Source organism: Nocardia sp. Root136, assembly GCF_001427185.1.
Classification (GTDB): Bacteria; Actinomycetota; Actinomycetes; order Mycobacteriales; family Mycobacteriaceae; genus Nocardia; species Nocardia salmonicida.
The window spans coordinates 56,705-111,638 of record NZ_LMFE01000009.1 but is presented as its reverse complement, the minus strand read 5'-3'; the positions used below and the strand labels follow the sequence as shown (position 1 = coordinate 111,638).

At 67.4% G+C, this 54,934-nt stretch carries 56 protein-coding genes and 2 pseudogenes (2 of these 58 cut by a window edge); 31 read left to right on the top strand and 27 right to left on the bottom strand.

Going from position 1 to position 54,934, the window contains the following annotated elements; translation table 11 throughout:
* Positions 1-1,328, top strand: the 3' portion of a protein-coding gene (locus ASD42_RS23860) for an MDR family MFS transporter (protein ID WP_056820725.1). 265 nt of this gene lie to the left of the window's left edge; only the last 1,328 of its 1,593 coding nucleotides appear in the window; its start codon lies off the left edge, out of view; it ends in the stop codon at positions 1,326-1,328.
* A gap of 66 nt (positions 1,329-1,394) precedes the next feature.
* On the opposite strand, the gene ASD42_RS23855 is transcribed toward ASD42_RS23860, so the two are convergent.
* Positions 1,395-2,231: an SDR family oxidoreductase gene (locus ASD42_RS23855; protein ID WP_056820723.1), complete on the bottom strand. Its 837-nt coding sequence runs from the start codon at positions 2,229-2,231 to the stop codon at positions 1,395-1,397.
* 125 nt (positions 2,232-2,356) lie between these two features.
* On the opposite strand from ASD42_RS23855, the gene ASD42_RS23850 reads away from it, so the two are divergent.
* Entirely contained in the window at positions 2,357-2,830 is a 474-nt protein-coding gene (locus ASD42_RS23850; protein WP_056820722.1) for a MarR family winged helix-turn-helix transcriptional regulator, read from the top strand.
* A gap of 49 nt (positions 2,831-2,879) precedes the next feature.
* On the opposite strand, the gene ASD42_RS23845 is transcribed toward ASD42_RS23850, so the two are convergent.
* The 3 genes from ASD42_RS23845 to ASD42_RS23835 are packed head-to-tail and all read right to left on the bottom strand — an operon-like array spanning position 2,880 to position 4,283.
* Positions 2,880-3,137, bottom strand: a complete 258-nt coding sequence (locus tag ASD42_RS23845) for a cytochrome C oxidase subunit IV family protein (RefSeq protein WP_235569803.1) — start codon at positions 3,135-3,137, stop codon at positions 2,880-2,882.
* A gap of 10 nt (positions 3,138-3,147) precedes the next feature.
* Positions 3,148-3,726, bottom strand: coding sequence for a cytochrome c oxidase subunit 3 (locus tag ASD42_RS23840; RefSeq protein WP_056820721.1), 579 nt, complete (start codon positions 3,724-3,726; stop codon positions 3,148-3,150).
* Complete coding sequence (locus ASD42_RS23835; RefSeq protein WP_056820956.1) at positions 3,723-4,283, bottom strand: hypothetical protein; 561 nt, start codon at positions 4,281-4,283, stop codon at positions 3,723-3,725. The genes ASD42_RS23840 and ASD42_RS23835 overlap by 4 nt, the downstream gene beginning before the upstream one ends.
* 340 nt (positions 4,284-4,623) lie before the next feature.
* Between ASD42_RS23835 and ASD42_RS23830 the strand changes: the two genes are divergently transcribed.
* On the top strand, positions 4,624-5,217 hold the full coding sequence (locus ASD42_RS23830) for a TetR/AcrR family transcriptional regulator (RefSeq protein ID WP_235569802.1): 594 nt from the start codon (positions 4,624-4,626) through the stop codon (positions 5,215-5,217).
* Positions 5,218-5,303: 86 nt separating this feature from the next.
* Here the strand turns inward: ASD42_RS23830 and fadD11 are convergent, their stop codons facing one another.
* From fadD11 to ASD42_RS23795, 7 genes are read right to left on the bottom strand one after another with little or no spacing between them, the layout of a single operon-like run.
* Entirely contained in the window at positions 5,304-7,103 is a 1,800-nt protein-coding gene (fadD11, locus tag ASD42_RS23825) for a fatty acid--CoA ligase FadD11 (RefSeq protein ID WP_056820719.1), read from the bottom strand.
* A complete protein-coding gene (locus ASD42_RS23820; RefSeq protein ID WP_063893735.1) occupies positions 7,100-8,005 on the bottom strand; it encodes an alpha/beta hydrolase in 906 nt (301 codons plus the stop codon). Before ASD42_RS23820 ends, fadD11 begins: the two co-directional genes overlap by 4 nt.
* A gap of 41 nt (positions 8,006-8,046) precedes the next feature.
* Positions 8,047-8,919: a short-chain dehydrogenase/reductase gene (locus tag ASD42_RS23815; protein WP_056820954.1), complete on the bottom strand. Its 873-nt coding sequence runs from the start codon at positions 8,917-8,919 to the stop codon at positions 8,047-8,049.
* Positions 8,919-10,376: a flavin-containing monooxygenase gene (locus ASD42_RS23810; protein ID WP_056820716.1), complete on the bottom strand. Its 1,458-nt coding sequence runs from the start codon at positions 10,374-10,376 to the stop codon at positions 8,919-8,921. The genes ASD42_RS23815 and ASD42_RS23810 overlap by 1 nt, the downstream gene beginning before the upstream one ends.
* 3 nt (positions 10,377-10,379) lie before the next feature.
* Positions 10,380-11,852 (bottom strand): aldehyde dehydrogenase family protein, encoded by a 1,473-nt coding sequence (locus ASD42_RS23805; RefSeq protein WP_056820715.1) that lies wholly within the window; start codon positions 11,850-11,852, stop codon positions 10,380-10,382.
* 19 nt (positions 11,853-11,871) lie between these two features.
* The gene (locus ASD42_RS23800; protein WP_056820714.1) at positions 11,872-12,903 is read right to left on the bottom strand and encodes a PDR/VanB family oxidoreductase; all 1,032 of its coding nucleotides are present in this window, start codon (positions 12,901-12,903) and stop codon (positions 11,872-11,874) included.
* Positions 12,900-13,781, bottom strand: a complete 882-nt coding sequence (locus tag ASD42_RS23795) for a metal-dependent hydrolase (protein WP_056820713.1) — start codon at positions 13,779-13,781, stop codon at positions 12,900-12,902. The genes ASD42_RS23800 and ASD42_RS23795 overlap by 4 nt, the downstream gene beginning before the upstream one ends.
* A 99-nt stretch (positions 13,782-13,880) precedes the next feature.
* Here ASD42_RS23795 and ASD42_RS23790 point away from each other — a divergent pair, with 99 nt between their 5' ends.
* A complete protein-coding gene (locus ASD42_RS23790) occupies positions 13,881-14,498 on the top strand; it encodes a TetR/AcrR family transcriptional regulator (RefSeq protein WP_056820711.1) in 618 nt (205 codons plus the stop codon).
* 54 nt (positions 14,499-14,552) lie between these two features.
* Here ASD42_RS23790 and ASD42_RS33975 read toward each other — a convergent pair.
* A pseudogene (locus tag ASD42_RS33975) lies at positions 14,553-15,128 on the bottom strand (acyl-CoA dehydrogenase family protein); the annotation flags it as partial.
* A 189-nt stretch (positions 15,129-15,317) separates the two neighbouring features.
* On the opposite strand from ASD42_RS33975, the gene ASD42_RS23780 reads away from it, so the two are divergent.
* From ASD42_RS23780 to ASD42_RS23750, 7 genes are read left to right on the top strand one after another with little or no spacing between them, the layout of a single operon-like run.
* Entirely contained in the window at positions 15,318-16,817 is a 1,500-nt protein-coding gene (locus tag ASD42_RS23780; RefSeq protein ID WP_056820708.1) for a CoA-acylating methylmalonate-semialdehyde dehydrogenase, read from the top strand.
* Between the two features lie 7 nt (positions 16,818-16,824).
* Positions 16,825-17,964, top strand: coding sequence for an acyl-CoA dehydrogenase family protein (locus tag ASD42_RS23775; protein ID WP_056820706.1), 1,140 nt, complete (start codon positions 16,825-16,827; stop codon positions 17,962-17,964).
* Positions 17,961-19,031, top strand: a complete 1,071-nt coding sequence (locus ASD42_RS23770) for an enoyl-CoA hydratase/isomerase family protein (protein WP_056820705.1) — start codon at positions 17,961-17,963, stop codon at positions 19,029-19,031. The genes ASD42_RS23775 and ASD42_RS23770 overlap by 4 nt, the downstream gene beginning before the upstream one ends.
* A complete protein-coding gene (mmsB, locus tag ASD42_RS23765) occupies positions 19,028-19,924 on the top strand; it encodes a 3-hydroxyisobutyrate dehydrogenase (RefSeq protein ID WP_056820704.1) in 897 nt (298 codons plus the stop codon). The genes ASD42_RS23770 and mmsB overlap by 4 nt, the downstream gene beginning before the upstream one ends.
* Entirely contained in the window at positions 19,921-20,697 is a 777-nt protein-coding gene (locus ASD42_RS23760) for an enoyl-CoA hydratase (protein ID WP_056820703.1), read from the top strand. Before mmsB ends, ASD42_RS23760 begins: the two co-directional genes overlap by 4 nt.
* Before the next feature lie 13 nt (positions 20,698-20,710).
* Positions 20,711-21,388 (top strand): TetR/AcrR family transcriptional regulator, encoded by a 678-nt coding sequence (locus ASD42_RS23755; protein ID WP_056820702.1) that lies wholly within the window; start codon positions 20,711-20,713, stop codon positions 21,386-21,388.
* Between the two features lie 2 nt (positions 21,389-21,390).
* Positions 21,391-21,900 (top strand): SRPBCC family protein, encoded by a 510-nt coding sequence (locus ASD42_RS23750; protein WP_056820700.1) that lies wholly within the window; start codon positions 21,391-21,393, stop codon positions 21,898-21,900.
* Positions 21,901-21,927: 27 nt separating this feature from the next.
* Here ASD42_RS23750 and ASD42_RS23745 read toward each other — a convergent pair whose 3' ends face one another.
* Together ASD42_RS23745 and ASD42_RS23740 are read right to left on the bottom strand one after the other, a co-directional pair.
* Complete coding sequence (locus tag ASD42_RS23745) at positions 21,928-22,569, bottom strand: response regulator transcription factor (protein WP_056820953.1); 642 nt, start codon at positions 22,567-22,569, stop codon at positions 21,928-21,930.
* Between the two features lie 26 nt (positions 22,570-22,595).
* Positions 22,596-23,993 (bottom strand): sensor histidine kinase, encoded by a 1,398-nt coding sequence (locus tag ASD42_RS23740; RefSeq protein ID WP_056820952.1) that lies wholly within the window; start codon positions 23,991-23,993, stop codon positions 22,596-22,598.
* Between the two features lie 117 nt (positions 23,994-24,110).
* Here ASD42_RS23740 and ASD42_RS23735 point away from each other — a divergent pair, with 117 nt between their 5' ends.
* Together ASD42_RS23735 and ASD42_RS23730 are read left to right on the top strand one after the other, a co-directional pair.
* Positions 24,111-25,217 carry an alpha/beta hydrolase gene (locus tag ASD42_RS23735; protein WP_056820951.1) on the top strand — a complete coding sequence of 369 codons (1,107 nt, stop codon included), beginning with the start codon at positions 24,111-24,113 and terminating at the stop codon, positions 25,215-25,217.
* 81 nt (positions 25,218-25,298) lie between these two features.
* Complete coding sequence (locus tag ASD42_RS23730) at positions 25,299-25,928, top strand: hypothetical protein (protein WP_056820698.1); 630 nt, start codon at positions 25,299-25,301, stop codon at positions 25,926-25,928.
* Between the two features lie 4 nt (positions 25,929-25,932).
* On the opposite strand, the gene ASD42_RS23725 is transcribed toward ASD42_RS23730, so the two are convergent.
* Positions 25,933-26,184, bottom strand: a complete 252-nt coding sequence (locus ASD42_RS23725; protein ID WP_131816541.1) for a hypothetical protein — start codon at positions 26,182-26,184, stop codon at positions 25,933-25,935.
* Positions 26,185-26,420: 236 nt separating this feature from the next.
* Here ASD42_RS23725 and ASD42_RS23720 point away from each other — a divergent pair, with 236 nt between their 5' ends.
* The gene (locus ASD42_RS23720; RefSeq protein WP_056820694.1) at positions 26,421-27,494 is read left to right on the top strand and encodes a fatty acid desaturase family protein; all 1,074 of its coding nucleotides are present in this window, start codon (positions 26,421-26,423) and stop codon (positions 27,492-27,494) included.
* Between the two features lie 12 nt (positions 27,495-27,506).
* Here ASD42_RS23720 and ASD42_RS23715 read toward each other — a convergent pair whose 3' ends face one another.
* Together ASD42_RS23715 and ASD42_RS23710 are read right to left on the bottom strand one after the other, a co-directional pair.
* Positions 27,507-29,747 carry a molybdopterin-dependent oxidoreductase gene (locus ASD42_RS23715; protein WP_235569801.1) on the bottom strand — a complete coding sequence of 747 codons (2,241 nt, stop codon included), beginning with the start codon at positions 29,745-29,747 and terminating at the stop codon, positions 27,507-27,509.
* A 33-nt stretch (positions 29,748-29,780) separates the two neighbouring features.
* Positions 29,781-30,242 carry a PaaI family thioesterase gene (locus ASD42_RS23710; RefSeq protein WP_082844275.1) on the bottom strand — a complete coding sequence of 154 codons (462 nt, stop codon included), beginning with the start codon at positions 30,240-30,242 and terminating at the stop codon, positions 29,781-29,783.
* Positions 30,243-30,329: 87 nt separating this feature from the next.
* Between ASD42_RS23710 and ASD42_RS23705 the strand changes: the two genes are divergently transcribed.
* Together ASD42_RS23705 and ASD42_RS23700 are read left to right on the top strand one after the other, a co-directional pair.
* Positions 30,330-30,896, top strand: a complete 567-nt coding sequence (locus ASD42_RS23705) for a TetR/AcrR family transcriptional regulator (protein WP_056820949.1) — start codon at positions 30,330-30,332, stop codon at positions 30,894-30,896.
* Between the two features lie 62 nt (positions 30,897-30,958).
* A pseudogene (locus ASD42_RS23700) lies at positions 30,959-31,402 on the top strand (nitroreductase family deazaflavin-dependent oxidoreductase); the annotation flags it as partial.
* A gap of 18 nt (positions 31,403-31,420) precedes the next feature.
* Here the strand turns inward: ASD42_RS23700 and ASD42_RS23695 are convergent.
* Complete coding sequence (locus ASD42_RS23695) at positions 31,421-32,116, bottom strand: LmeA family phospholipid-binding protein (protein WP_056820688.1); 696 nt, start codon at positions 32,114-32,116, stop codon at positions 31,421-31,423.
* Positions 32,117-32,143: 27 nt separating this feature from the next.
* Positions 32,144-32,848: a hypothetical protein gene (locus tag ASD42_RS23690; RefSeq protein WP_056820686.1), complete on the bottom strand. Its 705-nt coding sequence runs from the start codon at positions 32,846-32,848 to the stop codon at positions 32,144-32,146.
* 200 nt (positions 32,849-33,048) lie between these two features.
* On the opposite strand from ASD42_RS23690, the gene ASD42_RS23685 reads away from it, so the two are divergent.
* On the top strand, positions 33,049-34,179 hold the full coding sequence (locus ASD42_RS23685) for a metallophosphoesterase (RefSeq protein WP_327153430.1): 1,131 nt from the start codon (positions 33,049-33,051) through the stop codon (positions 34,177-34,179).
* Here the strand turns inward: ASD42_RS23685 and ASD42_RS23680 are convergent.
* Together ASD42_RS23680 and ASD42_RS23675 are read right to left on the bottom strand one after the other, a co-directional pair.
* Positions 34,148-35,251, bottom strand: coding sequence for a PQQ-dependent sugar dehydrogenase (locus ASD42_RS23680; RefSeq protein WP_056820684.1), 1,104 nt, complete (start codon positions 35,249-35,251; stop codon positions 34,148-34,150). The two genes, ASD42_RS23685 and ASD42_RS23680, sit on opposite strands and share 32 nt — an antisense overlap.
* A gap of 32 nt (positions 35,252-35,283) precedes the next feature.
* Positions 35,284-35,715: a PaaI family thioesterase gene (locus ASD42_RS23675; protein WP_056820682.1), complete on the bottom strand. Its 432-nt coding sequence runs from the start codon at positions 35,713-35,715 to the stop codon at positions 35,284-35,286.
* A 55-nt stretch (positions 35,716-35,770) separates the two neighbouring features.
* Here ASD42_RS23675 and ASD42_RS23670 point away from each other — a divergent pair, with 55 nt between their 5' ends.
* Both ASD42_RS23670 and ASD42_RS23665 read left to right on the top strand, forming a co-directional pair.
* Entirely contained in the window at positions 35,771-36,388 is a 618-nt protein-coding gene (locus ASD42_RS23670) for a TetR/AcrR family transcriptional regulator (protein ID WP_056820680.1), read from the top strand.
* Entirely contained in the window at positions 36,372-37,094 is a 723-nt protein-coding gene (locus ASD42_RS23665; RefSeq protein ID WP_056820678.1) for a hypothetical protein, read from the top strand. Before ASD42_RS23670 ends, ASD42_RS23665 begins: the two co-directional genes overlap by 17 nt.
* A 28-nt stretch (positions 37,095-37,122) precedes the next feature.
* On the opposite strand, the gene ASD42_RS23660 is transcribed toward ASD42_RS23665, so the two are convergent.
* Positions 37,123-37,716, bottom strand: a complete 594-nt coding sequence (locus ASD42_RS23660) for a TetR family transcriptional regulator (protein WP_056820677.1) — start codon at positions 37,714-37,716, stop codon at positions 37,123-37,125.
* A 144-nt stretch (positions 37,717-37,860) separates the two neighbouring features.
* Between ASD42_RS23660 and ASD42_RS23655 the strand changes: the two genes are divergently transcribed.
* From ASD42_RS23655 to ASD42_RS23625, 7 genes are read left to right on the top strand one after another with little or no spacing between them, the layout of a single operon-like run.
* Positions 37,861-39,078, top strand: a complete 1,218-nt coding sequence (locus tag ASD42_RS23655) for an acetyl-CoA C-acetyltransferase (RefSeq protein WP_056820675.1) — start codon at positions 37,861-37,863, stop codon at positions 39,076-39,078.
* Positions 39,075-39,830, top strand: coding sequence for an SDR family oxidoreductase (locus ASD42_RS23650; protein WP_056820673.1), 756 nt, complete (start codon positions 39,075-39,077; stop codon positions 39,828-39,830). Before ASD42_RS23655 ends, ASD42_RS23650 begins: the two co-directional genes overlap by 4 nt.
* A 51-nt stretch (positions 39,831-39,881) precedes the next feature.
* A complete protein-coding gene (gene fabG, locus ASD42_RS23645) occupies positions 39,882-40,637 on the top strand; it encodes a 3-oxoacyl-ACP reductase FabG (protein WP_056820671.1) in 756 nt (251 codons plus the stop codon).
* Positions 40,634-41,086: a MaoC family dehydratase gene (locus ASD42_RS23640; protein ID WP_056820670.1), complete on the top strand. Its 453-nt coding sequence runs from the start codon at positions 40,634-40,636 to the stop codon at positions 41,084-41,086. Before fabG ends, ASD42_RS23640 begins: the two co-directional genes overlap by 4 nt.
* A complete protein-coding gene (locus ASD42_RS23635; protein ID WP_084787273.1) occupies positions 41,086-42,165 on the top strand; it encodes a phosphotransferase family protein in 1,080 nt (359 codons plus the stop codon). Before ASD42_RS23640 ends, ASD42_RS23635 begins: the two co-directional genes overlap by 1 nt.
* Entirely contained in the window at positions 42,162-43,340 is a 1,179-nt protein-coding gene (locus ASD42_RS23630; RefSeq protein ID WP_056820668.1) for an acyl-CoA dehydrogenase family protein, read from the top strand. Before ASD42_RS23635 ends, ASD42_RS23630 begins: the two co-directional genes overlap by 4 nt.
* Positions 43,337-44,437: an acyl-CoA dehydrogenase family protein gene (locus ASD42_RS23625; protein WP_056820667.1), complete on the top strand. Its 1,101-nt coding sequence runs from the start codon at positions 43,337-43,339 to the stop codon at positions 44,435-44,437. The genes ASD42_RS23630 and ASD42_RS23625 overlap by 4 nt, the downstream gene beginning before the upstream one ends.
* A 20-nt stretch (positions 44,438-44,457) precedes the next feature.
* On the opposite strand, the gene ald is transcribed toward ASD42_RS23625, so the two are convergent.
* Positions 44,458-45,558, bottom strand: a complete 1,101-nt coding sequence (ald, locus tag ASD42_RS23620; protein WP_056820666.1) for an alanine dehydrogenase — start codon at positions 45,556-45,558, stop codon at positions 44,458-44,460.
* Positions 45,559-45,678: 120 nt separating this feature from the next.
* Between ald and ASD42_RS23615 the strand changes: the two genes are divergently transcribed.
* The 3 genes from ASD42_RS23615 to ASD42_RS23605 all read left to right on the top strand — a co-directional run bounded on the left by ASD42_RS23615 (position 45,679) and on the right by ASD42_RS23605 (position 48,453).
* A complete protein-coding gene (locus ASD42_RS23615) occupies positions 45,679-46,191 on the top strand; it encodes an Lrp/AsnC family transcriptional regulator (protein WP_056820665.1) in 513 nt (170 codons plus the stop codon).
* Positions 46,192-46,251: 60 nt separating this feature from the next.
* Positions 46,252-47,532: an MFS transporter gene (locus ASD42_RS23610; RefSeq protein WP_056820946.1), complete on the top strand. Its 1,281-nt coding sequence runs from the start codon at positions 46,252-46,254 to the stop codon at positions 47,530-47,532.
* A gap of 105 nt (positions 47,533-47,637) precedes the next feature.
* On the top strand, positions 47,638-48,453 hold the full coding sequence (locus tag ASD42_RS23605) for a cyclase family protein (protein ID WP_056820663.1): 816 nt from the start codon (positions 47,638-47,640) through the stop codon (positions 48,451-48,453).
* A gap of 6 nt (positions 48,454-48,459) precedes the next feature.
* On the opposite strand, the gene ASD42_RS23600 is transcribed toward ASD42_RS23605, so the two are convergent.
* Both ASD42_RS23600 and ASD42_RS23595 read right to left on the bottom strand, forming a co-directional pair.
* Complete coding sequence (locus tag ASD42_RS23600) at positions 48,460-50,016, bottom strand: FAD-binding oxidoreductase (RefSeq protein WP_084787272.1); 1,557 nt, start codon at positions 50,014-50,016, stop codon at positions 48,460-48,462.
* Between the two features lie 134 nt (positions 50,017-50,150).
* Positions 50,151-50,717, bottom strand: a complete 567-nt coding sequence (locus tag ASD42_RS23595; RefSeq protein ID WP_056820661.1) for a type 1 glutamine amidotransferase domain-containing protein — start codon at positions 50,715-50,717, stop codon at positions 50,151-50,153.
* A 115-nt stretch (positions 50,718-50,832) separates the two neighbouring features.
* Between ASD42_RS23595 and ASD42_RS23590 the strand changes: the two genes are divergently transcribed.
* Entirely contained in the window at positions 50,833-51,231 is a 399-nt protein-coding gene (locus tag ASD42_RS23590; protein WP_084465393.1) for a hypothetical protein, read from the top strand.
* Between the two features lie 22 nt (positions 51,232-51,253).
* Here ASD42_RS23590 and ASD42_RS23585 read toward each other — a convergent pair whose 3' ends face one another.
* On the bottom strand, positions 51,254-52,045 hold the full coding sequence (locus ASD42_RS23585; protein ID WP_235569800.1) for a GTP pyrophosphokinase: 792 nt from the start codon (positions 52,043-52,045) through the stop codon (positions 51,254-51,256).
* A gap of 252 nt (positions 52,046-52,297) precedes the next feature.
* On the opposite strand from ASD42_RS23585, the gene ASD42_RS23580 reads away from it, so the two are divergent.
* On the top strand, positions 52,298-54,358 hold the full coding sequence (locus tag ASD42_RS23580; protein WP_056820657.1) for an AMP-binding protein: 2,061 nt from the start codon (positions 52,298-52,300) through the stop codon (positions 54,356-54,358).
* 36 nt (positions 54,359-54,394) lie between these two features.
* On the opposite strand, the gene ASD42_RS23575 is transcribed toward ASD42_RS23580, so the two are convergent.
* Positions 54,395-54,934: the 3' portion of an alpha/beta hydrolase family esterase gene (locus tag ASD42_RS23575; RefSeq protein WP_156677556.1), read on the bottom strand. It continues 333 nt past the right edge of the window; only the last 540 of its 873 coding nucleotides appear in the window; its start codon lies beyond the right edge, outside the window; the stop codon is at positions 54,395-54,397.

Genomic DNA, 54,934 nt, shown 5'->3' with positions numbered 1-54,934 from the left:
TGTTCGCGATCGCGGTGTTCACCGCCGCGTCCATCGGCGCCGCCGCGTCGACCGGGTTCTGGGAATTCATCGCCTTCCGCGGCCTGCAGGGCGTCGGCGGCGGTGGGCTGATGATCCTGGCGCAGGCCATCATCGCCGATGTGGTGCCCGCCAAGGATCGCGGCAAGTACATGGCTCCGATGGGTGCGGTTTTCGGTATCACCTCGGTCGCCGGACCGCTGCTCGGCGGTCTGTTCGCCGACCACCTCGACTGGCGGTGGTGCTTCTGGATCAATGTGCCGATCGGCTTGGCCGCGCTGTTCATCGCCTTCCGCTACCTGAACATCCCCAGCCATCGCCCCAAGTCCCGGCCCGACTACCTCGGCATCGTGCTCATGTCGAGCGCGACCACCTTGCTGATCCTGATCACCGACTGGGGCGGCAAGCAGTACGACTGGGGCTCGACTGTGATGGTGTCGATGATCGCCGCCTTCGTCGTAGTGGTCGGAGCCTTCGTGTTCGTCGAGTCGCGGGCCGCGGAGCCGATGCTGCCGCTGTGGCTGTTCCGCAATCGGACCTTCGTGCTGACCTCGCTCATCGGTTTCCTCGTCGGCCTGGTGATGTTCGCGGCGATCGGCTTCATCCCGACCTACCTGCAGATGGCCAGCGGTACCTCCGCCTCGGTGTCGGGCCTGCTGCTGATCCCGATGATGATCGGCATGATGCTCACGCTGATCACCTCGATGAACGCGATCACCAAAACCGGTCGCTACCGGGTGTATCCGCCGATCGGCGCCGCGCTCATCGCGATCGACATGCTGTGGCTGACGCGTCTGGACGCCAACACCTCGATGTGGCTGGTCTCGGCCATGCTGTTCGTCATGGGCGCGGGCCTGGGCCTGATCATGCAGATCATCGTACTCGTGGTGCAGAACGCGGTGGCGCCCGACCAGATCGGCACGGCGACCAGCGCGAACAACTACTTCCGCGAGATGGGTGGCGCACTGGGCATCGCGATCTTCGGCTCCATCTTCACCAGCAGGCTGACCGAGAATCTCACCGGCGCGTTCCAGGCGAACTGGCAGGAGGCGATGGCGGCGAAAATCGACCCGAGCGCGCTGATCCCCTCGGTGGTCAAGAACCTGCCGGACAAGCTCCACGACGCGATCGTCGGCGCCTACGTCGACGCGCTGGTCCCCGGATTCTGGTACCTGATCCCCGGCGCGGTGCTCGCGTTCGGACTCGCATTGTTCATCCCGCACCTGACCCTGTCCGACGAAGCGGGCATGGTCGCGCGCGGTGAAGCGGTCATGGAAGAGCCGGAACCGGAACTGGTCAAAGAGGGCTGAGTAAGTCGAAAAGCGCCCGTCACACCACCTGGTGTGACGGGTGCTTTTCGTGGGTGAGATCGGTGATCAGGAACCCTCATGTGCGGCATCGAGGAGCGGCTGCCCGATGACGCCCATCGCTTGCGAGGCGCCACCGAGCACCCAGCCGCCGTCGGCGGGCAGCACGACGCCGGAGATGAAGTCGGCGAGCGGGGAGGCGAGGAATCGGCAGACGTTGGCGACGTCGCGGGGGGTGCCGTAGCGGCGCAGCGGGACGCTGTCGGTGACCAGGGCCCGATCCTGCTCGGTCGGCGCCAGGCGGGCCATACCCTCGGTTCCGTCGATCGGGCCGGGGATCACGCCGTTGACGCGGACTCCGTGCGGACCCCATTCCAGCGCCAGGACCTTGGTGAGCATGTCGACGCCTGCCTTGGCGGCACACACGTGCGCCTGGGTGATCGTCGGCAACTCCGACTGCGGTGCCGAGATGTTGATGACCGAGGCGCCCGGCTTGCGCAGGAATGGGTAGCTCGCGCGCAGGACGTTGAACGTGCCGAGCAGATCGATGTCGACCACCGACTTGAAGCCGTTGGCGGACATGCCGAGGGCGGCGGCGGGGAAGTTGCCCGCCGCACCGGAGATCATCACGTCGAAGTCGCCGAACTGCTGATGCACCGATTCCAGGACCGCTTCGGTCGCGCTGTAATCGCGGACATCGGCGCTCCCGCCGATCGCCTCGGCGCCGAGCGCGCGCAGCCGTTCGACGGCCGCGTCGACCTTGTCCGCGGAGCGACTGAGCACCGCGACCCGGGCGCCCGCTCGCGCGAAGTCCTCGGCCACACCGAGATTGATGCCGCTGGTTCCGCCCGCGACGACGACGACCTTGTCGGTCAGGTCGATCTTCTGGATGAATTCTGACTCCATGCGAGGCAGACTATCAGTAGTACGAACTATTACTTGTCGCGATTATCGGCTGTGGTGGCCGAGGCAGGGGCTCGTCCCGACTACTATCGGTCTGCTGTCCAGTCCAGAAATCGAGGTTTCCACCAGTGACCGAACCGTTGCTCCCGGATATGGTCGCCGACCACACCACCTGCCTGCTGATCAAGCTCGGACAGGTGATGTTCCGAGTCAGCGAGGATCGGCTCGCCACGCTGGGGCTGCGGACGAGGCACTTCATGATCTTGAAGGTGCTGGCCGGCGACAAGGCCAGCTCGCAGCTCGAACTGGGTACGCGCTTGCGCATCGACTCGACCACGATGGTCGCCGCGATCGACCATCTGGAGGCCGCCGGGCTGGCCGCCAGGATTCGCGATCACCGCGACCGCCGACGGTTTCTCATCGAGATCACCGAGGAGGGGATGCGCGCGGTCGAGCAGGCCGACGAGCTGGTCGGCACACTGAACAACGACCTGCTCGACGGCCTCGATCCCGATGAGCGCACCAACCTGCACCGAGCGTTGCTGGCGCTGAATTCCGGCGATGCGCTGCCGCTGGCCTACGACGCCGTCCGGCAACGCTGACGCCTGAGACGGCTGAGGCTGTCGGCCGCGAAGCGTAATCAGTGCCAGCTCATACGGTCCCGACCAGGTAGGCAAAGGTGAGGACGCCGAAGACGGCGGTTGCCCACAGCCCGCATGCCAGTCGCAACCACAGCGGAGCTCGGGCGACCTCCATGTAGGAGCCGATCACCAGGACGACTTTGCCTGCTGTGAGCATGAGGACCACGGCGGCAACGATTCTCGAAGTGTTCGCCGCCGAGCTCTCGGACCAGGAGGCGATCGTGCACGTGATCAGGGCGAGCCAGACGATCATGTTCTGTTTGGACACGAACCGCTCCCTAGAGTAGGTAGATCAAGGCGAACAGGACGATCCACAGCACATCGACCATGTGCCAATAGACGCCGATTCCTTCCAGGACCGCGATGTCGTTCGTGCGGGGATCACGGTGGCATCGCCGCACGGCGACGGTCAGTCCGAGCAAGCCGACCAGTACGTGTACCAGGTGGATCCCGGTGAAGACGAAGTAGTACATGTAGAAGTCGCGCAGATCCGGGCTTGTCCCGGCGTTCAGATGCTGGTGGTATTCGAATGCCTTGAGCGCCACGAACATCCCACCCAAGGCCATCGCGGCGAGATACCAGCGCCGCGCGGTGCGCAGTCCGCCGCCGCGGGCGATCGTCAAACCCATCGCCACGGCAGCGGAACTGGTGATCAGTGCGGCCGTATTCGCCAGCCCGACAGCCTGATTCATCTGAGATCGGCCCAGCTCGAACAGCTCGGGGCTCGCTCGGTGATTCCAGCCCCACACCCCGAAGAAGATTCCGAACACCGTCAGATCGCCGAGAACGAACAGCCAGAGCTCGGGTTCGCCGGGGACATGCCGCGACGGCTTCGCCCTGGTCGCGGTGAGCGTCATGCGCCGTGTCCCACCGGTTCGGGTTCCTCGACGGCGAAGTGCTTGTCGACGATCGGCACCAACACGAACGGTGAGATAACGAAGAAGACGATGAACAACACCGCGGGAATCCAGAATCCGATCAGGCCGTTCCAGGCGAAGGGTCCGTCGTGGAAGAAGAAGACGAGCAGCTCGGGCAGATACAGCACGGCGATCCACAGGTTGAGGTAGCCGAACCAGCGCGGCGCGATCGGATCCTCACGCGGGCTCATCACCAGGACGCCGTAGGCGATGAGGACCCACACCAGCACGAACATCGGAATGCCGCCCATGAACTGCAGGAACCCGTAGTCGCTGGCGTACTGCACGAGGTCGGGGTTGCGATCGGAGCGGAACGCGGCCATCGCGAACGAGAACGGGGTGTAGAAGTTGAAGACCAGATAGGTCGCGAGGGTGAACCCCATCATGAGGGTCAGCATCCCGGTGTGCCGCTCGATCTTTCGGGTCACCAGCACCAGCAGTGCCGATACCGGGAACAGGAAGAACGTCGAGCACATCATGAGCACGGCGGCCAGCATCAGCGGCAGATGCCGATCCTGGAACTGAGCGGCGACCTCTTCTGGTCCGGCGCCGGGCGGGATCGGGGGGAAGAAGCGCGCTACCAGCAACCAGCCGGTGCCGAACACCGCCAGATAGAGCACACCGCACCACGCGCCGAAACGTTCCAGCAGTCGATTGTTCATCGCATCTCCTCGGCCGAACCAAGTTGGCGTTACGAGTAGTAACAGAAAGTATTGACCAATTGGTAATATAGATTGCGCAGGTAGGCGCGTCAATAGGTGCCGGACTGGTGTGCGATGAATTGAATGAATACGCGGTTTTGGTAAATTGACCGTTCGCGCGACGAAAGGCCACGACATGCCTCGGACGGCGGGCACGAAGGGGATGCCGCGAGCCCAGCGGGAGGACCAGATCATCGCCGCCGCCGCCGAGCAGATCGCTCATCTCGGATACGCGGGGCTCTCGCTCGGCGTCGTCGCCGAACACGTCGGGGTGTCGAAACCCCTGGTGTATTCCTACTTCGGCACGAAGGACGGCCTCTACTCGGAGTGCGTGACGCGGATCGGCAACGCCATCGCCGACGCGATCGAACCGGTGCTCGCCGGACCGCCCGAGCTGGCTATGGCCGACGCGACTCTGGCGGCGATCTTCGGAGTACTCGCCCAGCGCCCGTACGAATGGAATGTGCTGACCGACCGTACGCACCCGGTCGACGGTCCGGCTGCCGACGCCGCGCGTGCCGCCCGCCGCCGTATCGCTGAGCAGGCTGCCAGGGGATCCGCGGCGGTCGCGATCTCCCGCGGCGTCACCGACCCCGCTGATTTGTCCGCCTTGACCGAGGTCTGGATGGGCGTGGTCGGCGCGATGGTTTCCTGGTGGCAACGCCACCCCGAGGAATCCGCGGAGGCGATGGCCGCGCGTGGTCGGCGCCTCATCACTGTGCTCGGGTGACCTGTCGGGCATCGACGAGCTCGGCACAGCGAACAGCCCCAGTCGAGATCGGCTGGGGCTGTTCTAGTTTCGGCTGAGGTGACCTGCTATCCGACGTTGACGATGTCTGCGGACGGGTTCTCGGCGTAGAGCTCGTCGATCTGCGCGGTGTACTTCTCGGCGATCACCTTGCGCTTGAGCTTCAAGGTGAGCGTGACCTCGTCGCCGCCCGCCTCCCAGAACGTGGGCAGAATGCGGAAGCGCTTGACCTGCTCGACGCGCGAGAGCTTGCTGTTTCCCGCTGCCACACCGGCTTCGATCGCGGCGAGCACCGTGGCGTCGACAGCCAGCGCGGCGGCGGAGGCATCGGGCAGCCCGTGTTCGCGCGCGTAGGGCTCGACGGATTCGGCGTCGAGCACGATCAACGCGGTGTTGTAGGATCTGCCGTCGCCGAGAACGGCCATGGCGCCGATCAGTGGGGTGGCGGCCTTGATCGCGTTCTCGATATTGGTGGGCGACATGTTCTTGCCCGCCGCGTTGATGATCATCTCTTTCTTCCGGTCGACGACCCGGAGGTAGCCCGCGTCATCGATGCTGACGATGTCACCGGTGTGCAGCCAGCCCTCGGTATCGATCGCCTCGGCGGTCTGCGTGGGCAGCCCGCGGTAGCCCTTCATCACCAGCGGTCCGCGCACGTGCAGTTCGCCGTCGTCGGACAGCCGTGATTCCATGCCGGGCAACAGCTTTCCGACCGCACCGAGCTTGGCGTCGCGGGGATGGCTGACGCTGCAGATACACGACAGCTCCGACATGCCCCAGATCTCGGCGATCGGAATACCGAGTCCGGCGAAGAAGGCCAGCGTCTGGGGTGGGATCGGGGCCGCGCCCGACATGGCCCACCGCACCCGGTCCAGACCGAGGGCCGCGCGCAGCTTGCTCAGTACCAGTTCGTCGGCGCGCGCCCATTCGGCGGCGAGCTCGGCGGGCACCGGTTCGTCCGCCAGTTGATGGGCGCTGCGGGCCGCGGCGACCGACATCGCCCAGGCCATGGCTTGGCGGCGGGTCTCGTCGGGTTCGGCCGCGACCTTGAATTCGATGGCGGCCTTGAGCTTCTCCCACACCCGCGGCACCGCGCCCCAGATCGTCGGATGCAGGTCGGCGAGAGCGGCGGCGATCAGCTTGGGGTCGCCGACGCTGGTCACCTGGGTGCCGAGCACCTCCTGGACATAGAGCCCGGTCAGGCGGTCGGCGATGTGGGCGGTCGGCATGAACGAGGTGATGGAGTCACCGAATTCGATGCCGAGGATCTCGGCGATGCCGTACACCTGGAACAGCAGTGCGGCGTGGGTGGTCTCGACACCCTTGGGCGCGCCGGTGGTGCCCGAGGTGTAGATCAGCGTCGCGACATCGTCGCCGCGCACCGCACGCCAGGCGGCATCGAAATCGAAATCGTCGCGGCCCGCCGCCAGCAGTTCGGCGACCGACAAGGTGCCCTCGGGCGCCTCGTCCACGCACACGATGTGGTCGAGGTCGACACCGGCGGAGGCGATCAGCTTCGCGTACTGCGGCTCGCAGATCACCACGCGCGCCGCGGCATTGCCGAGCACATAGGCGAGCTGGTCGGGGGAGAGGGTGTTGTACACCGAGAACGAGGTGGCGCCCAGGTGCTGTGCGCCGACCTCGAGGGGATAGAACTCCACCCGGTTGCTCATCATCAACGCGACGGTGTCGCCGTGGCGCACCCCGAGACCGGCCAGCCCGGCGGCGACCGCGCGAACCTGGGTCGCGTACTCGCCCCAGGTGATGGTCTCGGTGTCACCGGGGGTGCGCAGAGCGACCGCGTCGGGATAGCGCGACGCGGTGTGCTGGAACGCTGCGGGCAGGGTGTCGAAACGGGAAATGCTCACGAGGCAGGAACTTTCTGGGTCATGACCGCGGGGGCGGTGTCGAGATGGGCGGCGACGAACCTCGCCGCCGCGCGATAGGCCGTTCTGGACTCGGGGACGACGGCGGGCAGCGTCTGGAAGGCATGCATCTGATCCGGCCACACCTGCAGCTCGCAGTGCGCCCCGGTGGCCTGCCAGCGCCGCGCCAGTTCGGTCGCGTCGGCGCCGAAATACTCGGTGTCGCTGGCGTGGATCAGGGTGGGCGGCAACCGCATTCCGTGGACGGGCTGTAGCTCGAACGGTTCGGCGGTGAAGGCGGCGATCGCCTGCCTGGCGATCTGGGTGGACAGCAGACCGTCGCGGTGCTCGTGCTTCTCGTGGTCGACCGCGATGGCCAGACTCAGGTCGACCATCGGGGAGAACAACACCAGCGCACCCGGTTCGGGCCGCCCCGCGCGGGCATTCTCGACGGTCAGGTGAGCCGCCAGGAAGCCACCGGCCGAATCCCCGGCGACGACGATCCGGTCGGCGCTGTAACGCCGGGTCAGCCACTGGAACGCCGCGGCGACATCGGACGGCGCGGCGGGACAGGGGTGCTCGGGGGCGAGCCGGTAGTCCAGGGTGAACACCGGAAGCTTTGTCGCGGTGGATAATCGGGACGCGACGCCGCGATACCCGAGGGCCGAGCCCGCGACGAACCCACCACCGTGGACGTAGAGGACGACCGCGTCGGTGCGGTCGGCTCGCGGCCCACGCACCCACTCGCCGCGGATCCCGTCGGTGTCCACGCGCTCGGTGGTCGTCGCGCGCAACGGCGGCGCGCCCGCCCGCATGGCCTGCTCGATGAGCAGCCGTGACGCCGGCAGCGTGTAGGCGTTCACCGGCGCGAGCGCCGCCAACTGGCCCACGGTGAACGCCGACATCTGCCGAAGTGTGCGAGCCCGCAGCGACCCGCGTTCGCCGCTCATCGGCGGCGCTCGATCGCCCGGATCAGCTCGTGCACCGTGGTGTCGGCGGCGAGCCGGTGGTCGAGGACGACATTGATCGCTCCACGCAGCAGGGCGTAAGGCTCCCACCCGCTGGGCGCGATGGTGCGCGGCGCCCGGCGGCCGATGCCGTCGGCGATCGTGCGGGCCGCGTACTCGGCGGTGATCCGCACATTGAGCGGCCACGGCAGCATCCCGTCGAGCTCTTTGCCCAGATCGTCGGAGTCGAGCATGTCATGGGTCATCGCGGTGTCGACGATGCCGAAGTAGGCCACGCCCGCACTGGCCCCGCTCGCGGCGAGTTCCACGCGCAGTGCCCGTCCCAACTGCTCGACCGCGGCCTTGCTCACCATGTACGGCGACCCGCCCATCCCCGGCGCGAAGGCCGCGCACGAGGACACCACCACGACGTGTCCGCGCGCGGACACGATGTGGTCCAGCGCCGGATGCACGGTGTTGAACACACCGGTGAGGTTGATCCCGATCACCCGGTCGAAGTCCGCCGGGTCCATCGTGCGCACGGTGGCGGGCACGGGAGTCACGCCAGCGTTGGCGACGACCACGTCGAGCGCGCCGAACAGCCGCACCACCTCGTCGACCGTCGCTGCCATCTGTGCTCGGTCGGCAACATCGGCGCCGATACCGTGGGCATCCAGCCCCAACTCGTCGGCAGCCCGGCGGGCCGCGACCGCATCGATGTCGACCACGACGACCCGCGCACCACGACGGGACAGGATCGCGGCCAACTCTCGGCCGATGCCCTGAGCGGCGCCGGTGATCAGGACGACCTTGCCCGCCACGTCATAGGAGGGCGCGAACCAGCTGGCCGGCGCGAGATCGGGTAGGCGCATCATGCCGACACCTCATAGGACTCGATGTCGAATCGACGGGTGCGGCGGCGGTATTCGAAACTCCAGTTCGGATAGAGCCCGGCGTTGCCGCCTTCGGCGGTGGTGTAGTAGCTCTCGCAGCCCCCGGTGAGCCAGACGGTGTCGGCGCTGCGTTTGCCCATCTCCTCCACGAAATCGCGCTGCACCTGCGGACGGACCTCGACCCTGGTCTCGCCGCGGGCGCGCAGCGTGCTCAGCGCGTCGACGATGTAGGCGATCTGCGACTCGATCATGAAGACCGCCGATTGGTTGCCCGCCGCACCGAACGGCCCGAGCGTGCAGAAGAAATTGGGGAATCCGGACACCGCGGCGCCGAGATAGGTCTGCGGCCGCTGCTGGAAGACCTGCGCGATCGAGCGCCCGTCGTGGCCGACGATGCGGTCGAAAACGCTGGGCGTGGTGGTGAATCCGGTGCCGTAGATGATGGTATCCACGGGGATCTCGACTCCGGCGCGGGTGAGGATGGAATGCGCGCGCACCTCGGCGATGCCGTCGGTCACCACCGCGACGTTGTCCTTGTCGAGGGTGGGGAGGTAGGCGTCGGAGAAGATCGCCCGCTTACAGCCGATCATGTAGTCCGGCGTCACCTTGGCGCGCAGTTCCGGGTCTCGGATCTGACGCCGCAGCTGGATCCGGCCGAGCAGCTCGAAGGGATGACGGAACCGGTTGTCGACGAACCCGACCAGGCCGAATCCCTCGATCAACGAATACCAGGTACCGCGAACGGCCTTCTGCGCCAACGGGATCTGCCGCAACAGTCGACGTTCCAGGCCGATGGTCGCCCGGTCCATCCGCGGCACGATCCACGGCGCCGATCGCTGGAACACCGTCAGAGCGTCGACCTTCGGCTGGATCTCCGGCACGAACTGGACCGCGGAGGCGCCGGTACCGATCACCGCGACCCGCTTGCCGGTCAGATCGTGGTCGTGATCCCAGTGCAGGGAATGGAAGGCCGTGCCCTCGAAGTTCTCGATGCCGGGCAGCGACGGGTACTTCGCCTCGGCGAAAATGCCCGCCGCGGAAAGGAAGTAGTCCGCGGTGAGCTCGCCACGCGAGGTCTCGATCCGCCACAGCGACTGCTCGTCGTCCCAGCGCGCGTCCAGCAGTTCGGTGCCGAGGCGCACGTGCCGGGTCACGTCGTTGTCCTGGGCGACCGCGCGCAGGTAGTCGAGGATCTCGGGCTGCTTGCCGTAGGTGCGCGACCAGTCCGCGTTGGGCGCGAAGGAGTAGCTGTAGAGCTGGGAAGGGACATCGCACGCACAGCCGGGGTAGGTGTTCGCCTGCCAGGTGCCGCCGAGGTCATCGGCGCGTTCGAGCACGACGATGTCGTCGAACCCGGCTTCGCGCAGCTTGATCGTCAGCCCGATTCCGCCGAATCCGGCGCCGAGCACGACGATGTGCGTGTGTTCTGTGGGCATGGGTCAGCCGATCCTTCCGTGCAGCACCGACACCAGGCGATCGACGACGGTGTCGATCCGGGCGCTGCGGGTGAACGTCGTGAGCGCCAGCGGCGAGGAGAACCGTTGCCGAGTAGTCGCTTTGGCGTAGGTGAACTCGCGCAGGCCGTCGGGACCGTGCACGCGGCCGAAGCCGGAGGCGCCGACCCCGCCCAGCGGCAGCGCGGGGATGGTGGCGTGCGCGACGAACGCGTTGATCGAGGTGGCGCCCGCCTCGATGCGGTCGGCGATCGCGTCGCCGTCGCGCTGGGCGAACACGGTGGCGCCGAGTCCGTATTCGGAGTCGTTGACCAGCTCGATCGCCTCGTCCATGGACGCGACCCTGGTCACGACCAGCGTCGGGCCGAAGGTCTCCTCGGTGACCGCCGCGCTGTCGTGCGGCACGTCGACCAGGATGGTCGGCTGCACGAACTGGCCGTCGATGGCGTCGGGCCCGCCGAGCAGTGCCCGGCCGCCGCGCGCGAGGGCGTCCTCGATGTGGCGCCGGATCACCGCGAGCTGCTTGGGCATGGTGATCGGACCGATCTTCGCCGCGCCCGTCCCGGCTCGCAGGTCGGCCGCGCGGTCGAGCAATTCGGTGAGGAACGCGTCGTAGACGTCGGTGTGGACGTAGATCCGCTCCACCCCGAGGCAGGTCTGCCCGGCATTGGACATGCCGCCCCACAGTGCCGCGTCGGCCGCGGCGCCGAGGTCGGCGTCGGCGTCGACGACGAGTGCGTCCTTGCCGCCGCACTCCATGAGCACCGGGGTGAGCCGTTGCGCGCAGGCGGCCATCACGCGCTTGCCGGTCTCGGTGGAACCGGTGAACCCGATCTTGCCGACCCGGCTGCGGCACAGCGCCGCGCCGGTCTCACCGCCGCCGGTGATCACCTGCAGGACGGGCTGTTCGGGGACAGCGCGGGCGAACGCCTCGGCGAGCCAGATGCCGACCCCCGGGGTGTATTCGCTGGGCTTGAACACGACCGCGTTGCCTGCGGCCAGGGCGAACGAGATCGAGCCGAGCGGGGTGAACACCGGGTAGTTCCACGGGCCGATCACCCCGACCACGCCGAAGGGGCGGTATTCAACCCGGCAGGCCTGGTTGACGGTCAACAGACTGGGTGCGACCGAACGCGAGCCGAGCACGTCTTTCGCGTTGTGCGCGGCCCATTTCAGGTGTTCGAGCGCCATCACGATCTCGAGCGCGGCATCGGAGTGCGGCTTGCCCATCTCCCGGCTCATGATGCGGGCCAGTTCGTCACGGCCGCGGGTGATCTCGGTTCGCCAGCGATCGAGGCGACGGGCGCGCTCGTCGAAACCCGCTGCCCGCCACCAGGTCGCGGCACCGTGGGCCCGGTCGACGGCCGCCTCGACGGCGCTCTCGTCGTGGCTGGGATAGGAACCGACCAGGGCGCCGGTCGCCGGACTGTGGACGTCGAAGGTGAGGGTGGTGGTCATGGGACCATGCCTTTCGCGGTCAGAGATCCAGCGTGAGCGCGCCACCGGCGGAACGGGACACGCAGGTGAGCATCTGGTCGGCGCGCTCGCCCGCCGGGAGCAGTCGGTCGCGGTGATCGATCTCGCCCGCGACGACCTTGGTCTTGCAGCTGCCGCAGAAGCCCTGCCGGCAGGAGTAGGCGACGTCGGGTCGCGCCCGGCGGATCGCGTCGAGCGCGGTCTCGGTGCTGCCGACGCGCAGGGTCTCGCCGCTCCGGGCGAGGGTGATGTCGAATTCCTCGCCGTCGGTCACCGGCCGCGCCGAGAACAGTTCGGTGTGCAGCGAGGCAGTGGGATTCACCGCGAACAGGCTGTGCTGGGCGGCGTCGAGCATCGGGGCGGGCCCGCACACGTAGACCGCGGCGCCACGAGCGGCGGTGGCGAGCAGCGCGGGCAGGTCGGGTGTGCCGAACTCGTCGTCGGGGCGCACGTCGGTGCCCGCGGGGAGCTCGCCGAGGAACGGCATGGTCTCCCGTGATCGGCCCAGGTAGACCAGCCGTCCGCGACCACCGGCGGCGCGCGCCATCGGCAGGATCGGGGTGATCCCGATACCCCCGGCGATGAACAGGTACGACGGGGCGGTCTCGACGAAGGTGAACGCGTTGCGCGGACCGCGGATGCGCAGCCGATCACCCGAGCGAAGGGTGTGCATCTCCCGCGACCCACCGTCGCCGGCGTCGAGGCGCCGCACCGCGATGCGGTAGCGGTGGCGGTCGCGCGGATCGCCGCACAGGGAGTACTGGCGTTGGCGACCCGAGGCCAGGAAGACATCGATGTGGGAACCCGGCCGCCACGACGGCAGAGACCCTCCTTCGACGCCGGCCAGGGTCAGGCTCACCACGTCGGCGGCCTCGGCGTGTACCGCTTCTACCCGGACGTCGAGGTCGAAGCCGTTGTGTCGCACCGGACGTGGCGGCGACAGCGTGGGCTGGGTGAACACCTTCTTGTAGACGTCGACGGCGGCACCGATGACCCGCAGGCTCGGTGTCGCGGCCGCGGTGGAAGGGTTCACGCGCGCGCCGCCGGCGAATGCGCCAGGTACCGCAGGGCGTTGTCCATCGAACCCAGTTGGGAGGGATGGAAACTCGGCCGCAGATAGCGTGGCATCTCGGTGACGAAGGTCGTGAAGCTCGGGATCACTCCGCGCACTGTCGCGCTCACGAACTGCCTGGCCCAGGAACGGCCCTTGTCCTTGCTCGGATCCTGGCGATACAGGTACGCGGTCGAGATGATGAACAGCGGCAGCAGGGTTCCGCTGGCGAGCAGCCCGGTGCGCAGTCGCCGGGCGTAACCGCCGTCGACGTGCATGTAGGCGTCGAACACCACGCTGCGGTGCTCGACCTCTTCGGCGCCGTGCCAGCGCACCAGATCGAGCATGGTCGGATCCATCCCGAGCTCGGCCAGCACATCCGATTCCAGCAGCCACTCGCCGATGACGGCGGTGAAGTGCTCCATCCCGGCGAACAGGCCGAGACGTTCCTTGAGCCATTCCTCCTTGGCGCGGCCGGTGAGTCCCTGGTCGCCCAGTACTCGGTCGACCAGCCAGCCGATCTTGGCGACGTAGGACTCGACATCGAGTCCGATCGACTGCAGATGCCGTCGCGCGCCTTCGTGGCTGCTGGCGTGCATCGATTCCTGGCCGATGAACCCGGTGACCTCCTCCCGCAGCCGCTCGTCCTCGATATAGGGCAGGGCCTCGGCGAGGCAGGTTGCCATCGCTCGTTCGCCTTCGGGAAGTACGAGATGCATCACATTGGTGACATGTGTCGCGAGTACTTCGCCCGGGATGTAGTGCATGGGCACCGACGAGAAGTCGAAATGCACATCCCGCGCGTGAATTGCGTGCGCTTCTTCCTGATAGGAGCGCGCCGTTGCACTGTTATCAGCCATACCGGAACCGTACAGTGCAACAAATAGTATCGCAATGTTGCAGACGAATCCGGTCTGTGGTTGTGATCGGCACCCCGCCGCGCCTGATACCGTCGAAGCGTGCTCTCCACCGCCGCGACCTCGGGGAATTCGCCCACCGCCGACTCGGTCGAAGAACGAATTCTCGATGCCGCCCTCGTGCAGTTCGAGCGGGTCGGCGTGCGCAAAACGACGATCGAGGACATCGCCAAGGCCGCCGATGTCGACCGCGCCACCGTCTACCGGCGCATCGGGTCGCGCGACGATGTCGTGAGCGCGGCCTTCGAGCGGGAAGTGCGCAGGCTGCTCGTCGACCTGGGGGAGATCCCGGCGCGCCACGACACTTTCGACGACATCGTCGTCGACGTCTTCACCACCGTGATCACGCGCTGGCGGGCGCACCCGCTGGTCGAGCGGTTGCTGACGCTGGAGGCCGACCGTCTGCTGCCCCAACTCACCGTCGACGGCGCGTCGTTCTTCCTGCTCTCGGTCGCCGCGTCCACCGAGATCATCCGAAAGGTGCTCGAGGACAATCGATTCCCCGACATCCCCGATCTCGGCGCCCGGGTGGAAGTGGTCTGCCGGGTGGTGCACTCGCTGATCCTGCAGCCGGTCGGCACCATCGATACCGGCTCGGAGCAGGCCCTGGCGTCGTTCGCCCGCACCTACGTGCTCCCGATTCTGGTACCCGGGTCGTAGCCGCAGGTCGACGCGTCAGGGGAAGCGGGCGATCAGGTCCTTCATGACCTCAAGGGTGCGCACGACGGTCGCGATCGTCGCGCAGTCGGCCAGCTCGAAGCGGGTGTTCTGCATGGCGAACAGCGGCTTGCCGAAGGCGTTGCGCTGCTTGACATAGGCCAGCGTCTCGTCCACCGCGGCCTCGATCGCGGCCGCGGCCGCTTACCCCGCAGATCAGTCGTTCCTGCGGCAGCTGCTGCATGAGCTGGATGAAGCCCTGGCCCTCAGCGGTGCCGAGCAGGTTCGCCTGCGGCACCCGTAGCGCGTCGAAGAACAGTTCGGTTACGACAGCAGGTAGTGCGGCACGATGCCGGTGTGCACCCCCAGCTGCATCGAGGAGTCGCCGCCCTTGACCTGCTCGGTGAACAGCTCCGCCTCGTGCGCGAAAGTGCCACCGCCGCCGCCGTATTCCTCGGGAATCGACATGCACAGCAGGCCGAGATCGCCGACCTGGCGGTAGACCTCGCGGCTCGGAAATCCCTGCGCGGCGAACTCCTCGCGGTGGGGCGCGACGGTGTTGACGAAGAAGCCGCGGGCCAGCTCGGACAGGCCCTGTAGTTCGGACTCGGTATCGGTGTCGACGGTGCTCATCGAGTTCCTCTTCTCGTTTCGATGGTCTGTGCACCAGAGTGAAGACCTTGTTGGCGTTATGTCAATAGTGGGATCCGCTGTTGACAAAGGGGCAACGGTCCTGCGATCGTACCAATTGCTTGGACGTCCAACTATTGGACAACCTTCCACTGTGCGCGGCGCGCACCGACCTCAACGACTAGGACTGGCATGGCTCGCGAACTCACGCACTTCATCGGCGGTAAGCACGTCACCGGCACATCCGGCGCCTTCGGCGACGTCTTCGATCCGAATCTCGGGCAGGTGCAGGCCAGGGTTCCGCTGGCGAACACCGCCGAGGTGACCGCGGTGATCGACAACGCGGCCGCGGCTCAGCCGGTGTGGGCGGCGTTCAACGCGCAGAAGCGCGCCAGGGTGCTGATGAAGTTCGTGAGCCTGGTCAACGACGAGATCGACAGCCTGGCCGCCCTGCTCTCGTCCGAGCACGGCAAGACCATCGCCGACGCCAAGGGCGACATCCAGCGTGGCCTCGAGGTCATCGAGTTCGCCATCGGCATCCCGCACCTGCTCAAGGGTGAGTACAGCGACAGCGCGGGCACCGGCATCGACGTGTACTCGATGCGGCAGCCGCTGGGCGTCGTCGCGGGCATCACGCCGTTCAACTTCCCGGCGATGATCCCGCTGTGGAAGGCCGGACCGGCGCTGGCCTGTGGCAACGCCTTCGTGCTCAAGCCCTCTGAGCGTGATCCCTCGGTACCGCTGCGCCTGGCCGAGCTGTTCCTCGAGGCCGGTCTGCCGCCGGGTGTGTTCAACGTGGTCAACGGTGGCAAGGAAGCCGTCGACGCGATCCTGCACGATCGTCGGATCAAGGCGGTCGGCTTCGTCGGCTCGACCCCGATCGCCCAGTACATCTACGAGACCGCCACCGCCAACGGCAAGCGCGCACAGTGCTTCGGCGGGGCCAAGAACCACGCGGTGGTCATGCCCGATGCCGACCTCGACGACGTCGCCGATCAGCTCATCGGCGCGGCGTACGGGTCCGCGGGAGAGCGCTGCATGGCGCTGTCGGTGGCGGTGCCGGTGGGGCAGGAGACCGCGGACCGGCTGGTCGCGAAGCTCACCGAGCGGGTGCACAAGCTCAATGTCGGCCGCTCCGACGACCCGGGCGCCGATTTCGGTCCGCTGGTCGGACTCGATGGCGTCAACCGGGTCAACGACTACGTCCAGATCGGTGTCGACGAGGGCGCGCAGCTGCTGGTAGACGGCCGCGGACTGTCCGTGGACGGCGCCGAGGACGGCTTCTTCGTGGGCGCGAGCCTGTTCGACAACGTCACCTCCGAAATGCGGATCTACAAGGAAGAGATCTTCGGCCCGGTGCTGACCGTGGTGCGCGCGGCCGACTACGAGGAGGCGCTGCGGTTGGTCGACGAGCACGAATACGGCAACGGCGTCGCGATCTTCACCCGCGACGGCGACACCGCCCGCGATTTCTCTTCCCGCGTGCAGGTCGGCATGGTCGGGGTCAATGTGCCGATCCCGGTGCCGATCGCCTACTTCACCTTCGGTGGCTGGAAGGGCTCGGGCTTCGGCGATCTCAACCAGCACGGCCCGGATTCGATCCGGTTCTACACCAAGACCAAGACGGTCACCCAGCGTTGGCCTGCCGGGCTCAAGGAGTCCAACGCGTTCGTGATTCCGACGATGGACTGAGGCGGCGATGTTCACTCTCGATGCGGACGAGCGCGCGATCGGTGACACCGCGCGCCAATTCGCCGACGAGTTCTTGGCGCCCGACGCGCTGGATTGGGATGAGCGCAAACACTTTCCGGTCGATGTGCTGCGCAAGGCAGGCCCGCTCGGACTCGGCGGCATCTCGGTACGCGCCGATGTGGGCGGCTCCGAACTGCGCAGGCTCGACGCGGTGCGGATCTTCGAACAGCTCTCCACCGGGTGCCCCTCGGTGTCGGCGTACATCTCGATCCACAATATGGCGACCTGGATGATCGATGCCTACGGCACCGAGCAGCAGCGTCACCGGTGGGTGCCGGGGATGGCGTCGTTGGAGTTGCTCGGCAGCTATGCCCTCACCGAGCCGGGCATCGGCTCGGACGCGGCGGCCTTGGGCACCAAGGCCATTCGCGACGGTGAGGACTACATCCTCACCGGCGCCAAGCAATTCATCTCCGGCGCGGGCTCCAACGACGTGTACGTGATGATGGTGCGCACCGGTGGGGAAGGCCCGCGCGGCATCTCGGCGCTGATCGTCCCGGCTGATACACCGGGTCTGACAGTGGGACCGAACGAACGGAAGATGGGCTGGAACGCCCAGCCGACCCGCCAGGTCCTGCTCGACGGCGCCAGGGTGCCGGTCGCCAATCGCCTCGGCGAGGAAGGCGAGGGCTTCTCGATCGCGATGAACGGCCTCAACGGCGGCCGACTCAATATCGCCGCGTGCTCGCTCGGCGGTGCGCAGGCCGCGCTCGACAAGACCGTCCGCTACCTCACTGAACGCCACGCCTTCGGTAAACCCCTGGTGCGCAACGAGGCACTGCAGTTCGAGCTCGCCGATATGGCCACCGAACTGGAGGCGGCGCGGACGCTGCTGTGGCGGGCCGCGGCCGCGCTCGACGCGGACGCGCCCGACAAGGTCACCCTGTGCGCGATGGCGAAGCGATTCGCCACCGACACCGGTTTCGAGGTGGCCAACAAGGCGCTGCAATTGCACGGCGGCTACGGCTACCTGCACGAATACGGCCTCGAGAAGATCGTGCGCGACCTGCGCGTGCACCAGATCCTCGAGGGCACCAACGAAATCATGCGGGTGGTCGTCGCCCGCTCGCTGATCGGAGCAGCATGACCGACGAACCCGAAGTGCTGATCGCTGTGCGTGAGGGCCTCGGCCTGATCACCCTGAACCGGCCCAAGGCCATCAACGCGCTCAATCACGCGATGACCCTGGCCATCACCGACGCGCTGCGGTCCTGGGCCGACGACGACGCGGTGCGCACCGTCGTGGTCACCGGCGCGGGCGAGCGCGGACTCTGCGCGGGCGGCGACATCGTCGCCATCCACGCCGACGCGAAAGGCGGTACGGCGGGCGCCGATTCGCCGACCGGACAGTTCTGGCGCGACGAGTACCTGCTCAACGCGCTGATCGGCAGCTATCCCAAGCCGTACGTGGTGATCATGGACGGCATCGTGATGGGCGGCGGCGTCGGCCTGGCCGGGCACGGCAGCCATCGCATCGTCACCGAACGGTCCAAGATCGGGATGCCCGAGGTCGGCATCGGTTTCGTCCCCGACGTCGGCGGCACCTACCTGCTCTCGCGGGCGCCGGGCGAGATCGGCACCCATGTGGCGCTGACCACCGCGCGGATGAACGCGGGCGACGCGATCGCGGCCGGTTTCGCCGACTACTACGTGCCTTCCGGCAACCTCGACGCCCTGCTCGACGCCCTGCGCACGGCAGGCGCCGACGAGGCGATCGCACCGTTCACCGCGGCCGCGCCTGCCTCGGAGTTGCTCGCTCAGCAGAGCTGGATCGACGCCTGCTACCGCGCGGACACCGTGGAGGAGATCGTGGCCGGGTTGCGCGCCCACGAATCACCCGATGCCGCCAAGGCCGCCGAGGACCTGCTGGCCAAATCGCCGGTGGCGCTGAAGGTCACGCTTCGTTCGCTGCGGGCGGCACGTGAACTGACGAGCCTCGAGGCGGTGCTCGACCAGGAATACCGGGTCTCGGTCGCCGCGCTCAGCTCCAACGACCTGGTCGAGGGCATCCGGGCCCAGGTGATCGACAAGGACCGCAATCCCCAGTGGCGGCCGGCAACCCTCGCCGAGGTGACCGATGATCAGGTGGCGGCCTACTTCACTGATCTCGGTGCGGCGGAACTGGAATCGACGACAGCGAAGGCACAGCGATGACGAAGAAGATCGGTTTCCTCGGGCTCGGACACATGGGCGGCCCGATGGCGGCGAACCTGGTGCGCGCGGGGTACGACGTGCTCGCCTTCGACCCGGTGCCCGCCGCACAGGAGCAGGCGCGCACCGACGGCGCGACCGTGGTGGCCACCGCCGCCGAGGCCGCCGTCGACCGTGACGTGGTGATCACCATGCTGCCCAACGGCAAACTCGTGCTCGACGTCTACGCCGAGCTGCTGCCCGCCGCCACGGCGGGCACGCTGTTCATCGACTGTTCGACCATCGATGTGGCCGACGCGAAAGCGGTTGCGGCACTGGCCGTCACGGCCGGTCACCGCCCGCTGGACGCGCCGGTCTCCGGTGGCGTCGCCGGTGCCACCGCGGGCACCCTCACCTTCATGGTGGGCGGCGCGGCAGCCGACTTCGCCGATGCGGGTGACGTGCTCGCGGTGATGGGCGGCAAGGTGGTGCACTGCGGTGGCGCCGGTGTGGGTCAGGCCGCCAAGATCTGCAACAACATGCTGCTCGGGATCTCCATGATCGGGCTGTCGGAGGCGCTGGTGCTCGGTGAGCGGCTCGGCCTGAGCCACCAGTCGTTCTTCGACGTGGTGTCCACCGCGTCGGGCCAGAGCTGGGCGCTGACCAGCTACTGCCCCGTGCCCGGCCCGGTGCCCGCCAGCCCGGCCAACAACGACTACCAGCCCGGCTTCGCCACCGCGCTGATGTCGAAAGACCTCACCCTGGCCGCGAACGCGTTGCAGGCCAACGGGATCGACGGTCAGCTCGGCGAACTCGCCGCCGCGATCTACGCGCGGTTCAACCAGACCGACGCCGGGCGGGACTTCTCCGCCATCGTCACCGACATTCGCGACCGCTCCGGCGAGGTTTCCGAATGACCGACTACGAGACCATCCTGGTCGAGACCAAGAACCGCGTCGGCTGGATCACGCTGAATCGACCGAAGGCGCTCAACGCGCTCAACAGCGCGGTGCTCGACGACATCGTCGCCGCGCTCGACGCGTTGGGTCGTGACGACGAGGTCGGCGCGGTCGTGATCACCGGCTCCGCCAAGGCTTTCGCGGCGGGCGCCGACATCAAGGAGATGGCGCCCAAGTCGTACATGGACATGTTCATGGACGACTACTTCGCTCGCTGGGACCGGCTCGCGCAGTTCCGCAAGCCGACCGTCGCCGCGGTCGCGGGGTACGCGCTGGGCGGTGGCTGTGAGCTGGCCATGCTCTGCGACATCCTGATCGCCGCCGACACCGCGCAATTCGGCCAGCCCGAGATCAAGCTGGGCGTGATCCCCGGCATCGGCGGCTCGCAACGGCTCACCCGCGCGGTGGGCAAGGCCAAGGCGATGGACATGGTGCTGACCGGTCGCACGATCGGCGCCGAGGAGGCCGAACGCGCCGGACTCGTCTCGCGCATCGTGCCCGCTGACGACCTGCTCGATGTCGCGGCGGAGGTGGCCGAGACCATTGCGGCCAAGTCGCTGCCGGTCGCGATGATCGCCAAGGAGGCGGTGAACCGGTCCTTCGAGACCACCCTCGCGGAGGGAATCCGGTTCGAGCGCCGCGTCTTCCATTCGCTGTTCGCGATCGAGGACCAGACCGAAGGCATGAACGCCTTCGTCGACAAACGGCCACCGAACTTCACCCATCGCTAGTGATCGGTCTGCGATGACGACGATGCGCGGCGACACCCGGCACCCGGTGACCTCGGGTGCCGGGGGAGCGGCCACGTCGGCGGCAGGGCTTCGGGGGCCCGCGGCACGGGCCCACCGGCGGCAGACGATGTTGGACGCGGCGCAGGAGGTGTTCGTCGCCCACGGATATCACGGCGCCAAGATGGACGAGATCAGCGCGCGGTCCGGGATCAGCAAGCCGGTGCTCTACGATCATTTCGCGAGCAAGCTGGATCTGTATCTCGTTGTGCTGCAACTCAATCTGGACCGGATGGTCGACGGTGTCCGGGTGGCCGTCGCGGCGGACACCGAGCCGCGCCGCCGGGTACGCGGGGCGGTGCAGGCCTACTTCGACTTCGTCGAATACGACCTCGGCGGGTATGTGCTGGTGTTCGAATCGCCGGTGCCCAGCGAACCGTGCGTCGAATGGCGGGTGCGCAACGCGATGCGTGACTGTGCCGTCCTGGTGAGCGCCGAACTGCGGGCGGTGGGTGTGGATGCGACCAGGGCCGACATCCACGCCTGGGGACTGGTCGGTCTCAGCCGCCTCGCGGCCAGCCACTGGCTGGAAGCGGGGCGGCCCATCTCGAAAAAGGACGCGGTCGACACCGCGTCCGCCCTGTGCTGGAACGGACTATCGACAGTCGATCGACAACAGGAAGAACACCGATAGCTATGGCTCAGGCATTCGCATTGACCGAATCCGACGACGAATTCCTCGCGAGCGCGTCGAACCGCTACGTCCACGTCCTCGATATTCCCGCGCCGCCGTCGGAGGTCTGGGCGGCCCTGGTCGCCGACGACGCGCTGGTGTCGTGGTCCGGGCTGGTCACCGGCATGCGGTGGACCACGCCGCGACCGTTCGGCGTCGGCTCCGGCCGCATTGTCACACTCGGGCGCATCGCCGCGCTCACCGAACGGTTCTACCGCTGGGACGACCAGCGGCGCATGACTTTCACCGTCGACTTCGCCTCGATCCCGGGACTGCGTCGCTTCGCCGAGGACATCGAGCTGACGTCGACCGCCACCGGAACCAGGCTGACGTGGACCTTCGCCGTGGAGGGCAAGCCCGCCCTGCAACTGCTGTTGCGCTCGACGAGCGCGGTGACCGAGCGGATCACCGGCTCCATCGCCAAGGGCATCGTGGGCCGCGTCGCCGCGACGGCACCGACCGCGGGCGAGTAACGGCCGACGTGCGTGGGGTTGCGCGGTTCACCCTTTGAGCCGCAGAACCGCCAGCACCCTGCGGTGGCGGGTATCCGACGGCGGCAGATCGAGTTTGGTGAAGATATTGCCGATGTGCTTCTCGACGGCCCGCTCGGTGACGGTGAGCGAGGCGGCGATGGCGTTGTTGGTGAGTCCCTGGGCCATCAGCTCGAGCACCTCGCGCTCGCGCGGGGTGAGCCGGGCCAGCGAATCCTGTTGCCGGGACGCGCCCATCAGCTGACTCACCACCTCGGGGTCGAGGGCGGTGCCGCCGGTGGCGACCCGATGCAGTGCGTCGACGAAATCACCCACGTCGGCGACGCGGTCCTTGAGGAGATAGCCGACGCCGCTGGCTCCGGCGGCGAGAAGTTCTGTCGCGTACCGGGTTTCGATCCACTGTGAGAACACGAGCACGCCGGTGCCCGGATGTTTCCTGCGCAGTTCGATGGCGGCCAGCAGGCCCTCGTCGGTGAAGGTGGGCGGCATCCGCACATCCACCACCGCGACGTCGGGCCGGTGGGTCTCGACGATCTCGCTCAGCGACGTCGCGTCGCCGACCATCGCCACCACCTCGTGTCCGCGTTCGGTGAGCAGCCCGGCCAGCCCGTCGCGCAGGATGGCGCTGTCCTCGGCGATCACCACCCGCAGGGGTCCGTGCGATGCACTGCCCGCGGTCACTGCGGGCCCTCGTTCGGCAGGATCATGGTCACCACGGTAGGCCCGCCGACCGGACTGTCGACGGTGAGCGTGCCGTCGACGGACAGCGCACGCGCGGCGAGCCCGGCCAACCCGCTACCGGTCACGGTCGGCGTGCCGGGGTGGGGCGCACCACCGATTCCGTTGTCGCGCACGGTGACCGCGAGGCGGCGCCCGCCCTCGGGCAACACCGACACGGTGGCCTGGCTCGCGTGCGCGTGCTTGACGACGTTGGTGAGGAGTTCGGCGACGGAGAAGTAGGCGATCGCCTCGATGGCCGGGCTCGGCCGGTGGGGGATCTGCACCCGCAGGTCGACCGGCACCGCGCAGCGGGCGGTGAGCGTCTCCAGCGCCGGGCCGAGGCCGAGCTCGAGCGCGGGGGGATGGATGCCACGGACCAGTTCGCGCAGTTCGGTCAACGCCTCCTTGGAGTTGGCGCGCGCCTCGGCGACGAGGTCGCGCGCGTCGCCGCCCGCGGCCAGGCGTTCTTCGGCCCTGCCCAGCGCCATGGCGATGGTGACCAGCCGAGCCTGCGTGCCGTCGTGCAGGTCGCGTTCGACCCGGCGCAGCGTGGCGGTCGCATCGTCCACCGCGGCCCGTCTGCTGGCCCGCAGTTCCGCCAGTTGCCGGTCGCGCGGTGTCGCCGCCAACAGGCCGACGATCAGCATCCGATGCAACCAGCAGACGCTACGGACCAGCCACGGCAGTGCGAAACACAGCAGGACGCCGATCCCGGACAGGGCGAGCGCGCGCGGCCAGGTGTCGATGTAGAACGTGCCGAATTGCGCCAGACTGTGGTGCTCGACGCCGTTGTCGTCCACCTGGACCGGATCCAGCAGCACCCACGGGATGGGCGAGAGCGCCGTGAACCCGACCATCGCGATCACCACGAGCACGACGTAGCCGACCGCGACACCGAGCACCGATTGCGCGATCAGGAACAACGCGACCCGCCAGCTGGGCCGATCGGTGAACGCGCTCTTCAGGAAGCCGAACAGGCCGCTCGCCCTGGTGAAATCCGGTGGCGAGTCGACCCGGGTCCCGAGCAGTGCGCCGCCGAGGAACCGATAGATCCTGCCCCATACCCGCCCGCCGAGCAGCACGGTCGCCAGCAACGGAATGCCGATGAGCAGGATCGACGCGTACAGTCCGCCGCCGAACCCGAAGAACAGGTAGCACACGGCCACACAGCCGAGCACGAACGACAGGACCAGGTAGGCGAGTTCCTTCCAGGTCCTGGCTTCGATCGGCGCGCGCAGTACGGCGGTCAACGGTCCGGTGCGGCGTCGCGGTTCATCCTGTGGTGCGTCGAGCGCGACGGTCGGCTCGTCGGCGAGGTCGATCACGAGGGTCGACTCGGCTGGTTTCTCGGTCATGACTCCATGGTTGTCGTCGCGACGCGGAAATTCGATCGAGCTGCCCACCGAGTCGATGGTGTGGTGAGCTACACCATGAATGCGGCGCAACCACATTCACAGCTGGAGGAGGGCGCTATGGGCCAGGACGTCGACTTTCCGGGGCTGGCGGACGGAGTCAGATCCCGCTTCCTCGACGATGTCAACGGGTTGCGCGTTCATATCCTCGAGTCCGGTCACGTCGGTTCCGGTCGTCCGCTGGTGTTGCTGCTGCACGGATTTCCCGAACTGGCGTACTCCTGGCGCAAGGTCTTGGCGCCGCTGGCCGACGCCGGATTCCACGTGGTGGCTCCTGACCAACGCGGCTACGGCCGGACCACCGGCAGCGATGCCACCGACCTCGCATCCTTCCGAACCGACAACCTGGCCGGGGACGCCCTCGAGCTCATCCGCGCGCTCGGCTACGACCGGGCTCATCTGGTCGGGCACGACTTCGGCTCGGTCGTCGCGGGCTCGGCCACGCTCGGCGACCAACGTGTCATCCAATCGTTGACGTTGATGAGCGCGCCGTTCGCCGGCGCGGGCGTCCCCAAGTCCTCGGCCGAACTCGACACCGCGCTGCGGGCGCTGTCACCACCGCGCAGGCATTACCAGCACTACTTCGCGGGAACGACGAGTGCGTCCGATATCGCCGACGCCCCGCAAGGGATCGCCGACTTCTTGCGCGCGTATTTCCACATGAAGAGCGCGGACTGGCCGGGAAACGCGGACGCCGGGGAACTGCCGGGATCTACCGCACCGGACTTGGCACTTCTGCCGCGCTACTACGTCATGGACGCAGGCCTCAGCATGCCGGAAACCGTAGCGCCGCACTTCCCTTCCTCGCAGCAGCGGGCCACGTGTGAATGGCTGACCGAGGAAGAACTGAATTTCTACGCACGGGAATTCGGTCGAACCGGATTTCAGGGCGCACTCAATTGGTACGCGGCCCTGACGCTGCCCAACCCCGCAGCACAGCGCGACTCGCGAATAGAAGTGCCCACGCAATTCATCGCCGGACGGTCTGATTGGGGTGTGTGGCAATCGCCCGGTGCGCTGCGCACGATGGCGGACGTCGTCTGCGCTCGATTCGCCGACTCCGTGTTGATACCCGATGCCGGTCATTGGGTCCAACAGGAGCAGCCACGGCCCGTCATCGAACAGATCTCGAGATTTCTCGGCGACATCGAGATCGGCCGAAGTTGATTCCGTTTTCGGCGTCAGTGCGTAATCGGGACAGAGCGGGGTAAGCGCTACATAGTTCTGTTCTCCGATGATGGAGGCGTCATGATGAATGTCGACGAGAAAGTCTCGACCGGGAACGGCGGACGGTTTCATATTCCGCGTAGCCGGGGCGCGCTGGGCGGGCTGGTGGTGCTGCTTCTCGGCATCTGGGGCGCACTCATTCCGTTTGTCGGCCCCTATTTCGATTTCGCCTACACCCCCGACGAGGCGTGGGTCTGGACGTCGGCTCGTGGCTGGCTCGAGGTCCTGCCGGGCGCCGTCGCGATCGTCGGTGGGCTGCTCATGCTGCTGAGCCGGAACAGGCTGGTCGCCAGCTTCGGTGGCTGGCTGGCGGTGGCGGCGGGCGTGTGGTTCGTGATCGGGCCGTTCCTGGCTGCGGTGCTGCGACTCGGGGCCATCGGCGAGCCGGTCGCCACCTCGGATCTGAAGCGTGCGCTGCTGGAGCTGACGTACTTCTACGGACTCGGCGCGCTGATCCTGTTCTTCGCCGCGAGCTCACTGGGACGCCTGTCGGTGCGCAGTGCGCGGGATATCGCCTTCGCCGAACGCACGCGTGGCGTCGATCAGCGCCGTGTGGTCGAGGAAGAAGAAGTGGTGGTTCCCGCCGACGGGAAGCAATCGACTACCCGCCGCTTTCCTCCCCCCACCGACGTCCGGCACCGGCCGGTCTGACGGACTACGCCGCTTTGACGGTGACCATCGTGTCGGCGCTGGGGAAATCGAGCACGCGCAGACGGCCGGTGACCAGGTCGACCGTGTCGGCGACCACACGGCCCGCGCGACGCGCGTCGTCGGCGAAGCTCGTGCTGACCACCCGGTAGCTGCGCTTGGCGGTGAGTACGACATCGCCTGCCCGCAGCGACCCGGCCGCGGTGGGGGGCTCGGTCGGGATCGTCGACTGCGCCGGTCTGCGTATGAGCTCGATCAAATTCAGCAACCTGGTCTCCACACTGTGAAACGCCTGCTAAGACGTCCCGTTCGCCCGATTCGCGAACGGTATCGACATCTTTTTACCCAGGGACGTCTGGTTTGAACCCTCGGTTTCGAGCACGGACTCGACTGCCGGTGCTGTGGGGTTGCCCCGCGATATCACCCCGCAGTCCGATTCTGTCTCATACCAAGGGATTACGGCCGACGAGAATCTGAGCGATAGCTTCGGGATCTATGACAACACCTGCTCTGGTCCCCGAATCATCTCCACGGTCACCGCGGCGCGGCGCCGACGGTGACTACGCCCGCCTGTTGCGCCGAATCTCCGAGGCGGGGCTGATGGGCAGACGTCCTTTCTACTACGCCGTGCGGCTCAGCCTCGTCGGGATCGCGTTCGTCGGCGGGTGGGCGGCGTTCGTTCTCGTCGGCGATTCGTGGTGGACGCTGCTGGTCGCGGCGTTCATGGCCGTGACGTTCGCGCAAGTCGCACTCGTGATGCATGACGTCGCGCACCGTCAAGTCTTCCGGCTACGACAGCCGACCGAGCTCGTGGGAAGACTCGTCGGCAACGCGGGCATCGGTCTCGGCTACGGCTGGTGGCAGGACAAACACACCCGTCATCACGCCAATCCGAACCACGAGGAACTCGACCCCGATGTCGCGCCCGACATTCTGGTCTGGTCACAGCGGCAGGCCCGGTCCAGCCGCGGTCTGCCCCGGCTCATCGGACGGGCCCAGGCGTTCCTGTTCTTTCCCCTGTTGCTGCTCGAGGGCCTGAACCTCCATGTGGCCGGCGTTCGCGCGCTGCGCAATCAGTCGGTCAAACACCGCGGATGGGAGGGCGCGCTGCTGTTCGGCCACTTCGCCCTCTACCTGACCGCACTGTTCGCGGTTCTGCCCGCCGACAAAGCTCTCGTGTTCCTCGCTGTCCACCAGGGTCTTTTCGGCCTGTACATGGGCTGCATCTTCGCCCCGAACCACAAAGGTATGCCGACCTCGACCGGCGACGACCGCCCCGACTACCTCCGTCGCCAGGTCCTGACGTCCCGCAATGTGCGCGGTGGCGCGGTGACCGATCTCGCCCTGGGCGGACTCAACTATCAGATCGAACACCACCTGTTCCCGAGTATGCCGACGCCGAACCTGCGTCACGCCCAGGTGATCGTCCGCGACTACTGCGCCGAGATCGGTGTGCCGTACCACGAAACCGGACTCGTCTCCTCCTACCGCGAGGCACTGACGCACCTGCACCACGTCGGCGCCCCGCTGCGCCACTCCGATACCGAAGCGCCACAACGTAATCAGTGAAAAGTGCCCGGGTCAGGCTGTCGGGAGGGGTTCGACCCGGGCGGGTACGTGTTTGTGCCAGGGGGTGGCGGAGTACTCGTCGCGCCGTCGCAGATCGGTGAGGTCGTTGGGCGCCACACCGGTGCGCTGGTCAGTTCCGGGGAGGTCGAGCCCGAGACCGTTGGGGAGGGAGATATGGCCGTTCTGCATTCGGTCGTTGAGTTCGACCGTCGCGGTCGCGGAGCCGCGGTTGGTGGTGATCAGTGCTCGACCGCCGTCGGCCAGTCCGAGGCGCTCGGCATCGGCAGGGCTGATACGCAGTGCGCCGGTGGTATCGCGGCGGCGCCAACTGTCGTCACGGAAGATCGTGTTCGCGGTGAACGCGCGGCGCTCGCCCGCCGACAGCACGAAGGGGTATTCGTCGCTGGTGTGCGCCCATTCCCTGCGGTCGAGACCTCGCAGGGATTCGAGCAGGGGCGTAATGGTCAGGTTGATCGGCAGATTGCGTGCGGGCACGTAGGTCCAGCAGCCGCCGTCGAGTTCGTCGGCGGTCACCGCGACGCCGGATCGTTCGGTGAGCATCGCGGTGAACAGTGCCTCGGCGTTCGCATGGCCGACGCGGCGCATGGATTTCCGATGCAGATGCGCGACGCGCTGGGCCAGAGCCCACAGCACTGCCGCTGACCGTGCGCCGCCGGGCAGGGTCGGGCCGAGCGTTTCGTACAGCAGGAAGGGGGCCATGCCCGCGGCCTTCTTGTCGAGTGCGAGCAGCGCGAGAAACGTCAGACCATAGACCTTGCGGCCGAAGCGCAACGCGCCTTTCAGCACCGACAACGCCAGCGGGCGGGCGGCACCGAGCTCGCGGATCAGGCGGGCATAGATTTCCGGCTCGGCCAACGTACCTGGCAGCGGCTCGAGCAGCGGGGCACGGAGCTGGAAGGTGTTGATCGGGAATTCGAGGTTGAAGAAGGTCGCTTCCCACTTCTCGAACTGACTCGCCGCCGGAAGGACATAGTGGGCGCGACGAGCGGTCTCGGTCATCGCGACATCGATCACGACGCTGAGTTCGAGGGACTCGAATGCCTCACGGAAGCGCTGCGAATCCGCCAGCGAATGCGCGGGGTTAGAGGATTCGACGATCATCGCGCGGAACCGCTGCGGATGATCGGTGAGAATCTCCTCGGCGATGACATTGGCGGGCACGAGACCGCCGGGCATCGGCACTCCGGTCACCGGCGTGGTCTTCATCTTCACCGAGTAGTTGATCAGCGGGACCACCCACGAGTGCATCTGCATGGCGCCGCGGGTGGCGAAGTTCCCGGTGAGCAACCAGGTCAGCTTGTTCAGGTATGACACCAGTGTGCTGTTCGGACTCTGTTGCACACCCAGATCCTCGTAGGTCGACACACTCTCCGCGGTCCCGATCAACTGCGCGGCCTTGCGGACCGATGCGGGATCGACGCCGCTCAGGTGGGCATACGCGTCGACATCGATGGTGCGCAGGGCGGCGAGCACCGGCTCGGCCTCGGTCGTGTGTGCGGCGAGGAACTCGTGGTCGACCAGATCCTGCTGAACAATCACACCGAGAATCGCGGCCAGGCACCACGCGTCGGTGCCCGGTCTGATCTGCAGGTGGATGTCGGCCATATCGGCGGTCTCGGTGCGCACCGGGTCGAGCACGATCATGGTGCGTGCGGGGTCCTTGGCGATGTTCTGGAGCACGGTGCGGGCGCGCGAAACGCCGTGCGACTGCCACGGATTCTTACCGATGAACACGCTGACCTGCGCGTGTTCGAAGTCGCCGTGGGTATGTCCGCCGGTCAGATGGGCGTCGACCCAGGCCTCGCCGAGTTTTTCCTGAGCGAGCGCGTTGGAGCGATAACGTCCGCCGACGGCACGCAGCAACGCGCCGCTGTACGCGCCGCCCAGGTGGTTGCCCTGTCCGCCGCCACCGTAGAAGAAGATCGATTCCCCACCGTGGGTGTCGCGCACCGCGCGCAGTCGGTCGGCGATCTCGGTGATCGCGACATCCCAGCTGATCTCGGTGTAGGTGCCGTCGTTCTCGCGCCGCAGCGGTGAGGTGATCCGGGTGCCGCCGTTCTGATAATGGTCCAGCCGCAACGCCTTGTTGCAGGTGTACCCGGCGGACCCGGGATGGGCCTTGTCGCCGCGGATTTTCGCGAACCGCCGTCCTTCGACCTTGACGGTTATTCCGCAGTTGTTCTCACACAGAATGCACGCACTGGCCTGCCATTCCCCGCTGTCGTTCGTCACGTGAGCCTCCTCGACCGGCATCGACTTCCCCCGTCAGCGATGGATGATGCAGGTGGTGGTGGCGTGGGCGACGAGTTTGCCCGCTTCGTCGTGCACCTTGCCTTCCGCTGTCGCCGTGGTGCGGCCGACGTGCAGCGTCGAGCCGGTGGCGATGAGGCGGCGGCCGTGGATCGGCACGGACCGGATGTAGTTGACCTTCAGCTCCAACGTGCCGTACCCGACCCCCGCGTCCAGCGCGGAATGAATCGCGCAGCCCATCACCGAGTCCAGCAAGGTCGCGCAGATTCCGCCGTGGGTGGTGCCGAGTGGGTTCGCGAAATCGGGTCGGGTGACGAGGCTGAACGACACCCGGCCGAACTCGAGTTCCTCGATCGTCATTCCGAGCAGCGAGCCGATTCCTACTCGATCGGGCATCGCGGCCGCGGCGCGGAGCAGGTCGAGGCCGCTCATGGTGGCGAAATCCGGCGTTTCGGGGTGGTGCGTTGTGGTGGTCATGGTGCCCTCTCCTGATAGACCGATCGTTCTATCATCGGTGACGATACCGTATGATGAACTGATCGGTCTATGGCGAAAGGGGTGCCGATGAACCCGGTAGCGGGACCACGAGAACGCCTCATCCGCAGCGCGATTCTCATGATGCGCGAACACGGAGTCGCGGCGACCGGACTGACCGACCTGCTCGCCCACAGCAAGACCGCCCGAGGCTCGATATATCTGCACTTCCCCGGCGGCAAGAGCGAGCTCATGGAGCAGGCGACCCTGCACGCCGGGCAGCAGATCACCGCGATGATCGAGGCGCTGATCGCCGCGTCGTCGTCCCCGGCGGAGGTGGTCGTCGGACTCGTGGAAGCCTGGAAGCAGATACTCCAGACTTCGTCGTTCACCGCCGGATGCCCGATCGTGGCCGCCGCGCAGAGCGGCAGCGACTCGCCGACCGTGCAAGCGGCGTCGGCCACTGTGTTCGGCGACTGGACCGGTCGGCTGGCCGAGTTCCTGAGATCGGCGGGGATGGACTCCGCTGCGGCCGCCTCGGTCGGCAGCGTCATCATCAGCACGGTCGAAGGCGCGATCATCCAATGCCGAAGCACGAAATCCCTGCAGCCGCTCGATGACGCGGGTACCAACCTCGTCAAACTTCTCGAACTCTGAAGTTCACCTTGAAGTTCACCTCACCTGCAACAGAGAGGCCGACAACGATGACCGAGCAGATCGATCAGCGCGCCCGGCGCAAGTTTCTCTTCGAGCGCGGCGTGGGTCGCTACGTCGCCAACCCCACCGTGCGCGCGCTGCGCCGCCTGGGAATAGACACCGCGCTCGCCACCGAATTGGAAACGATCGGACGAAAGAGCGGCGCACTGCGTCTGGTCCCGATCGCGGCGGCCTTCGACGAGTCCGGCGCGTGGGTGATCTCCCAGCACGGCACCCGCTCGGGGTGGACCGCCAACATCACCGCCGACCCGCAGGTGCGCATTCGGCAAGGGGGCACCTGGCGCACCGGTACCGCGCAGTTGGTGCCCGACGACGATGTCGACGCTCGGGCGCGCACCTTCGCGTCGCATCCCGCGTTCGCCGGCTTGACCGCCGCCACCTTCCGAGCGCTGCAGAGTGCGCCGATCTCCGTCCGGATCACCTTCACCGATACCGATCGGCACTGACCCGGCACTGCGAGATCCTCACGGCAGGCTGTCGAGCCGAACGTCGTGAGCGACGGCGGTGACGTGAAGGCCGTCCGCGCCCGGTTTTATTGCGGTCAGGCGCGCGCCGAGTGGCAATTCTTGGAGCGGCACGACGAAGGTCAGTGACTGGCGAATCAGGGCAAGGGAGATCGTCGGTCCGCCTGCCGCGGACTGGACCGAGACCGGGGTGACCTCGATGCCCGCTTCGGTCGGTGCGACGGTGACGAACACCGTTGCCGGTACCGAGATGCCCGCCACCGAGAACCTCCCGGTCACGCGCAGTCCGTCCGGGCTGTCGGAGATCGAATCCACTTGCGACGGCGCGAAACCCAGCACGACATCGTAGGGGACCACGGCGGTCGCGGTCGCCGTGGCCGCGACAAGGTTCGAGGTGCGGTTGTTGAGCACGTCGGTCAGCGGTGCGGAGACGTCGGCCAGTGCGACATCGAGGTTGTGGACGGAGATGTCGTACCCACTCCAGTCGCCGATCCGGATATCGATGTCGTGATAGGTGCCGTTCACGGCCTGGGTCAGGAACGGAAAGCCGCCGATTTCGACCTCGGGCTGGTGCGCGAGGTCGTACTCGGCGGCGATCTGGCGTCCGATCTCGTTCTGCGCCATGACGACCCCGACTCGATCGCCGACGACCAGTGCGATCATCAGCACGACGATCAGTATCAGCAGTGCGCGCATGCATTCATCATCTCGGCCATCCCACCATCATGCTGCGGATCGTGGCCGGTGGGTAGTTTCGACCCGCTCGGTGGGGGTGTGGTCCCGCACCATCTCGGCGGTGAGCCATATGGCCGCGACCGCCACCATTGCGCCCCAGGCGATTCGGCCGGTGTGGGGCAGGAAGTACTGCGGCAGCATCGTCGCCAGTAGTACCGCGAGCGGGACGGCGCTCCAGCGGTGCAGAGTGCCCGAACGCCACACCGCCACCGCGGCCAGTATCGCCGCGACCGTGATCAGCATGAGACCGATCGCGAAGACGCTCATCGCGGTCGGGTCGTACCGGAAGGCGTTGCCGACCTCGGTCAGCGTGGCGTCCCCGTCGGCAACGGCGCGCTGTCCGATTGCTTTGAGGCCGTAGACCTCCGCGCCGTAGTAGGAGATCGTCAGGGCCGATCCGATGTAGCCGATCGTCGCGGCCGCGGCAGCGGTGCCCTCGTGGGGAGTGCCCCGGAGCCGACCGTGCAATGCGCTGTATCCGAGCGGGATGAGGATGAGCCCGGCGATCGCGGCGATATGTGCGAGGGACCAGCCAAGGCTTGTCCACGACTCGGCGCTGTCGAGCGTGGTCTGGTCGGAAACGCGCGGGGCGGCAGCCTCATAGATCAGGAACAGGATGCCCGCGAGTGCGAAGGCGAAGGCGCCCCAGCGGGCGCGGTTGTCGGGACGCGATGCGAGCGAGGGAAGGGACATGGCACTCCTTTGGGGGCGCACCGCCCGATTTCGAGAGCGGTGCTCTTTCTCGAGATCGATGGTCACACAGTCGCGTCAACAAAGCAAGAGCAGTGCTCTTGTTTGAGTGGGCATGGGTCGCGTCCGGGCCGAAAGTGACCTGAGATGATCTGATGTGATGCGGCCCGACCGGGGGGCGGCCTTGTTGAGAACGGGATCTCGTGACCTCGGTGGTGCTGGTGATAGTGGTCCTGCTGGTTCCGGCTTTGATGTTCGCGGTTCCGTGGTGGACCCTGGTTGCCGCGCCGACGGGGCGTAGCGGGACTCTGTTCCGGGTCGGCACCGCGGCCTGTGTGGGCGGGTATCTGTGTTTGCTCGTCGCGCTGTTCCTCGGGCACGGGCCGCCGCAGTTCGATCCGGCGGCGATCGTCGGTGACGTTCTGCTCGGGGTCTTGTGGGTGGTGTTCGTCTGGTCGCTGATCGGATCGATCGTCCGGGGCGCGCTGCGCGCCGCCAGGGTCGATCGGCTGCGCGCGAGTCGGGGCGTGGCGCTCGCTGTGGTGGTGGTCTCGGCGGTGCTCACCGGGTACGGGGTGTACGAGGCGCGGCGGGTGCCGCAGGTTCGTACCGTCGATGTCGCGATCCCGGGCCTGGCCGAGGGCCTCGACGGGCTGCGCGTCGTGGTGCTCACCGACACCCACTTCGCCGCGATCGACCGGGAGCAGTGGTCACGAGACGTTGTCGACGTGGTCAACGCGCAGCGGCCCGACATCGTGGGTCTCGCCGGGGATCTCGTCGACGGTTCGGTGGCGAAGCGAGCCGATCAGGTCGCCCCGCTCGCGCGCGTCGAAGCACAGCTCGGCCGGTTCTACATCACCGGCAATCACGAGTACCTCGACGATGCCCAGAGCTGGATCGACTACATGGCCTCGATCGGCTGGCAGCCGCTGCACAACGCGCACCGCACCGTCGAGCGCGACGGTGGCCGGCTGGTTGTCGCCGGAATCGACGACCCCACCGCCGATGTGCCCGGCCACGGTCCCGACCTGTCCGCCGCGCTCGCGGGCACCGACCCCGACCTGCCGGTCGTCCTGCTGGCCCACCAGCCCAAACAGGTCGCCGACAGCTCCGCGGCCGGGGTGGAACTACAGATCTCCGGGCACACGCACGGCGGTCAGATCTGGCCGTTCCACTACCTGGTCCGGCTCGACCAGCCGGTAGTCGCGGGACTGAGCAGGCACGCGAACGGTACCCAGCTCTATACCAGTCGCGGCACCGGCTATTGGGGTCCGCCGATGCGGGTGTTCGCACCCAGTGAGATCACCGTGTTGGTGTTGCATCCGGAGCGGTGAACGCGGTCGGCTCGTCCGGCTCGAGGCGGACGATGCGGTCGTCGCCGGCGGTGGGCTCGCCGCGACCATCGGTGTTGTTCGTCAGTACCCACAGCGATCCGTCCGGGGCGACGGCGATGTCACGGAGACGCCCGTACTCGCCGACCAGAGACTCGGTCGACTGGGTGAGGTTGTCGAGGGGGATTCGACGTAGTCGCTCGCCGCGCAGATTCGCGATGTAGAGGGACCCACCGACATTCGTCATCCCGCTCGGGCTGGCCTCGGACGGTTTCCACTGTTGCAGTGGGTCGATGAAACCGGCTCGGCCTGCGATGCCTTCGACCTCGGGCCAGCCGTAATTGCCGCCGGGTTCGATGAGATTGAGTTCGTCCCAGGTGTTCTGGCCGAATTCACTCGCGAACATCCTGCCGTCCGCCGCCCAGGTGATGCCCTGCGGGTTCCGGTGGCCGTAGCTGTAGACGAGTGAGCCCGGGACGGGGTTGTCGACGGGTGCCTGCCCGTCCGGTGTCATGCGCAGGATCTTTCCGGCGAGGGCCGCGCGATCCTGGGCCGCGGGCCGGTTGCCCGCGTCGCCGACGGTGGCATACAGCATCCCGTCGGGACCGAAGGCGATCCGGCCGCCGTTGTGGTTGGCCGCGGCGGGCAGTCCGGTGAGGATTGTTCTGCCGCCGCCGAGCGTGAGGTTGCCCGGTTCTCCGGTGAGGTCGAATCGTTCGATGCGGTTGTCGTCGGCGGCGGTGTAGTAGGCGAACAACTGCGCCCCGCGCACGGCGATGCCGAGGAGGCCGCCTTCGCCCGAGGGCTCGACATCGTCGACGGTGCCCACCTCGTGTTGTGTTCCGCCGGTGCCGATTTCGAGGATGCGACCGCTGTCTCGCTCGCTCACCAGTGCGGCGGCGCCGTGGAAGGCGATCGACCACGGCGCGTCGAGCTCATCGGTGACGGGGGAATCGTGCGCGGAGGAGTGGGACGGGGTGCTCGACTGGTCGGAACTCTCGCCCGGAGAGCACGCGCACAGTAGAGCGAGAGCGAAGGCGGGCGCGACGAGAAACGCTGTCTTGCGGAACTCCATGCTGTCGAGATTAGGCCCGCCGGCCGGTGGTTTCAGCCCACCTTGTATGTGCCCGCGCCCGCGGCGATGAGGCGACCGCCGTCGGTGGCGACGATGTCGACCCGACAGGTGCTGAGGTGGCGCCCGGCGCGCAGGCGAGTGCCGATGATGTCGATGCTTTCGGCATTGGCCGGCTGGATGAAATCGATGGACATCGAGACGGTCACCCCGCGCAATTGCTCGGGGAGCCGGGCTCCGGCCCAGGCCGCGGCCATGATGCCGATATCGATACAGCCCGCGAGGGCGCCGCCGTGGACCATGTCGCCGACCGTGACGAGTTCCTCGCGGAAGGGCATCCGGAGACGGGCCGAGCCCTCCTCGATCTCGACGAGTTCGATGCCCATGTGCCGGACGAAGGGAGATTGGGGCAGGAACAGCGCCATGGCTTCGCTGCCGGTGCGGGGGATCTGCGGGGAGAGGGTCATCGAGATTCCTATCGGAAGTTGACTATGATATCGGAATGAGACTACGTTATTTCGTATGACGTTGGAACCCCCTGTCGACCGACGCAAACGTCGGACCCACACTGCGGTGCTCGATGCCGCGCAGGTCTTGTTCCTGCGAGAGGGCTACCGCGGCACCACCATCGACATGCTCGCCGCCGAGGCCGACGTGGCGGTGAGCTCGATCTACGCCAATTTTCGCGAGGGCAAGGCCGACGTGTACGCCGCGCTGGCCTGGCGGATAGCGACCCTGCACGTGGCAGCGATGTCCGCCCCGATCGGCGCTGATTCGACCCCGCGCGGCGAGGTCGCCGCCGTGTGCGACCGCTACGTCGCCTTCCATCGAGAGAACCCGCTCGCGTTGCGCATTCTCGCGCTGACCGACATCGACGTCAGCGAATCCGAACTGGCGACCGAAGCGAAAGTGCGCATCGACGCCGTGCTCGGCGACTTGATCGAATCCTTCGCCGCCGCAGTGCGACTGGCGGGCTGTGATGTCGAACCCCATGCGCTGGTGATGGTTTCGTGGGCCACGGTGAACGGGGCGTACTCGCTGTTCCAGCGCAGGATCGTCGACGAATCAACCCTGGCGGCCATGCTCGCCATCGCCCGAGCCGATCTGCTTTCCCACGTAGGAGATGACCACGATGCGTGACGGCGAATTGAGTTTTATGCAGCAGATCCGCACCGCGGGTTCGGCATTGGGTATACAGGCCACGTCCTTGCCCCATCTGATCCGAGGGCTGCGTCGGGAGGGGGACGGCGCGGGGTGGGCGGCGCCGGTACCGCCGGATTCGCGACTGTGCCGGTCCGCCCTGGACGAGGCCACCCAGGTACTCACGCCCGCGCTGCTCGCTCACAGCTTGCGATGCTGGGAATTCGGGATGGCCTTGGCGCAGGTGGACGACCTACGGCCCGACCCCGAGGCGCTCTATGTCGCCTGTGTGCTGCACGATGTCGCGGTGGGGGAGCCGGCCGACCCCACGGTGGGGTGTTTCGCGCTGCTCGGCGCACGGCGCGCTCGCACGTTCGTCCTCGACCGTGGCGCCACGCCCGAGCTGGGTGAGTGCGTCCATACCGCCATCGCACGCCACATGGACCCGGCGACACCGCGTGATCGTGGTGCGGAAGCGGCGTTGCTGCACGACGCCGCCCATCTGGACGTCACGGGTCTACGTGCCTACCAACTGGATTCGCGTCAACTCGCCGCCATCGATGCCCGCCACGACAGGGCTGGATTCGCCGCCGAGTTCACCGCGACCATGCGCGACGAGGCCCGCATCCGGCCGCGCTCGACGGCCGCGACGCTCTGGCGCTCGGGAATGCGGGTCGCCATCACGCTGAATCCGCTGGATCGCTGATTCGCGACAGCTCACCGGGGTTGCCGGGTCAGTGCGCCCCGACGATGCGTAGCGCCATGTCGGCATAGGCGGCGGCGATGTCTTCGGGGCTCCATTCACCCTCGTCGCGGTACCAGCGGGCGATATCGATGCCCAGCGAGAGCAGGGCGACCGCCGCCATCCGCGGGCTCGGGGTGTCGAAGACGCCCGCCGCGACGCCGCGCTCGACGAGTCCGCGAATCTCCCGGTCGATCCGGTGGCGGATGTCGAGGATCTCGGCGTAGTGCTCGGGGGTGAGCGCCGACAGCTCGTAGTTCACGATCCTGGCGCCGGTGTGCCCTCTGGCATGGTGAACAGCGAAGGCGTGCACCACATTTCGCAGCGCGGTGGCCGGCTCGCCGGACGACTCGACCCCCTTCAGAACGAGGTCGAGTGTTTCCTCGTGCCCGGTCCGCGAGATCAGATAGAGCAGCTCTTCCTTCGATTTGTGATGCACGTACACCGCGGCGGGGCTCAGGCCCGCTGCCGCGGCGATATCCCGCGTGGTGGTGCCGTTGAAGCCCTTCTCGGCGAACGCGGCGATGGCCGCGTCGAGTAGACGCGCGCGGGTCGCATCGGAGCGGGCTTCTGTCATGTCGGTCATCGCCGGGTCATTATCTCGCCCCGGAACCGCCTGCCTCGGACCAGGTGGTGTGACGTGGATTACAAGGATCCGCGTATTGACGGCCGTGGGCGGGCTGTTGCACCATGCTGACTAAGCAAGCGCTTACTTAATTGAGGAGATTCGATGCCGGAAGCCGTGATCGTCGCCGCCGCCCGTTCCCCGATCGGCCGGGCAGGCAAGGGGTCGCTCAAAGACATGCGCCCCGATGATCTGACCGTTCAGATGGTCCAGGCCGCCTTGGCGCAGGTACCCGCACTGAACCCCGCCGAGATCGAGGACCTGGTACTCGGCTGCGGGCAGCCCGCGGGGGAGTCGGGCTTCAACATGGCCCGGGTGGTCTCGGTACTTGCCGGGCTCGACGGCGTCCCGGGTACGACGGTCAACCGCTACTGTTCGTCGAGCTTGCAGACCACCCGGATGGCGCTGCACGCGATCAAGGCCGGCGAGGGCGATGTCTTCATCTCGGCCGGTGTCGAGACAGTGAGCCGCTACTTCAAGGGCAATGCCGACGGCCTGCCCGACACACAGAATCCCTACTTCGCCGACGCGGTGGCTCGCACCGAGACGCGTGCCGCGGGCGGCTCGACCTGGGGTGATCCGCGCGTCGACGGACTGGCTCCCGATGTGTACATCGCGATGGGGCAGACGGCGGAGAATGTCGCCCAGTTCACCGGCATCACCCGCGCGGAACAGGACGCCTTCGGCGTGCGGTCGCAGAACCTGGCGGAGAAGGCGATCGCCAACGGCTTCTGGGCCACCGACATCACCCCGGTGACATTGCCCGACGGCACGGTTGTCAGCACCGACGACGGTCCGCGCGCGGGGGTCACCCTCGAAGCGGTCTCGGCGCTGAAGCCGGTGTTCCGTCCCGATGGCACCGTCACCGCGGGCAACTGCTGTGCCCTCAACGACGGCGCGGCCGCCCTGGTGATCATGTCCGACACGCGAGCCAAGGAACTCGGCCTCACCCCGTTGGCCCGGGTCGTCAGCACCGGAGTCTCGGCGCTGTCGCCCGAGGTCATGGGCCTGGGCCCGATCGAAGCGTCGAAGAAGGCGCTGCTGCGCGCCGGTCTCACTGTCGACGACATCGACCTGGTGGAGATCAACGAGGCCTTCGCGGTGCAGGTGATCGGCTCGGCTCGCGAGCTCGGCATCCCTGAGGACAAGGTCAATATCAACGGCGGCGCGATCGCGGTGGGACACCCGTTCGGCATGACCGGCGCGCGGATCACCAGCACCCTGATCAACTCACTTCGCTACCACGACAAGCAGTTCGGCCTCGAGACCATGTGTGTCGGCGGCGGCCAGGGTATGGCGATGGTGCTGGAGCGTCTGTCGTGACCGGCCGATTCGCGGGCAAGACCGCGATCGTCACCGGGGCGAGCCGGGGCATCGGCCTCGGCATCGCCGAGCGACTGGTGGCCGATGGGGCGAAGGTTGTGATCACCGCACGCACCCAGGACGCGCTCGACGACGCCGTCGAACAGTTGGGCGGCGCCGAGCATGCGCTCGGTGTAGCAGGCCGCGCCGACGACATCGAGCACCAGGCGGATGCGGTCGGTCGGGCGATCGCGGCGTTCGGCAGCGTCGATCTGCTGGTGAACAACACCGGAATCAATCCGGTGTTCGGGCCGATGATCGAGATGGATCTCCAGGCCGCCCGCAAGATCATCGAGGTCAACTGCCTCGCGGCGTTGTCGTGGGCTCAGCAGGCGCACAAGGCGTGGATGGGCGAGCACGGCGGCGCGGTCGTCAACGTCTCCTCGGTCGCCGGCGTACGGCCCGCGCCGGGCATCGGCTTCTACGGTGCCAGCAAGGCGATGCTGACCTACATCACCCAGGAATTGGCTGTCGAGCTCGGCCCGAACATCCGGGTCAACGCGGTGGCGCCCGCCGTGGTGAAGACGAAGTTCGCGACCGCGCTCTACGAGGGTCGCGAGCAGGAACTCGCCGAGACCTACCCGCTCAAGCGGCTCGGAGTGCCAGAGGACATCGCGGGCGCGGTGGCGTTCCTGCTCTCCGCCGATGCCGCCTGGATCACCGGCCAGCTGCTGGTCGTCGACGGCGGCATGACCTTGACCGGCAGCGTCTGAAATATCGGCTCGCCCAGCCGAACACACATCGAACCCACAGGAGTGACTCCCATGAGTACCACCAACACCGCGATCGTCACCGGTGCCGCCCGAGGAATCGGCGCGGCCGTGGCCCGCCGTCTGGCCGCGGACGGATTCGCCGTCGCCGTCATCGATCTCGACGAGGCCGCGGGCAAACCCGTGGTCGACCGGATCGAGGCCGCCGGTGGCCGGGCGATCGCGATCGGCGCCGACGTCGCCGACGAGGCCGCCGTCGACGCCGCTGTCGAGCGGGTCACCGCCGAGCTCGGCGCGCCCACCGTCCTGGTCAACAACGCAGGCGTCCTGCGCGACAACCTGATCTTCAAGATGACCGCCGACGACTGGGACACCGTCATGAACGTGCACCTGCGCGGGTCGTTCCTGATGACCCGGGCGGTCCAGAAGCACATGACCAAGGCCGGATTCGGACGCATCGTCAACCTGTCGAGCACCTCGGCGCTCGGCAACCGAGGACAGGCCAACTACGCCGCCGCCAAGGCCGGGCTGCAGGGATTCACCAAGACCCTCGCCTTCGAGCTCGGCAAGTTCGGCGTCACCGCGAACGCGATCGCGCCCGGTTTCATCGAGACCGAGATGACCGCGGCTACGGCGGCGCGCGTCGGTGTTCCGTTCGAGGACTTCAAGGCCGGGGCCGCGGCCGAGATCCCCGTGGCGCGCACCGGCGTGCCCGACGATATCGCGCACGCGGTGTCGTTCTTCGTCAGCGAGGGCGCCGGTTTCGTCTCCGGACAGGTGCTCTACGTCGCGGGCGGGCCGAAGGCATGAGGACCTTCCACGGCATCGACGAACTGACCGAGGCTGTCGGCACTCATCTCGGCTACTCCGAGTGGCACACCGTGGCCCAGGCACAGATCGACACCTTCGCGGACGCGACCGGCGATCACCAATGGATTCATGTCGATCCGGCGAAGGCGGCCGACGGCCCGTTCGGAACGACCATCGCGCACGGCTATCTGACGCTGTCGCTGGTTCCGGATCTGGTCGGACAGGTCTATCGGATCGAGGGCGTCCGCATGGGTGTCAACTACGGCGCCAACAAGCTTCGGTTCCCGGCGCCGGTGCCGGTCGACTCGAAGGTTCGCGCCGGTGTCGAGTTGCTCTCGGTGAAGCCCGGTGGTGGCGGACACCTGGTAACCGCGCAGGTCACCGTCGAGCGTGAGGGCGGCGACAAGCCGGTGTGCGTGGTCGAGACCGTGTCGCTCGTGGTGGTGTGATGGGGATCCGGACCGAACTTCCCGGGCTCGATCTCGGTCGCTTCGCGGCGTGGTTGCGGACCGAGATCCCCGGTGCCGACGCGCCGATCAGTGGTCGGCTGATCGCGGGTGGAAGGTCGAACCTGACCTACGAGGTCACCGATGGCACCCGGCGGTGGATCGTTCGTCGTCCGCCGCTTGGCCATGTCCTGGCGACCGCGCACGATATGGCGCGCGAATACCGGGTGATGGCGGCGCTGCGGCCGACCGCCGTTCCGGTGCCCGAGATGTACGCGCTGTGCGGTGACGCCGATGTTGTCGGCGCGCCGTTCTATGTGATGGAGCGCGTCGACGGCACGCCGTATCGCGACGCCGCGGAGCTGGCGGTGCTGGGACCCGAACGGACCAGGGCGATCTCGACCGGCCTGATCGACACCCTCGCCGCGTTGCACGCTGTCGATCCGGCAGCGGTCGGGCTGGCGGACTTCGGTCGCCCGACGGGTTTTCTCGCCCGTCAGGTGAACCGGTGGCGCAAGCAGCTCGACGCCTCGCACACCCGCGACCTGCCCGCGGCCGTCGAGCTCCACGCGCGCCTTGCCGCCGACGTGCCCGCCGAGTCAGCGGTCGGGATCGTGCACGGCGACTTCCGCCTCGACAATGTGTTGACCGACGCCGACGACCGACTCGCTGCCGTCATCGATTGGGAAATGGCCACGCTCGGCGACCCACTCACCGATCTGGCGTTGATGGTCGTCTACGGTCGCCTCGCCGCCGCGACCTCGACCAACACGAATGTGGCCGACGCCTCTGCCGCGCCCGGGTTCCTGTCCGAAGCCGAGATCATCGCGCGTTACACCGCGCGCAGCGACCGCGACATGTCGCGTTTCGGCTTCTACCTGGGTCTGGCGGCCTTCAAGCTCGCCGCGATCCTCGAGGGCGTGCACTACCGCTACCTGCACGGCCAGACCGTGGGCGAGGGCTTCGAGACCATCGGCGCCTCGGTCGAACCGCTGCTCGAAACCGGTCTCGCCGCACTAGGTTTCGAGGCCGACGAGATCGCTCCAGCCGGCGCCGAGCCACACAGTCAGGAGGCACGATGACAGTCGACGAACTGGCCCGGGCGATCGAGGAGTTCCTCGCCGCCCATGATCCGGCCACGACCGAGCGCCTGGAGTTCCTGCGCGCCCGTTACGACGCGGGACTGGCCTGGGTGTACTTCCCGCACGGCCACGGCGGGCTGGGTCTGGCGCCTGCCCGGCAACTCGAGGTGGACCGTGCCTTCGCGGAGGCGGGCGCACCCGACAACAACCCCGAGGGCAACGGGATCGGGCTCGGCATGGCGGCGCCGACGATCCTGGCCTACGGGACCGACGAGCAGAAGCGGCGCTTCCTGCGGCCGCTGTGGACCGGCGAGGAAATCTGGTGCCAGCTCTTCAGTGAGCCGGGCGCGGGCTCGGACCTGGCCAACGTCAGCACCCGTGCGGTCCGCGACGGTGAGGACTGGGTCGTGGACGGGCAGAAGGTGTGGACCTCGGGGGCGCACCTCGCGCAGTTCGCGATCCTGCTGGCCCGCACCGACACCGGGCTGCCCAAGCACCGCGGCATGACGTACTTCCTGTGCGACATGACCGATCCCGGCGTGGAGGTCCGGCCGCTGCGTCAGATCACCGGCGAGGCCGAGTTCAACGAGGTCTTCCTCACCGGTGTCCGCATTCCCGATGCCCAGCGTCTCGGTGGCGAAGGTGACGGGTGGCGGGTGGCCAACGCGACGCTCAATACCGAGCGGGTCGCGATCGGCGGCAGGGCCAGTGACCGCGAGTCCGGGATCGTCGGCGTGGTCACCGACACCTGGCGCGCGCATCCCGACCGGCGCACATCCGAGTTGCACGACCGGCTGTTGCGGTTGTGGGTCGATGCCGAGGTCGGCCGGATCACCGGCATGCGGCTGCGACAGAAGCTGGCTCAGGGCAGACCGGGTCCGGAAGGGGCGGCGATGAAGCTGACCTTCGCCCGGGTCGCCCAGCAGCTGTCCGGCCTGGAACTGGAGATCCTCGGCGAAGAGGGCCTGCGCTATTCGGACTGGACCATGGTCCGGCCCGACCGGGTCGATTTCAACGCCCGGGACGCGGGCTACCGCTACCTGCGGGCCAAGGGCAACTCGATCGAGGGCGGCACCTCCGAGATTCTGCGCAACATCGTGTCCGAGCGGATTCTCGGCCTGCCACCCGAGTCGCGAACCGACAAGGACCGACCATGGAACGAGGTTGCCCGATGACCGAGCTGGATCTGCTCTACACCGAGGTCGAGGACGACCTGCGCAACGTCGTGCGCGCTGTGCTCGCCGCACAGTGTGATCCGGGCGCGGTGACGGCGCTCTACGACGGGGACCGGTCGCTGGTCGCAAGCCTGTGGAAGAGCATCGCCGTCGACCTCGGTCTGGCCGGGCTGCTGGTCCCCGAGGACCGCGGCGGTGCGGGAGCCTCGGCACGGGAGGCCGCGGTCGTGCTCGAGGAACTCGGCCGTTTCGTCGCGCCGGTGCCGTTCCTGACGAGTGCGGTAGTAGCGACCACCCTGCTGCTCGACACCGACGGTCCGCTGCTCGGTCAGTTGGCGGCGGGGGAGCTGACCGCGGCGCTCGTGACACCGTTGTCCACGTCGGCCCACGGGACGTTTCCCACTGTGTCCCTGGGGCCGGACGGTCTGACCGGCACCGTCACCAGCGTGGCCGGTGCGCTCGAGGCCGATGTCCTGTTGGTTCCGGTCAGCGGGCCCGATGGCATTGCGGTGTATGCCGTTTCGGCCGACCGTGCCGACATCAGCCCGGTGATCTCGCTCGACATGACTCGGCAGCTGGCCGACATCACCTTCGACGCCGTCACGGGCGAGCACGTCGTCGCCGACGGAGAGGTCGCGGTGCGTCGCGCGCTCGAGGCGGGCACCGCCCTGCTGGCTTCGGAGCAATACGGCCTCGCCCGGTGGTGCCTCGAAGAGACCGTGGCCTACTTGAAGGAGCGACGCCAGTTCGGTCGGGTGGTCGGCGGCTTCCAGGCGATCAAGCACCGGCTGGCCGATCTCTACACCGCGGTCGAGTCCGCCAACGCGGCCGCTCGATACGCCGCAGCCACCCTCGCCGCAGACGACGCCGACGCCGCCGTGGCGGCCGGTGTGGCCCAGGCGTTCTGCGGCGATCTCGCGGTATTCGCTGGCGAGGAAGCCGTGCAGTTACACGGCGGTATGGGTATGACCTGGGAACATCCCGCGCACCTGTATCTCAAGCGGGCCAAGGCCGACCAGATCACCTTCGGCACGGGCGGTATTCATCGGTCGCGTCTGGCCGAGCTGGTCGACATACCCGGCCCGCGACAGGACTGATTCACTGCCGCCTGTGCCCCTCACCGGACCTGTGTCACGAGGTCATGGGCGGCAGCGACCGGTGCGTTGGTGACGTTGCCGGCGTGGGTGTTCAGGCCCGGTGCCAGGCTCGGATCCTGCGCGCAGGCGCGTTCCCAGCCCTTGTCGGCCAGGGCCACCACGTAGGGCAGGGTCGCGTTGGTCAGTGCGTAGGTCGAGGTATGTGGCACGGAGCCCGGCATGTTCGCCACGCAATAGAACGTCGAGGCGTGGACCGGATAGGTCGGATCCGCGTGGGTGGTCGGGTGGGTGTCTTCGAAGCAGCCGCCCTGGTCGACCGCGATATCGACCAGCACCGATCCCGGCTTCATCTGCGCGACGAGTTCGTTGCTCACCAACTTGGGTGCCGCGGCGCCGGGGATCAGGACGGCGCCGATCACCATGTCCGCCGCGCGGACCTGCTCGGTGATCGCCAGCTTCGACGAGGCCAAGCCGCGCACGCGATTGTTGTAGCGCCAGAACGACATTCGCAGTTTGTCGAGGTCGGTGTCGAGCAGTGTCACGTGCGCGCCCATGCCCAAGGCGATATTGGCCGCGTTCTGTCCCGCCACCCCGGCCCCGATGATGACCACCTTCGCCTGGTCGACGCCGCCGACGCCGCCGAGCAACACCCCGCGACCGCCATAGGGCTTCATCAGCGCGTGCGCGCCCACCTGCGGCGCCAGACAGCCCGCGACCTCCGACATCGGATACAGCAACGGCAGCGCGCCGGACGGCAACTGCACGGTCTCGTAGGCGATGGCCGTAACCCGCTGCGCCAGTAGCTGTTCGGTCAACGGCCGGTCTGCCGCCAAATGCAGGTAGGCGAACAGGATCAGCCCTTCACGCAGGCGGTGATACTCCTGCGCGACAGGTTCTTTGACCTTCAACACCAGATCCGCCTCGGCCCAGACGTCGTCGGCTTCGGCGAGGATCTGCGCTCCTGCCGCGAGGTATTCCGCATCGGGAATCGACGATCCCAGCCCGGCGCCCGCTTCGATGACCACGTGATGACCGTTCGACACGAGTTCGTGCACACCGATCGGTGTGATCGCTACGCGGAATTCGTTGTTCTTGACTTCCTGGGGGACACCGACGCGCATGGGAGCTGCTCCTTCAGGATGATCGGGTTCTGCTACAAGCATCGAGAATTAGTGCGGCAATCGGCGATGACACCTGCATGATCGACGGAATTCGGTGTCGAAGCTGAGTATCCTGCGGTGATGGCGTCGCGAGAGCAACACCGACCGCAACCCGTGCAACCGTTCCGTGGGTCCCCGGCGAACCTGGACGATATCGACCGCCGGCTCCTCGCCGAACTCGCCGAGGATGCGCGCGTACCCAACAATGTCCTGGCCGCGCGGGTGGGCATCGCCGCCTCGACCTGCTCGCTGCGGCTACGCAGGCTCCGCGAACTCGGTGCGATCCGCGGCTTCTACACCGACATCGCCCCCGAGGCGCTGGGGCTGCCGATCCAGGCGATGATCTCGGTCCAGGTCCAACCGGCGGCGCGGGCCCGCATCGGTGAGCTCAGCGCCAAGCTCGCCGCACTGCCGGGTGTGGTGAACGTGTACTTCCTCGCTGGGACGGTCGACTTCTTGATTCAGGTCTCGGCGGCCTCGCCGGACGCGCTGCGCGAGTTCGTGACGCAGGAGCTCAGCGCGACCCGCGAATTCGCCTCGACCGAGACCAGCCTGGTCTTCGAGCACATTCGCAGTCCGCAGCCCACGATCTGACATCGGATCACGCCGAGTCCGTGCGCTGTGCTCGGGCGGACTCTCTGCGACGATGTGCCCATGAGCACCACCACCCGACCGGGTGTGATCACGGCAGGCACGCTGGTTCTGTTGTCGTCGCTGTACTTCGCGCAAGGGTTGCCGTTCGGCTTCTTCACCCAGGCGCTGCCGGTGGTACTGCGCGAATCGGGCTATTCGCTGGTGGTGATCAGCGCCTCGGGTGTGCTGTACCTGCCCTGGGCGTTGAAGTTCCTCTGGGCGCCCTATGTCGATCGGTACGGCACCCGGCGCACCTGGCTGCTGGTGTTGCAACTGCTGTCGGCCGCGGTCGCGATGGTGTTGGCCTGCCTGGATCTGTCGTCCTCGCTGCGCTGGTTGTTCGTCGGCATCGTGGTGGTGAATCTGCTCTCGGCGACCCAGGACGTGGCGACCGACGGTTCGGCCGTGCGGTTGCTGGGTCCGCGTCAGCGCGGGCTGGGCAACGGCATCCAGGTCGGGGCCTACCGGGTCGGCATGATCGTCGGCGGCGGGGCCCTGTTGTGGTTGTACGCGCTGGCCGGGTGGCGGGCGCTCTTTCTCGCGATGGCGGCCTTGATCGTGCTCACCACGGTTCCGGTGTGGCTGATGCGCGAGCCGGTCGCGGACCGGCTGCCGAGCCCGAAGCCCGCACAGCTGCTCGGCGCCTGGTGGACCAGACTGCGTCGACCCGGCGTTCTCGCCTTCATCGCATTGATCGGCGCGTTCAAATTCGGTGACTCGATGGCCGCGGCGCTCACCGGCCCCTTCCTGTCCGACGCCGGACTCGACCTCAGCGAGATCGCCCTGATCAAAGGCGTGCTCTCCTCGGCGGGCGCGCTGGCGGGCGCGGCCCTCGGCGGTTGGCTCGCCTATCGTTTCGGCCGCCGCAAGGCCCTGCTGATCGGCGGTGTCACCCAGACCGCGAGCATCGCGCTGTACCTGTTCGCCGCCCTCGGCCTTGGCGGTTTCGAACTTCTCGTCACCGCGAGCCTGGCCGAGCATGTCTTCGGTGGTGCGGCCACCGTCGCCGTCTTCGCGCTGATGATGGACGCCTCCGAACCCGAATACGCGGGCAGCGACTACACCCTGCTCGCCTGCGCGATCGTCGTCGTCCAAGGCGTGGCAGGGATGGCCGCGGGGGTCGTCGGCGAATTAGCCGGTTATCCCACGCTCTTCGCCACCGGGCTCGTCCTGTCCGGACTCGGTTGCGCCGCAATGATTCTCGGCCTGTCCCGGGGTCTCGGCCCCTCGAACCTGCACCGAGCCCTTGCTCCGACGGACAATCGGCTGCGTGACGGCGGCGATCGCCGCGTCGACAGGTAGTCGCGCCTCGTCGGCGGTGGTCCGCCTGGTCGGCCGAAAAAACCGGAGCGCGGCGTCGGCCCCGATCGGGCGCCGGACCCGGTTCGCTCGGCTATCTTGAGTCCGATGTGTTCGCCCGAGATCGTTCGTCTCGCCCACGAGAGCGCGCCGCAGCCGAGTCGGCGGGCGCTGCTCGGGCTCGCCGGGCTCACCGCACTGGCCGCGGTGGCCCCCGCGCCCGCCGTCGCCGCGCCGCGCTCCGGCGTTGTCGACCTCACTCACACGCTGACGCCGCACCTTCCGGTGTGGCCGGGTAATCCGCCGCTGGTCATGGTCCCGGTGGCCACGCACGCATCGGGTGGGTTCGGGCAGTTCGCACTCGGGTACTGGGAGCACACCGGAACCCATCTCGACGCGCCCGCGCATCGGATTCCCGGCGCCGCCACGACCGATGCCCTCGTCGTGGACGACCTCGTCGCGCCGCTCGTCGTCATCGATATCAGCGCCAAGGCCGCCGTCGACGCCGACGCGGTGGTGACCGTCGCCGATATCGACAACTGGCGATCACAGCACGGCGACCTCCCGGAGCGGGCATTCGTCGCGATGTACTCCGGGTGGGAAGACCGCATCGACCGACCGTCGACCTTCCTCAATCTCGACGAGCGCGGAACGCCCCACGCGCCGGGGTTTTCCGCCGACGCCGCGGAATACCTTGTCGCGCACTGCGGAATCGTCGGCGCCGGAGTCGACACGCTCAGCCTCGATTGCGGTGCCGATCCCGAATACGGTGCGCACACAACCTTTCTCGGTGCCGGTCGCTACGGCGTGGAGATGCTCGCCAACCTCGCCGCAGTTCCGCCGAAGGGCGCGACGGTCGTCATCGGCGCACCGAAACACGCGGGCGGCACCGGCGGACCGTGTCGAGTGCTCGCGCTCACCTGACTGTCATCACCAGTCCGGTCGGCCGATCGAAAGCCGGTGCTGGAAAACATTTCTCGGATCCGCCGCCGCTTTGACTCGCAGTAATCGCCGATAGTTGTCACCGTAGTAGAAGGCGTGCCACGGCAGGCCGGAGGTATTCCACGCGGCGTCGGCCAGATCCGGGTCCGGGTAGTTGATGTAACTGCCGCCGTAGGCCGCGTTCGGCACCGGAACACCGCCGGTGCCGGCATGCACCTCGCGATACATCTCGCGCGCCCAACGCAGATACCGTTCGTCGTCGAAGGGCAGTCGCCACGACGCGTGGATCAGCATCTTCATGAACGAATCCCGTGCGGGCATCGCCGTCGCGTCGGCGGCCACGGCGTTGATCGCGCCGCCGAACGGCAGGAATTCGAGCTGGGATTCGCCGAGGAAGCCGAGATCGGTGATGTAGCGGTAGAAGATTCGGAGTTGTTCGGGGGAGTACGCCTTACGCAGATAGGCGGCTTTCACTTTGACCCGTGTGGTGTTGGTGGCCTTCGCGTAATACACCTGGTTCACGGTGTCCGGGTAGGACAGCTGTGTGACCGGTGTCAGTATGGGCGGCGGGAATACCCCGTCGCTCACCGTGGCGACGAATTCGTCGAAACGTTTTCGCGCGTCGGGTGTTTCGGCATCGAACAGGATCAGCATCTCGGCCGCGCCGGTGCCGGTCGTCCTGATCATCAGCGGTGCGTAGAGACCGGCGAATTCATTACCCGGCGCACTGTGGCGTTCGAAGAACCCGAGGTAGTTACCGAGCAACCGAACGAACGAATCCTCGGTCGTGATGGGCAGGATCAGTCGCGCGTTCAGCATGCTGCCCGGCGGTTTCGGCAGTGCGCGCGTGGGGTCGGCGCCGTCGGAGTCGCGAGATCGCAGCAGATACCGGGTCACCACACCGAAATTGCCGCCGCCGCCACCGGTGTGCGCCCACCACAGGTCGCGGTCGGGTCCGTCTTCGGTCGCCACAACCACTTTCGCGGTGCCGTCGGCATCGACGGTGACCACTTCGACCCCAGCCAGGTGATCGGCCACGAGCCCGAATCGCCGTGACAACGGACCGTAGCCGCCACCGCAGACATGACCACCCATCCCGACACCGAGGCAGATCCCACCCGGCACCGTCACGCCCCAGCGGTGCAGTGCGTTGTAGACGGTGCCGATATCGGCGCCCGCGTCGACGGAGAACGCGCGGTGGTGCTCGTCCCAGTACACCGCGCCGAGTCGGCCGAGGTCGATGATCGAACGGGTCCGCGCGTTGTCGACGAAATCGTCGAAGCAGTGCCCGCCCGAGCGGGCCGCGATCCCACCGTCTCCGCCCACCGCCTCGGCGACCGCGCGGCGAACCTCTTCGGCGCTGGTCGGCACATAGATCTTCGCCGGTCGCGCCAGGAACCGCCGGTTGTACCCGCGCGAGGCCAGCGACTCGACATCGCCCGCACCGAGCACCCGCTCCTCGGCGCGGCCCGCAGGCATTCCGAGCGCGGCCATCGCGCCGCCCGCCGCGGCCGCGGTGATCAACTTCCGACGTGAGAGCGCCACCGGATTCCTTTCGCGCCACGCTGTTCGAGATGAACCTGCTCGGACAGTAGCGGAATCGCCGATGCGCGGACGGCGGAAATACCCAGAGGTCGCAGTGGTTGTGAGTTCGATATCGAGGCAGCCCCGGCCGAGGACTAGGTGGCGGCCGGGTGGCGTCCCTCGGCGAACTCTTCGACGATCTTGGCGCAGAACGCGGGCAGATCGTCGGGGTTGCGGCTCGAGACCAAGCCCCGGTCGACGACGACCTCCTCGTCGACAACGGTGCCACCGGCATTGCGGATATCGGTGCGCACGCTGGGATAAGAGGTGAGCGTGCGGCCGCGCACGGCGTCGGCCTCGACCAGCGTCCACGGTCCGTGGCAGATCACGCCGACCGGTTTGCCGGTGCCGACGAATTCCTTGACGAAGCGGACCGCCGCGGGATCTTGGCGGAGTTTGTCGGGGTTGGTGGTGCCGCCCGGGAGCAGGAGCGCGTCGAAGTCGGCCGGGCTCACGTCGGCGACCAGCTCGTCGACGGTGAAGGTGTCACCCTTGTCGACATCGTGGTTCATCGCCTGGATGGTGCCGGAAGCGAGGGATACCAGCGTCGTGACGGCGCCCGCGTCTTCCACCGCCGCGCGGGGTCGGACGAGTTCGACCTGCTCCACCCCGTCGGTGGCGAGGATCGCGACGCGCTGTCCTGTCAGCGTCCGGTCAGTCATCTTCGGCTCCTTCCTGGCTCTGGCGCCCAGCAGGCGATGTCAATGTGGCGGTACCGCAGATGCCGGGACCTAAACAGGATCGGGCGGGTGGGCACGGTGGCGATCCTGTGCTCAGATGGAGACAGGATCGCCGACCGAGTCATGGGAGGTACCAGCGTTGCCTGACGACGGCGCGAATCAGGGGACCGAGGACCCGGCTTTTCGGCGAGCCGTGATCTATGGCCTGTCGGTGATCGCGACGGCCGCGGTGGTGTGTGCGATCGCCACCGTCTGGGCGGCGAACAGGAGCGCGTGTGCGGCGGCCGAGACCCGGCTGTGCGACGACGCGGCCAAGACCGCGGTGCTGTTCGGTCCCGGCCTGATCTTGCTTGCCGGGGGTATCGGTGCGTTCGTCCACACCTATCAACGGTGGCGCGCGGACCGGAGCTGGAGGGTGTGGCAGGGCGCGGGCTGGTTCCTGTTCATCCTGATGACGGCCTATCTGGCGATCGGCGCCGGTTCCCTCGCACAATGACACGCGACGACCACGGTGTATGTCAGGCCGGTGGATCGGTGGGGCGGAGGTAGACGGGGTGGCCGCCGGTGAGGCTGTTGTACAGCACGCTGAGGTCGAGTGAGTCCGTGTTCGGCTTCGGCTTCGGGTGCGCGCTGCGGTCGACCTGGCGGTGGAGCGCTTCCATCTTCTCGTCGAGCTGGGTGGCGACCTCGGCGGCCTGGGCGAGGTCGGTACGCAGGTTCGGGGGGACCTCGCCGCGGTACTTGTAGTAGATCTTGTGCTCGAGGCTGGCCCAGAAGTCCATCGCGATCGTGCGGATCTGGATCTCGACCGGAATCCGCTCGGTGCGGTCGGAACGGAATACCGGGATCGACACGATCAGGTGCATGCTCTGGTAGCCGTTCGGCTTGCGGTGGGTGATGTAGTCGCGCTCCTCGAGGACCGTGATGTCTTCCTGACCGGCCAGCATGTCCCTGATCGTGCCGATATCGGAGATGAAGCTGCACACCACCCTGACCCCGGCGATATCGAGCACGTTCTCGCGGATCGCCGCCAGATTCATCGCGTAATTCTTGCGACGGACCTTCTCGAGGACGCTTTCGGGCGACTTGAGCCGCGACCCCACGTGTTCGATGGGGTTGTACTCGTGGGTGTTGTTGAAGTCCTCACGTAAGATGTTGATCTTGGTCGTCACCTCGTCGATCGCGAACTTGTAGCCGAGCATGAAGTCGACGAACTGCTCCCGCAGGGCCCGCAGGTCATCGATACCGACGCCTTCGCCGTTGCCAAGGGTGCTGTCATCGGTGCCGGGATCGCGCTGCCAAGGTTTCATCGACTCCATTGTGCCGTTCGCACGGTGAATGCCTCGTCCGGCGGCTGCCGGGAGATATTGGCATCGCTCACAGTTGCCGGGGGTTGTGTTCGTTCGGTCACCAGAATCCGTAGATATTTCGTTCGCCCACGCGCGGGCAGGCCGATGATGACTTCTGGTGCAGTGCCTCACGACGGGCACCGTCGCGGCACGGGGGCCGAGGCGAGCAGGCACTACCCGGCAGTGTGGCCGGGCCGAGGAAGGCGCGCAGCAATGCCGAGTGATGTCGTCGATGTGTCCGTGGAGTTCTCCGTCTCGCGCCGGGCGCTGTGGGATGTATTACTCGAGCCGCAGAGTTACCCGCGGTTGTGGGCCGGGATCGGGGGTTGTGATCGGGTGTCGAACCCCGACGGGAGCACCGTCTGGGAGGTCAGGATCGGGGACAGGGCGGTCGGCGTGCGGCGCACCGGGCTGGTGCTGACCATCGGGCGCTGGTACGAGAGTTTCGAACTGCACAATCCCGAATCCGGCAGTTTCGCCATGATCCGGCTCACCGGGGACGAGCAGCGCACGAGGGTGAGCGTCACCGTCTTCGCCGCGCCGCGGCTACACCCCACGCTGGCCGGCGTCACGAACTCGGTGATCGTCGGATGGGTCAAGGACGGTCTGCGTCGCGCGGCCGATGTCGTGGGTGGAGCCCGCACCTCGGTGGTGGCCAATGGCAACCGGGCGCCGATCCGGCGAAAATCCGAACTCGTGCGCTGGTGGGTGAACTCGGGTCAGGTGTCGCCGCCGCTGACCTCGGCCAGGCAGTTGCGGTCGCTGTACCGGTGGGGATTCAATCTGGCGGGCGGATACGCCGCGGGCGCCGCGCACAGCCCGGACCAGATCGCGCTGATCGACGACACCAGCACCGCCAGCTTCGCCGAAACCGACAAGCGGACCACCGCGTTGGCGGGCGCGATGTACGAGGTGGGGCTGCGTGCGGGTGACGCGGTGGGCCTGCTGGCCGGAAACCATTGCGGCATGGTCGAATCCATGGTCGCGGCGGGCAAGCTCGGTGTCGACGTCGCACTGCTGAACTCGGGACTCTCGGGGCGGCGGATCGAGGAGATCGTGCAGCGGCACCGGCTTTCGGCGTTGTTCGTCGACACCGATCTGGCTCATCTCGTGCAATACCTGCACGCCGATCTGCCGCGCTTCTTCACCGACGACGCCCCCACCGACCCGACGCGGATCACGATCGAAGACCTCATCGCGACCCGCGACTCGAAGTTTCCCGTCCCGACGGTGCCGGGACGTCAGATCGTGCTCACCTCGGGCACCAGCGGCACCCCGAAGGGAGCGCGGCGCCCGCACCCGAAGGGCTTCGACACTCTGGTCGCGCTGTTGTCGCTGATCCCGATCCACGCGGGCAGCACCATGATGATCCCGGCGCCACTGTTTCACACCTGGGGGTTGTCGGCGCTGCAATTGAGCACCGCGGTGCGGGCCACGGTGGTGCTGACACAGGGCTTCGACGCCGAGGAATGCCTGCGCCGGATCACCGAACACGGAGTGAACACCCTCATCGCGGTGCCCACCATGGTGCAGCGACTGGTCGACCTGCCCGCCGAGGTGCGCGAGCGGTACGACCTGAGCAGCTTGCAGCATGTGATCAGCTGCGGCGCACCACTGGCGGCCGTCACCGTCGACCGGTTCCTCGACGACTACGGCGATGTCCTCTACAACCTCTACGGTTCCACGGAGGTCTCCTGGGCCAGCGTGGCCGGGCCCGACGACCTGCGCGCCGCGCCCACTACCGCAGGACGCCCGCCACTGGGTACCAAGATCGCGATCCTCGATGCCGAGCACAAAGCAGTGCCGATCGGCGTGGTCGGGCGGATCTTCGTCGGCAACCACATGCTCTTCGACGGCTACGTCAGCGACGCACCACCCGAGGAATCCGACGGCATGATGGATACCGGCGATCTCGGTTACCTCGACGCCGAAGGCAGATTGTTCGTGGCGGGGCGCGACGACGAGATGATCATCTCCGGCGGCGAGAACGTCTTCCCTCGACCGGTCGAGGAAGCTTTGGCGTATCTGCCGCAGGTCACCGATGTCGCGGTGGTCGGCGTGCCGGATCGCGAATTCGGCCAGCGACTGGCCGCGTTCCTGGTCAAGAACGAGGGCTCGGGGCTCGACTCGGACATGGTGCGCACCTACGTCCGAAACCGCCTCAGCCGCTTCTCCGTCCCGCGCGATGTCACCTTCCTCAACGCGCTGCCGCGCGGCGAGACCGGCAAGGTGCTCAAGCGGTTGCTGGTGGACCCGGAAGGGCTGGTCGGCTGAGCCGGGGCGCGGCGACCAGCCCTTGCACCGGGGGCGTTACGGGCGCGGGTTGTCCTGGAACAACTGCCACATCCGGTTCATCATCTCGGTGCGCCGCGCGCCCGTCGGCCAGGTATGGCTGCCGCCGTTGTAGACCCGCCACAGCACCTCGGTGCCGGACTCGCAGTCCCAGTGCCTGGAGTCCTTGACGTCGGTGCCGTCGCCGGGCTGCTCGTTCTGGCACGGACGGTTTTCCCAGCTCCAGTACATGACGTGGCCGTAGGCGATGGGCTCGAGGACGATGGGATCGCTCGCCGAGGCGAACACACCCCACGAGACCGAGCGGGCGGGATTGCAGCCGGTGGGCGGGGGCGCGGGTGCGTACACGGCGCCCGAAGCGAACACCTCCGGTGCGGTGCAGGCCGCGCGCGAGGCCATCTGGCCACCGTTGGAGTGGCCGGTGAGGTGGACCCGGCTGCGGTTCACCCCGTACTGCGTGGCGACCGCGTTGACGACGTTCTTGATATGCGTGACGTCGGCCGCATCGGCGTTCCAGCCCCAACCAGGGGAGCCGTCCGTCTGGCACTCCTTCTTGGT

Bases quoted from the DNA above. Each gene is read 5' to 3' on its own strand.
- ASD42_RS23855 (WP_056820723.1), bottom strand. From the start codon at position 2,231: ATGGAGTCAGAATTCATCCAGAAGATCGACCTGACCGACAAGGTCGTC.
- ASD42_RS23840 (WP_056820721.1), bottom strand. From the start codon at position 3,726: ATGACGCTCACCGCGACCAGGGCGAAGCCGTCGCGGCATGTCCCCGGC.
- ASD42_RS23835 (WP_056820956.1), bottom strand. From the start codon at position 4,283: ATGCTGGCCGCCGTGCTCATGATGTGCTCGACGTTCTTCCTGTTCCCG.
- ASD42_RS23830 (WP_235569802.1), top strand. From the start codon at position 4,624: ATGCCTCGGACGGCGGGCACGAAGGGGATGCCGCGAGCCCAGCGGGAG.
- ASD42_RS23820 (WP_063893735.1), bottom strand. From the start codon at position 8,005: ATGTCGGCGTTCACCGTGGGCCAGTTGGCGGCGCTCGCGCCGGTGAAC.
- ASD42_RS23815 (WP_056820954.1), bottom strand. From the start codon at position 8,919: ATGCGCCTACCCGATCTCGCGCCGGCCAGCTGGTTCGCGCCCTCCTAT.
- ASD42_RS23810 (WP_056820716.1), bottom strand. From the start codon at position 10,376: ATGCCCACAGAACACACGCACATCGTCGTGCTCGGCGCCGGATTCGGC.
- ASD42_RS23805 (WP_056820715.1), bottom strand. From the start codon at position 11,852: ATGACCACCACCCTCACCTTCGACGTCCACAGTCCGGCGACCGGCGCC.
- ASD42_RS23795 (WP_056820713.1), bottom strand. From the start codon at position 13,781: ATGGCTGATAACAGTGCAACGGCGCGCTCCTATCAGGAAGAAGCGCAC.
- ASD42_RS23780 (WP_056820708.1), top strand. From the start codon at position 15,318: ATGGCTCGCGAACTCACGCACTTCATCGGCGGTAAGCACGTCACCGGC.
- ASD42_RS23775 (WP_056820706.1), top strand. From the start codon at position 16,825: ATGTTCACTCTCGATGCGGACGAGCGCGCGATCGGTGACACCGCGCGC.
- ASD42_RS23770 (WP_056820705.1), top strand. From the start codon at position 17,961: ATGACCGACGAACCCGAAGTGCTGATCGCTGTGCGTGAGGGCCTCGGC.
- mmsB (WP_056820704.1), top strand. From the start codon at position 19,028: ATGACGAAGAAGATCGGTTTCCTCGGGCTCGGACACATGGGCGGCCCG.
- ASD42_RS23760 (WP_056820703.1), top strand. From the start codon at position 19,921: ATGACCGACTACGAGACCATCCTGGTCGAGACCAAGAACCGCGTCGGC.
- ASD42_RS23755 (WP_056820702.1), top strand. From the start codon at position 20,711: ATGACGACGATGCGCGGCGACACCCGGCACCCGGTGACCTCGGGTGCC.
- ASD42_RS23750 (WP_056820700.1), top strand. From the start codon at position 21,391: ATGGCTCAGGCATTCGCATTGACCGAATCCGACGACGAATTCCTCGCG.
- ASD42_RS23740 (WP_056820952.1), bottom strand. From the start codon at position 23,993: ATGACCGAGAAACCAGCCGAGTCGACCCTCGTGATCGACCTCGCCGAC.
- ASD42_RS23735 (WP_056820951.1), top strand. From the start codon at position 24,111: ATGGGCCAGGACGTCGACTTTCCGGGGCTGGCGGACGGAGTCAGATCC.
- ASD42_RS23730 (WP_056820698.1), top strand. From the start codon at position 25,299: ATGATGAATGTCGACGAGAAAGTCTCGACCGGGAACGGCGGACGGTTT.
- ASD42_RS23720 (WP_056820694.1), top strand. From the start codon at position 26,421: ATGACAACACCTGCTCTGGTCCCCGAATCATCTCCACGGTCACCGCGG.
- ASD42_RS23710 (WP_082844275.1), bottom strand. From the start codon at position 30,242: ATGACCACCACAACGCACCACCCCGAAACGCCGGATTTCGCCACCATG.
- ASD42_RS23705 (WP_056820949.1), top strand. From the start codon at position 30,330: ATGAACCCGGTAGCGGGACCACGAGAACGCCTCATCCGCAGCGCGATT.
- ASD42_RS23695 (WP_056820688.1), bottom strand. From the start codon at position 32,116: ATGCGCGCACTGCTGATACTGATCGTCGTGCTGATGATCGCACTGGTC.
- ASD42_RS23690 (WP_056820686.1), bottom strand. From the start codon at position 32,848: ATGTCCCTTCCCTCGCTCGCATCGCGTCCCGACAACCGCGCCCGCTGG.
- ASD42_RS23680 (WP_056820684.1), bottom strand. From the start codon at position 35,251: ATGGAGTTCCGCAAGACAGCGTTTCTCGTCGCGCCCGCCTTCGCTCTC.
- ASD42_RS23675 (WP_056820682.1), bottom strand. From the start codon at position 35,715: ATGACCCTCTCCCCGCAGATCCCCCGCACCGGCAGCGAAGCCATGGCG.
- ASD42_RS23670 (WP_056820680.1), top strand. From the start codon at position 35,771: ATGACGTTGGAACCCCCTGTCGACCGACGCAAACGTCGGACCCACACT.
- ASD42_RS23665 (WP_056820678.1), top strand. From the start codon at position 36,372: ATGACCACGATGCGTGACGGCGAATTGAGTTTTATGCAGCAGATCCGC.
- ASD42_RS23660 (WP_056820677.1), bottom strand. From the start codon at position 37,716: ATGACCGACATGACAGAAGCCCGCTCCGATGCGACCCGCGCGCGTCTA.
- ASD42_RS23655 (WP_056820675.1), top strand. From the start codon at position 37,861: ATGCCGGAAGCCGTGATCGTCGCCGCCGCCCGTTCCCCGATCGGCCGG.
- fabG (WP_056820671.1), top strand. From the start codon at position 39,882: ATGAGTACCACCAACACCGCGATCGTCACCGGTGCCGCCCGAGGAATC.
- ASD42_RS23640 (WP_056820670.1), top strand. From the start codon at position 40,634: ATGAGGACCTTCCACGGCATCGACGAACTGACCGAGGCTGTCGGCACT.
- ASD42_RS23635 (WP_084787273.1), top strand. From the start codon at position 41,086: ATGGGGATCCGGACCGAACTTCCCGGGCTCGATCTCGGTCGCTTCGCG.
- ASD42_RS23630 (WP_056820668.1), top strand. From the start codon at position 42,162: ATGACAGTCGACGAACTGGCCCGGGCGATCGAGGAGTTCCTCGCCGCC.
- ASD42_RS23625 (WP_056820667.1), top strand. From the start codon at position 43,337: ATGACCGAGCTGGATCTGCTCTACACCGAGGTCGAGGACGACCTGCGC.
- ald (WP_056820666.1), bottom strand. From the start codon at position 45,558: ATGCGCGTCGGTGTCCCCCAGGAAGTCAAGAACAACGAATTCCGCGTA.
- ASD42_RS23615 (WP_056820665.1), top strand. From the start codon at position 45,679: ATGGCGTCGCGAGAGCAACACCGACCGCAACCCGTGCAACCGTTCCGT.
- ASD42_RS23610 (WP_056820946.1), top strand. From the start codon at position 46,252: ATGAGCACCACCACCCGACCGGGTGTGATCACGGCAGGCACGCTGGTT.
- ASD42_RS23605 (WP_056820663.1), top strand. From the start codon at position 47,638: ATGTGTTCGCCCGAGATCGTTCGTCTCGCCCACGAGAGCGCGCCGCAG.
- ASD42_RS23595 (WP_056820661.1), bottom strand. From the start codon at position 50,717: ATGACTGACCGGACGCTGACAGGACAGCGCGTCGCGATCCTCGCCACC.
- ASD42_RS23590 (WP_084465393.1), top strand. From the start codon at position 50,833: ATGGAGACAGGATCGCCGACCGAGTCATGGGAGGTACCAGCGTTGCCT.
- ASD42_RS23585 (WP_235569800.1), bottom strand. From the start codon at position 52,045: ATGAAACCTTGGCAGCGCGATCCCGGCACCGATGACAGCACCCTTGGC.
- ASD42_RS23580 (WP_056820657.1), top strand. From the start codon at position 52,298: ATGCCGAGTGATGTCGTCGATGTGTCCGTGGAGTTCTCCGTCTCGCGC.